Consider the following 57671-nt stretch of genomic DNA (forward strand, 5'->3'; position numbering starts at 1 on the left):
TGCGCGAGCAGTTCGCGGCGGTCGTCCGTGTAGCCGTCCCACTGGTCGGTGTTGAGGGCGATGCCCTCCTGCGGCAGTCCGAGCAGCTTGGCGAGGGGCTTGAGCAGATCGGCGGGGAGCGAGCCCACCGAGAACGGCGAGATCATCACCGAGTTGCCGACCAGCCGCCAGCGGGTGTCGGAGGACTTGAGCCCGGCCTTCAGCCAGTCCAGCTGGGCGCGGCCGGTGATCGTACGGTCCGGGTCGTCGACGGAGCCGCTGCCGGTGGACGTCTGCTGCGAGCGGAAGGACCGCAGGTCGAGCAGGGAGAGGTCGGCGAGCTTGCCGAAGCGCAGCCGGCGGTAGGTGGTGCCCGCGATCGCCGGGCGGACCGGCATCCACTCGAAGTAGGCCTGCTTCGCGGCGGTCTGGCGGGCCGTCCAGGTGCCCTCGGCGCCCTCGGTGTGGTTGACCGCGCCGCCCGACCAGGCGTTGTCGGCGAACTCGTGGTCGTCCCAGATCGCGACGACAGGGGCTTTGTGGTGCAGGGCCTGCAGATCCGGGTCGGTCTTGTAACGGCCGTGCCGGGTGCGGTAGTCGGCGAGGGTGAGGATCTCGTTGGCAGGGGCGTGCGGCCGTACGACCGTGCCACGCGCCGCGTACTCGCCGGACTTGTACTCGTAGATGTAGTCGCCCAGGTGCAGCCAGGCGTCCAGGTCGCCGCGCGCGGCAAGGTGGCGGTACGACGAGAAGTAGCCCGCCTCCCAGTTGGCGCAGGAGACCACGCCGAAGCGCAGACCGCTGACGGCGGCGTCGGCGGCCGGGGCGGTGCGGGTGCGGGCGACGGGTGAGTCGGTGCCCCCGGCGGAGAAGCGGAACCAGTAGTCGGTGGCCGGTTCCAGGCCGCGGATGTCCGCCTTGACGGTGTGGTCGGTGGCGGCCGACGCGGTGGTGGACCCCTTGGCGACGACCGTGCCGAACGACTTGTCCTTGGCGACGGTCCAGCTCACCTCGGTGTCCGGGCCGAGCCCGGAGCCGGGTATCGCCTCGGAGGTGGGCGTCACACGGGTCCACAGCAGAATGCCGTCGGGCAGCGGATCGCCGGAGGCGACGCCGTGCAGGAAGGCCGGTGTCCCGGTGGCGGCACGGGCGGGCAGCGCGGCCGCGAGCGGGGCGGCGAGGACGGCGGTGGCGGCCGCGGCCTTGACGACCGTACGGCGGCGCGGGGCGCGGGAGTTGACGGCGCCCGAGGAGTCGGATGATCTGAAGCGACTGGTCACGAGCGATCAGGTTACCGATCGGTACAAGCCAAGAGCGGGCGAACTGGCAAAAGTTCGCCCGCTCTTCGAGAGCTGGTCGCCCAACGCGCGCGTCAGCGCGGGCCGGTATCCCGAATCCGGCCGGGCCGGGGTGGCTCGGGCCGGGTCTCGGCCCCCGGTGCCGAGGGCCCCAAGGCCGGGTCTTGGCCGCGGTGCCGGTGGCCGAGGCCGGATCGTGAACCGCGGTGGCGGAGGCCGAGGGCCGTGGCCGCGATGGCGAGGGCCAAGTCCGGGTCCTGGCCGCGGCGCCGGTCGCTCAGGCCGGGTCTCGGCCCCCGTGCCGGTGGCTCAGGCCTTGAGTGCCGCGTCGATCGCCGTGGTGAACTCGTCGACGGTCATGGGCGCGCTCTTGCCGTCGGAGCCGGTGAGCTTCTTGCCGTCCATCACCAGGCTCGGCGTGCCGCTGACGCCGTCCTTGTTCGTGTTGAACGTCTCGGACATGGCCAGCGCCCAGGCGTCGTACTTGCCGTCCTTGACGGCGTTCTGGAACGCGGTGTTGTTCTTGAGCGCGCCGACCGTGTTCGCCACCTCGATCAGGTAGTCGTCGCTCTTGAACTTGTCGTCCGTCTCGTCGGGGTGGTACTTCGCCGAGTAGAGCGCGGTCTTGTACTCCAGGAAGGCTTCCGGGCTCACGTTCAGCGCGGCGCCCAGGGCGCTCATCGCGTTCTTCGAGCCCTCGCCGCGCGAGCCGATCTGGATCTTGCCGCTCTTGTCGGAGTCGCCGTCGAGGAACGTGCCGCCGACGAACTGGATCTTGAACTGGCCGGCGTCGAAGTCCTTCTTCACCGTCGAGCCGACGGTCTGCTCGAACTGCGCGCAGACCGGGCAGCGCGGGTCCTCGTACAGCTTCAGGGTCTTCTTCGCGGTGCTCTTGCCGAGCACGACGGTCGTTCCGTTCGTGCCCGTGGTGTTGGCCGGCGCGACGACCTTGTCGTCCTTCGCGGTCTCCCAGTAGCTGGGCTTGTTGTTCTGCACGACGGCGTAGCCGATGCCGCCGGCTATCGCGAGGACCGCGACGAGGGAGCCGGCCACGATGGCCTGGCGCCTGACCTTGTCGCGCTTGGCCTGGCGCTCGCGCTCCTCGCGCAGCCGCTCCCGTGCCGCCGTCTTCGCCGCCTTGCTGTTCCGCTGGCTCATAGTGGTGATCTCCATGTGGGACGCGCACATGTCGTACGCGAATACGTGTGGGGGACTGCTGGTGCTCAGCCGCTGTCGCCGAGACGGCCGCCGCCGCTGGGCCGCAGGCCGTCGCTCAAGCGGACTCGCTCACGCGACAGCGACGAAGCACGGCGGTCCTCGCCGTCCCAGGGAGTGCACGAACAGGCGCGTGCGGGCGCCGGCCGTCCGGCGCGCGGTGCGCGGCAGCCGGCGGACCGGAGCGAGCCGTACGGTCACCGTGGCGACCGCGATCAGCAGCGGCCGGAAGGTGGCCGCGGTCACCGCGCGCAGCAGCTGGTCCAGGGCGCGCTCGCCGCGGTGCAGCCAGGCCGCCGCCAGCAGCCCGACGCCGACGTGCGCGCCGAGCAGCAGCCAGGCGGCGGCCGGGTCGGCGTGCGCGAGCAGGGCCGCCGCGCGGTCGGTGCCGCCGCCGGTGACGTGGGCCAGCGGGTTGCCCACGGTGCCGCCGCCGCACAGTACGTCGAAGCCGACCGAGCGCAGCGGGCCCGCGACCGGGCCGCCGGCCCTGCCGTAACAGACGTGCTGCCCCGTGGTGAACACGGTGTCGGCGGCCAGCTCCAGCGGGATCAGCAGGGCCGCGATCGGCCCGAAGCCGCGCCGGCGGCCCGCCAGCGCGTATGCGACGACGAAGACGGCGCCGGTGATCGCGGCCACGGTGGTCAGTGCCAGCGGGACCCGGGACAGCAGCACGTGCGACGCCGTCGAGAGCGTCACGACGACGGCCGTGAACAGAGCCGCGCGAAGGGCTCTGAGCGGGGTCCCGGATATGTCCATAGCGCTGGAGAGTCTCCCACGGGCTCCCGTAAGCACCCCCTAAAGGGTTCCTATGCGTTACGGGAGCGTTGTGAGACCGCCGTCCGAGGGCTGCCGAAGGGCTGCCCTCGGGGCTACAGGCCCGGAATCCGGCCGTTGCGGAACAGGTCCACGAAGATCTGGTGGTCGCCGCGCGCGCGTGCGCCGTAGCTGTGCGCGAAGTCCACCAGGAGGCCCGCGAAGCCGTCCTCGTCGGCCGCGATCGCCGCGTCGATGGCCCGCTCCGTGGAGAACGGCACCAGCTCCGAGTGGCCGCTCTCGTCGTCCGCCGCCGCGTGCATCGTGGCCGTGGCCCGGCCGAGGTCGGCGACGACCGAGGCGATCTCCTCGGGGTCGTCGATGTCGCCCCAGTCCAGGTCCACCGCGTACGGCGACACCTCGGCGACCAGCTGGCCCGCGCCGTCCAGCTCGGTCCAGCCGAGCCACGGGTCGGCGTGCGCCTGGAGGGCGCGCTGGGAGATCACCGTGCGGTGGCCCTCGTGCTGGAAGTAGTCGCGGATGGAGGGGTCCGTGATGTGCCGGGAGACGGCCGGCGTCTGGGCCTGCTTGATGTAGATCACCACATCGTTCTCCAGGGCGTCGCTGTTGCCCTCCAGAAGGATGTTGTACGACGGCAGGCCGGCCGAGCCGATGCCGATGCCGCGGCGGCCGACGACGTCCTTCACCCGGTACGAGTCCGGGCGGGTCAGGGAGGACTCCGGGAGGGTCTCCAGGTAGCCGTCGAAGGCGGCGAGCACCTTGTAGCGGGTGGCCGCGTCGAGCTCGATGGAGCCGCCGCCGGGGGCGAAGCGGCGCTCGAAGTCGCGGATCTCGGTCATCGAGTCGAGCAGTCCGAAGCGGGTCAGCGAGCGGGCGTCGCGCAGCGCGTCCAGGAGCGGGCCCTCGGCGGTGTCCAGCGTGAAGGGCGGGACCTCGTCGCTCTTGGCGCCGGTGGCCAGGGCGTGGATGCGCTCGCGGTAGGCCGCCGCGTACACCTTGACCAGCTCGGTGATCTGGTCGTCGCTGAGCGCCTTCGCGTACCCGATGAGCGCCACGGAGGCGGCGAAGCGCTTGAGGTCCCAGGTGAAGGGGCCGACGTACGCCTCGTCGAAGTCGTTCACATTGAAGATCAGGCGGCCCTGGGCGTCCATGTACGTGCCGAAATTCTCGGCGTGCAGGTCGCCGTGGATCCAGACCCGGGAGGTCCGCTCGTCCAGGTACGGTCCGCCGCGCTTCTCCTGGTCCACGTCGTGGTAGAAGAGGCCCGCCGTGCCCCGGTAGAACGCGAAGGCGGAGGCCGCCATCTTGCGGAACTTCACGCGGAACGCGGCCGGGTCGGCGGCCAGGAGCTCGCCGAAGGCGGTGTCGAAGACGGCGAGGATCTGCTCGCCGCGTTGCTCGGCGCTGAGCTGCGGGACCGACATCGCTGGGTGCCTCCTGGTGCAGGTGGTGCATGACTGTGGGACGGGCGCGCCGCCCCCTGGGACAGGTGGTCCGTCCACTTCCAACGGACGAAAGTGAGCGTGAGTGCCCGGATTCCGTTGACGAACGTACGCCCTGGGAGTCCACGAAGGTACGCCCGGGGAGTCCACGAAGGTACGCCCCGGGAGTGCACGAAGATACGCCCCGGGTCGTCGGAGGTACGCCCTGGAAGTGGGGGACGTACGCCCTGGGATCCGAGTACCCCGGATGAAGGTACGTGTGATCCTCCGCGGAGTGTCAGTCCCGCGTCATAGACTTCGACGCTGTCCCCCCAGACTGTCCGCAGCCTGTCGACGATTGTTCTTCTTGGAGGCCGAAGCCGTGTCAAAGCCGCCGTTCACGCACCTGCACGTCCACACCCAGTACTCGCTGCTGGACGGTGCCGCGCGGCTCAAGGACATGTTCAATGCCTGCAATGAGATGGGCATGACGCACATCGCGATGAGCGACCACGGCAACCTCCACGGGGCGTACGACTTCTTCCACACGGCCAAGAAGGCGGGCGTCACGCCGATCATCGGCATCGAGGCGTACGTCGCCCCGGAGTCCCGGCGCAACAAGCGCAAGATCCAGTGGGGCCAGCCGCACCAGAAGCGCGACGACGTGTCCGGTTCGGGTGGTTACACGCACAAGACGATCTGGGCGGCGAACAGGACCGGCCTGCACAACCTCTTCCGGCTCTCCTCGGACGCGTACGCCGAGGGCTGGCTGCAGAAGTGGCCGCGGATGGACAAGGAGACCATCTCCCAGTGGTCCGAGGGGCTCATCGCCTCCACCGGCTGTCCCTCCGGCGAGCTCCAGACCCGGCTGCGCCTCGGCCAGTTCGACGAGGCCCTGAAGGCGGCCGCCGAGTACCAGGACATCTTCGGCAAGGACCGGTACTTCCTCGAGCTGATGGACCACGGCATCGAGATCGAGCGCCGGGTCCGCGACGGCCTCCTGGACATCGGCAAGAAGCTCGGCATCCCGCCCCTGGTGACGAACGACTCGCACTACACGTACGCGCACGAGGCGACCGCCCACGACGCCCTGCTGTGCATCCAGACCGGCAAGAACCTCTCCGACCCCGACCGCTTCCGCTTCGACGGCACGGGCTACTACCTGAAGTCCACGGACGAGATGTACGCCGTCGACTCCTCGGACGCCTGGCAGGAGGGCTGCGCCAACACCCTCCTGGTCGCCGAGCAGATCGACACCTCCGGCATGTTCGAGGCGAAGAACCTCATGCCGAAGTTCGACATCCCCGACGGCTTCACCGAGGTCACCTGGTTCCAGGAGGAGGTCCGCCGCGGCATGGAGCGCCGCTTCCCCGGCGGCATCCCCGACGACCGCCAGAAGCAGGCCGAGTACGAGATGGACGTCATCATCCAGATGGGGTTCCCGGGCTACTTCCTCGTCGTCGCCGACTTCATCATGTGGGCCAAGAAGCAGGGCATCGCCGTGGGCCCTGGCCGTGGCTCGGCGGCCGGTTCGATCGTCGCGTACGCCATGGGCATCACCGACCTCGACCCGATCCCGCACGGTCTGATCTTCGAGCGGTTCCTGAACCCCGAGCGCGTCTCCATGCCCGACGTCGACATCGACTTCGACGAGCGTCGGCGCGTCGAGGTGATCAGGTACGTGACCGAGAAATACGGCGCCGACAAGGTCGCCATGATCGGCACCTACGGAAAGATCAAGGCGAAGAACGCGATCAAGGACTCCGCGCGCGTCCTCGGCTACCCGTACGCGATGGGTGACCGCCTCACCAAGGCGATGCCCGCCGACGTCCTCGGCAAGGGCATCGACCTCAGCGGCATCACCGACCCCTCGCACCCGCGCTACAGCGAGGCCGGCGAGATCCGGGCGATGTACGAGAACGAGCCGGACGTGAAGAAGGTCATCGACACCGCCAAGGGCGTCGAGGGCCTGGTCCGGCAGATGGGTGTGCACGCCGCCGGCGTCATCATGTCCAGCGAGCCCATCGTCGACCACGCCCCGGTCTGGGTACGGCACACGGACGGCGTGACCATCACGCAGTGGGACTACCCGCAGTGCGAGTCGCTCGGCCTGCTGAAGATGGACTTCCTCGGCCTGCGCAACCTGACGATCATGGACGACGCCGTCAAGATGGTGAAGTCCAACAAGGGCGTCGACCTCGACCTGCTGGCCCTCCCGCTCGACGACCCGAAGACCTTCGAACTCCTCCAGCGCGGTGAGACCCTCGGCGTCTTCCAGTTCGACGGCGGCCCCATGCGCTCGCTGCTGCGCCTGATGAAGCCCGACAACTTCGAAGACATCTCCGCCGTCTCGGCGCTCTACCGTCCCGGCCCGATGGGCATGGACTCGCACACGAACTACGCGCTCCGCAAGAACGGCCTGCAGGAGATCACGCCGATCCACAAGGAGCTGGAGGAGCCCCTCCAGGAGGTCCTGGCGGTCACCTACGGCCTGATCGTCTACCAGGAGCAGGTCCAGAAGGCCGCCCAGATCATCGCCGGATACTCGCTCGGCGAGGCCGACATCCTGCGCCGCGTGATGGGCAAGAAGAAGCCCGACGAGCTGGCGAAGAACTTCGTCCTCTTCCAGGAGGGCGCCCAGAAGAAGGGCTACAGCGACGAGGCGATCCAGGCCCTGTGGGACGTGCTGGTCCCCTTCGCCGGCTACGCCTTCAACAAGGCCCACTCGGCCGCGTACGGACTGGTCTCCTACTGGACCGCCTATCTGAAGGCGAACTACCCGGCCGAGTACATGGCCGGTCTGCTCACCTCGGTCAAGGACGACAAGGACAAGTCCGCGATCTATCTGAACGAGTGCCGGCGCATGGGCATCAAGGTGCTGCCGCCCAACGTCAACGAGTCGGAGCAGAACTTCGCCGCGCAGGGCGACGACGTGATCCTCTTCGGCCTCTCGGCCGTCCGTAACGTCGGCACGAACGTCGTCGAGTCGATCATCAAGAGCCGCAAGGCCAAGGGAAAGTACGCCTCCTTCCCCGACTATCTCGACAAGGTCGAGGCGGTCGCCTGCAACAAGCGCACCACGGAATCGCTGATCAAGGCGGGCGCGTTCGACACGATGGGGCACACGCGCAAGGGCCTCACCGCGCAGTTCGAGCCCATGATCGACAACGTGGTGCAGGTCAAGCGCAAGGAGGCCGAGGGACAGTTCGACCTCTTCGGCGGCATGGGCGAGGAGGAGACCAGCGAGCCGGGCTTCGGCCTCGACGTGGAGTTCACCACCGACGAGTGGGACAAGGCCTATCTGCTCGCCCAGGAGCGGGAGATGCTCGGTCTCTACGTCTCCGACCACCCGCTCTTCGGCCTGGAGCACGTCCTGTCCGACAAGGCGGACGCGGGCATCTCCCAGCTCACCGGGGGTGAGCACGCGGACGGCGCGGTCGTGACCATCGGCGGCATCATCTCCGGCCTGCAGCGCAAGATGACCAAGCAGGGCAACGCCTGGGCGATCGCCACCGTGGAGGACCTCGCGGGCTCTATCGAGTGCATGTTCTTCCCTGCGACCTACCAGCTGGTGTCGACCCAACTCGTCGAGGACGCGGTCGTCTTCGTCAAGGGCCGCCTCGACAAGCGCGAGGACGTGCCGCGCCTGGTCGCGATGGAGCTCCAGGTCCCCGACCTGTCGAACGCGGGCACCAACGCACCCGTGATCCTCACCATCCCGGCGGTCAAGGTCACCCCGCCCATGGTCAGCCGCCTCGGCGAGATCCTCAGCCACCACAAGGGCGAGAGCGAGGTCCGCATCAAGCTCCAGGGCCCGCGCAAGACGACCGTGCTGCGGCTCGACCGGCACCGGGTGAAGCCGGATCCGGCGCTCTTCGGCGACTTGAAGGTGCTGCTCGGACCGTCCTGCCTGGCCGGCTGACACCCGCGCCGCTCGGACCGTCCAGCCGTCCAGCCGGGCCGGCTGACACACGGGCGCCACGCGGACCGTGCCGCCCGGCCGGCCGGCACACCGCAATGCATGGACGCGAGGGGCGCATCCGCATCCGGATGCGCCCCTCGGTGTGTGTCTGGGCTCTCACAGCCCCGTGGGGCCTCAGCCCGGCGGCGCTTTCAACAGCCCGTGCGCGTGGCCTCAGTTGTGGCCGAAGCGCTTCTGCTGCTTACGGGCAACATCCGCGGGGCTGCCCTGAGCGTGCGACAGCGGCGACTGCTGAGCCTCCGCCGAGGACCGCTGCGCGTGCTCGTGGGCCTGCTCGGCCTGCGAGGCGCGGTTCTGCTGGCTGCCCTGCTTGCGGTTCTTGTTCTTGGCCATGGTGATCTGCCTCCTGAGGGGGATCTAGGGGCCAGGGCCGCGTTCAGACTCACATAGGCTGAGAAGCGTCGCATTTCGGAGAATTACCGTGCGTAATAAGCCCTGTCGAAGCGTGATCTTCTGATCCGCCACGCCGAAGATCGAGTTCCGGCCGTTAACCTCCGCACGGTCGGGCAGACTCGAAGGAAGCCCGAAGCAAACCTCCCGGAAAGAGGGTGGATCGCGTGGACCGCTGCATCGTCCTGGTGGACGCCGGGTATCTGCTCGGGGCTGCTGCCAGTCTCCTCGCCGGGGAGCCTTCGCGATCCCGGATCACCGTCGACCACGCCGCCCTCATCCAGGGCCTGCGCGAGCGCGCCGAGTCCGACACGGAGCGGCCCCTGTTGCGCATCTACTGGTTCGACGGTGCCCCCGACCGCGTACCGCAGCCGGAGCACCGCAGGCTGCGCGTGATGCCGCGAGTGACGGTGCGTCTCGGCGCGCTGACCCGCAGCGACGGACGGTGGGCGCAGAAGGGCGTCGACGCCGCCATGCACGCCGAGCTGACCGAGCTGGCGCGCAACCGCGCCTGCTCCGACGTGGTCCTGGTGACCGGCGACGGGGATCTGCTGCCGGGCATGATGGCCGCCAAGGAGCACGGCGTCGCCGTACACCTGTGGGCGGTGCAGGCCGCCGACGGCGACTACAACCAGTCCGAGGACCTGGTGGCCGAGGCCGACGAGCGGCGCGTGCTCGACCGGGCCTGGATCACCAAGGCCGTACGCGCCAAGGACCTCGGCGGGATCTGCGCGCCGCAGCCCGTTCCGCGCCCCGAGATCGCCGCGATCCTCTCCGCGCCGCTGCCCGAGTCCGCGCTCACGACGACGTCCGAGCGGTCCGCGCAGGAGACCGAGCACCACTCGGCGGCCGAGTCGCGCAACGGCACCGAGGAGCGGGTGCCCGCCCCCAAGGGCGTCCCGACCCCCAAGGACCTCGCCGCGCTGCGCGGACCCGGCACCCAGCCCGCCCAGCACCCCGCGAGCGCGACGCTGCGCTGGTCCTCGGACAAGGGCTGGATCGAGCGGCCCGGGGGCGCCACGGAGTCCGCGGAGGCCGCAGCGCTGCCCACCCTCGCCCAGCTCACCTCCGCCGAGCAGCGCTGGGCGGACCGCGAGGAGGACATCACCACGGTCGGCGGGGATCCGTACGAGGTGGGCCAGGTCTTCGCGCGCCGCTGGATGGAGCGCCTCCCCGACCAGAGCCATGTGCAGAAGCTGTCCACGATGTACCCGCGCATTCCGCACCGCGTGGACGGTGAACTGCTCCGCTACGCCGCCCGGTTCGGCCTCCTCGCGCACAAGGACGACCAGATCGACGAGCACGACCGGTACGCGATCCGCGCGGGCTTCTGGCGCGAGATCGACGTGCGTACGGCGGCGGAGCACGCCCCCGCGGGGGACTGAGCCGAAGGGCCGCCCGGGGTCGGCCACGGCCCCGGGCGCATAACGGGGCATCGGACCCCGTACTCTCGTCCTTCGTGAGTACGCGCACGGCACAGGCAGTCCGGAATGGACACAGGGGCGATGTCGTGTGCGCCGTGCGGGGGCTCACCAAGACCTATCCGGCCGTGCGCGGGCGGCGGGGCACCCCTGCGACGCCCGAGGTACGGGCCACCGACGGGGTACGTCTGGACATCCGCCGCGGCGAGATCTTCGGGCTGCTCGGGCCGAACGGCGCCGGAAAATCCACGCTCGTACGGCAGCTGACCGGGCTCATGCGCCCCGACAGCGGCAGCGTCGACATCCTCGGGCACGACATCGTGCGCCACCCCGAACGGGCGGCGCGGATCCTCGCGTACCTCGGGCAGGAGTCCACCGCCCTCGACGAGCTGACCGTCTCGCTCGCCGCCGAGACGACCGGGCGGCTGCGCGGGCTCGACCTGCGCGCGGCGCGGGCCGAGCGGGACGCCGTCCTCGACGAACTGGGCCTCACCCCGCTCGCCTCCCGTGCCCTGAAGAAGCTGTCCGGCGGGCAGCGGCGGCTGGCCTGTTTCGCCGCCGCGCTCGTCGGGGAGCGGCCGCTGCTCGTCCTCGACGAGCCGACCACCGGCATGGACCCCGTCGCCCGGCGCGCCGTCTGGGCCGCCGTCGACCGCCGCCGGGCCGAGCAGGGCACGACCGTCCTGCTGGTCACGCACAACGTCATCGAGGCCGAGACCGTCCTCGACCGGGTCGCCGTCCTCCACCGGGGCCGCGTCATCGCCTGTGACACCCCGGCCGGGCTGAAGGAGCGGGTGGCCGGCGAGGTCCGGGTCGAACTCGTCTGGCGCGAGAGTGCTCCGCTGGACGTCCCCGAGGTCGCCGCGCTGCGCGCCCGCGCCGTCGAGTCGGGCCGCCGCTGGACCCTGCGACTCGCCCCCGAGGAGGCCCGCGCGGCCGTCGCCACGGTCACCGGGGGCGCCGCCTTCGCCGCCCTCGACGACTTCACGCTGGCCACACCGAGCCTGGAGGACGTGTACCTCGCGCTCGGGGGCGATACGCGGGGGCTGGTGAAGGCGTGAGTGCGTGGGACGCGGAATCCGTACGTAAGGTACGGGGCGTGGTGAGCCTACGGAACCCGGGGGAGGCCGTGGGCGTCGGGGACAGGACGGCTGCCGGAGTGAAGGGGAGCAGCGCGACGTGAGTGTCGTACCCGCTGGAGTTCTGCCGGGCAGCGCGCTGCCCGTGGCGGAGGACGCCGGCGACGCCGCGGAACTGGGACCACGCGCCCGGCTGTGGCCGTCGCTGGCCGCCGTGTACCGCGCGCAGCTCTCCCGTGCGCGCGTCGCGCGGATCCCGCTGCTGTTCGTGGCCACCTTCCAGTCCGTCGGGATCATGATCCTGATGCGCGGTGTGGTGGACGGCGGGGGCGAGGCGCGGGCCGTGGTGGCCGGCTCGTCGGTCCTGGTCGTGGCGTTCGTCGCCCTCAACCTCCTCTCCCAGTACTTCGGGCAGCTGCGCGCCGGCGGCGGGCTCGACCACTACGCGACGCTGCCGGTGCCGCCGGCCGCCGTGGTGCTCGGCGCCGCGGGCGCGTACGCGTCCTTCACCGTGCCCGGGACCATCGCCACCGCCGTCTTCGGCTGCGTGCTCTTCGGGCTGCCGATGGCGCATCTGTGGGTGCTCGCCGCCGTGATCCCGCTCGCGGGCGCTGCCCTCGCCGGACTCGGGGCCGCCTTCGGGCTGCTCGCGCCGCGGCCCGAACTCGCCACGCTGCTCGGGCAGTTGGGGATGTCGGCTGCGCTGCTGCTGGGCGTGCTGCCGGCCGACCGGCTGCCGACGGTCGTGCAGTACGGGCGTGATCTGCTGCCCTCGACGTACGGCGTGGAGGCGTTCGCGCGGAGCTTCGGGGCGCATCCCGACTGGGCCGCCGTCCTCGGTGACCTGGCCGTCTGCGCGGGTGTCGGGGTGGCCTCGCTGGCCCTCGCGACCTGGGCCTACCGCCGGGCAGCCGTCCGGTGACGCGGCTGACAGCCGGGCCTGGCACGATGTCAGGGTGACCGCTCCTCTGACTCCGCCCCCGCCGCCGCACGATCCGTCCCACCAGCATGCCTGGCAGGGCTCGTCCGCTTCCGGGCACGGGGCGCCCGCCGCTCATCCGGCCGCGTACGAAGCCTCCTACGGACAGGACGGCCCCGGAATGAAGACCGAAGTGCGGGAGGCCGCCGTGATCACGGTGGCGGTCGCGGTCGCGGGCGTGCTGTTCGGGGTGCTGTGGTGGTGGCTGGCGCCGCATGTGCCGCTCATAGCGGACGACAGCGCGGTGTATCTGAAGGACACCGAGGGGGAGCAGGCCATCGGGGTCGATGGAACGTTCACTCTGCTGGCGCTGGGGTTCGGCGCGCTGAGTGCGGCGGTCGTGTTTCTCGTGCGGCGGCGTGGGGGTGTGCCGCTGGTGGCCGCGCTGGCGCTCGGCGGGCTGCTCGCGTCGCTGCTCGCGTGGCGGATCGGGGTGTGGCTCGGGCCCACGCAGAACGTGGTCGCTCATGCCAAGGCCGTGGGCAAGGGGGTGACGTTTTCCGCGCCGCTGAAGCTGGGGGCGAAGGGGGCGTTGCTGGCCTGGTCGGTGGCGGGGCTGGTGGTGCACCTTGGGCTCACGGCCCTGTTCGGGCCGCGGGATCCTGACCCTTACCAGAGCCCGTACGCGGCGCCTCCGGCCGGTTAGCCGGGGGTTTTCGCCCCCTCCGCCCCTTCCCGTCCCGTATCTGGGGGCTGCCGCCCCCAGGCCCCCGCTGAAAGATCGCGCAGTTCCCCGCGCCCCTGACGGGGCGTGGGGAACTGCGCGCACGGGCTACGCCGGCCGCCTTCCGTGGTTCGGGCGGCCCTTCCTGGTGCGCCACTTGCGTTTGCGGGTTCTCTTCGACATGTCTCTCGTGCTTAGCCGAGGACGGGGCGGACGTCGAGGGGTCACGCACGGGCGACGGGGGCGCTGACCGCTTCCGTGAGGGCCGCCAGGTCGGCGGGGGCGAGTTCGACCTCCAGGCCGCGGCGCCCGGCCGAGACGCAGATCGTGGCGTGGGCGGAGGCGGAGGCGTCCAGCACGGTGGGGAGCCTCTTGCGCTGGCCGAGGGGGGAGATGCCGCCGCGGACGTAACCCGTCGTACGTTCGGCCGCCGCCGGGTCCGCCATCGCCGCACGCTTCCCGCCCACCGCCGTGGCCAGGGCCTTCAGGTCCAGGGAGCCGGCCACCGGGACCACCGCGACGACCAGGGAGCCGTCCACGTCCGCCACCAGGGTCTTGAAGACCCGCTCCGGCGAGACGCCCATCGCCTCGGCGGCCTCCTCGCCGTACGAGGGGTGCGCGGGGTCGTGCTCGTAGGCGTGGACCGTGTACGGGACGCCCGCCGCGGTCAGGGCCACCGTCGCCGGGGTGCCTCCGGACTGCTGCTGCTTCTTCGACTTCTTCGCCATCGAGGATTCCGGCCTCAGTTCAGACTCGTCGGGCCGCGCGTCAGGTCCGACGCCGGCAACGACGGCAGATTACGGATGATCGCGGTCTCCGTGCGCAGGAGTTTCAGCTCCTCGCGGAGGCGGGAGGCCGTGTCGGGGGCCTGGAGCAGATGCTGCTTCGCCGGGATGTCCAGCATCGCCGCGGCCGCGACGAGGTAGGAGACGACGGCCGGTTCGTCCGGGAGGTCGGCGCCGGTGGAGAGCGAGCGTTCACGGGCGCCCGCCAGGCGCTTCTGGTACTGGCGGAAGGCCCGCAGGACGCCCTCGGCGAGCGCGCCCGCCTCCTCGCCGGGCTCCTCGGGCAGTTCCTCCAGCTCGGCCGTGAGGAACGCGCCGGAGGAGTCCACCGACAGCAGGCGCACCCGCGTGGTCCCCGTCGCCAGCACCTCGAAGCTGCCGTCGGCGCGCTCGCGGATGGTCGCCGCGTCGGCGATGCAGCCCACCTCGTGGAAGGCCTTCGCGGGATCGTCGCCGAAACCCGCCGCCGGCCCGCGCTCGGGCACGGCGGTCTGGTCCGGCATGCCGGGCGCGGTGGGCGCGACCTCGTGGCCGTCGCGGATGGCGACGACGGCGAACCGGCGCGGTTCGTCCTCAGGGGTCTTCAGCAGATCGCGCATCATCGCGCGATAGCGCTCCTCGAACACGTTCAGAGGAAGCACGAGCCCGGGGAAGAGCACCGAGTTCAGGGGGAAGAGCGGGAGCCGGACGGTGGTCACGTCGCGAAAGCCTAATGGTCGCCGGAGCGGGCGCGTCCGTCGTGCCCACTCCCTGGATGCGGATCGGTGTCCGGCCGGCGCAGCGGGAGGCCCGCGGCGACCTCCAGACGGACCCCGTCGCGCAGCTCAAGGAACTGGCCGAGCGGGTCGTCCGAGACCCGGTCCCAGGGGAACGACGTCGCGTACGGACCGATCAGGCGGAGCTGCTCCAGGGCGTCCGTCCAGCGCTCCAGCCGGATCAGGACGTACGTGAGGAGGTTGCGGACCTCCGCGGGCCACGCGTCGGCGGCGGCGTACGTCGCGGACACGGCGATCGCGAGGTCGGCCGCCGCGTCGAGGCGCTCGCGCGGCACCTCCGCGCCACCGCCCTCGGTCAGATGGGCGAAGGCCGCGCGCACCGGCAGCGCCTGCACCAAAGAGCCCGGCAGCGCGTCCTGCGCCGCCCGCTCGGCGAAGTCGAAGCACTCCCGGTGCGAGCCGTACCAGGCGGCCGACAGGTACTGCAGGGCGGCCACATGGCAGCCGTAGTGGTGCGGGGAGCGCCGTACGGCCTCGCCCCACAGCTTCTCGAACTCGGTGTGCCCGGCGTTCGTGCCCCGGGCGTGGTCGAGCGCGATCCGCCACGGCACCGGATCACGCGGATCGCCCTCGGCGGCGGCGCTGATCAACGGGCCGACCTGGCGCAGCAGTTCGAGGCGGGCCGGCGACTCCCAGCCGCGGCGCACCGCGAGCTCGGCCTTGACGAGCAGCGCGTCCGGGTCGTGCGGGGAGGCGTCCTGCCACTCCTGGAGCCACTCGTCGCGGGAGCGCGCGAAAGTCGCGAGGCGCATCGCGTACCGGTCGCGGTTCTCCCACTCGGCGGCCTCGCGGGTGGTGGCGAGCAGCTTGGCGGCGGGGGCGTACTCGCCGCGGCCGGCCGCCACGAGCGCCGGGCCGAGGCGCTGGTCCGGGGCGTCGAGGAGTACCTCGTCGTCGGCGGGCAGTCCGGCGGCGAGGCGCGAAGTGTTCCGTGCCATCCGTGCCGTACGGAGGAACGCGCGCAGCAGAGCCATGGTGGAGACCATTGAAAGCCGCAGGTCGGGGCTGTACCAGAGGCGCGCGGTGAAGCTTTCGTAACCGTCGATTGGTTGTATGCCGGATGGTCAAGGAGGAGTAAAAGGTGACTGTTGTTCAACTGTTCGACCATCGTGCGGGGAGTCGACTCGACCACTGTGGGGGGAGGCGGCTCGGCCACGGGGCGGGGAGGCGGCGGCTCGGCCACGGGCGGGGAGTCGGCTCGGCGACCTGGCGGGGAGGTGGCCGCACGGCCTGGGGCAGCTGCCGCGGCAGCTGCCGAAGCGGCTCCGCGCCCGCCGGCCGCGTCAGCCGCGCCGCAGCAGCCGTGTCGCCCCCGCCGCCACCGTCGTCGCCAGGATCCAGCCGAGGAGGATCACCACGGCGGCCAGCCACTGCCAGCCGCCGCTCAGCCGCCAGAAGCCGACCTGTCCGAGGTCGATGACCGGAAGCAGCAGGTCCAGGGCGAACAGGGAGGCGTTCCACGGCGGATGCTGGTCGGCGTTGACCGGCGGATGGCCGGCGTGCGAGAAGGCGATCGACGTCGCCGCCCACAGCACCGCCATCCACAGCGCGGCCCGCCCGGGCCGGTACCCGTAGGCGACCGTCCAGTCCTGCGCGTACCCCCAGAGCTTGGCGGCGAGCGGCAGGGTCTCGCGGCGGCGGCGCTGCTTGGCGAGCAGCACCTCACGGGCGTCCTCGTCCTCGCCGGAGTTGCGCAGCACGGTCGCGAGGCGCTCGTACGGCTCCGGGTTGTACTCGGCGGTCGACGCCGCGACCCACTCCAGCCGCCGGGCCAGCGGGAACGCGCCCTGCGGCACGAGGTTCTCGTAGCCGAAGCCGCCCATATGGAGGCTGCCGGGCCCCGGCCAGCTGGACGCCCTGTCCACCAGGTTGACGATCCGCGCGCCCGACAGGACCACCTTGCCGCGCTCCGGTCTCTCCCCGAGGAAGCGCAGCTCGGGCGTCTGGACCCGGCGCAGCGACAGCTCCTGGTCGTCGTCGAAGGTGAACCGGGCCCGCTCGAAGTCGACCGCGTCCCCGAACCGCCCGTCGTCGAGCCGGATCCCGCCCTGGCACTCGAAGCGCTGCACCAGCGTGCCGCGCGCCGGGGTCGTGCCGCTGGTCACCATCGGATTGCCGACGCCCGCGGGGGTCAGGTACAGCGTGCGGTTGACGGTGAGCTGGGGGGCGTTCAGGGCGAGGCGCGTGTACGGGTTGCTCAGCTTGCTGCCGCGCAGGCTCAGCGAGACCCCGACGGTGGCACCGCGCAGGCTCAGCTCGCCGTGCGACTCCAGCATCTCGGCCTGGAGGTCCTGCCCGACGGTCATGCCGTCGCAGGTGAGCGAGCGGCCGCGCCGGTCCCGGTAGACCACGGCCTGGTTGAGCAGCAGATCCGTGCCGATGTGCGCGTCGGTCAGCCGCACGCCGTTGTGGAACCGGCAGCGCGGCAGATGCAGATCGCCCTCGGTGTGCAGCCGCGCCGCCTCCAGGCGCGGTACCGAGCAGTCCACCAGGCGGACGGTCTGGAACCGGGCCTCCGGCAGCAGGATCTCCTTCTCGAACCGGCAGCCCTTCATCTCGACGTACGGCGTGATCGTGCCGCCCGCGAGATCGAGCACGTCGGTGATCTGCACGCCGGTCAGCTTCAGGGAGGAGACGCGGCCCTGGAGCGGGGGAGGTCCGTCGAGCAGCAGCCATGCCACGATCCGGGCCCGGACACTGCGCTCGGGCCCCCAGGGATGACCCCCGTGCGGATCGTCGACGGTCGTGTCCCCGCTGCGCAGGTCGTACACGCTGCCATTGCGAAAGGCTTGCCACATCCCGGCCTCGGCGGCGGTCAGTTCGTCCGGCAGGTCCCCACCGCGGATGCCGGCACCCTCGGTCACGGTTCTTCCCTTTCTCCCCAGCTACTCGCGGGTTTCGTACAACCGTCCCATGCCCGCTCAGTGACGGCCCGAACGCTACTGGTGAGGGGGATGTTCCGCGGAACCGAAGGTGGCCGGTATCAGCCACTGAGGAGTCGCGGGGCCGGGGTCGTATCAGCCACCGAGGAGTCTCGGCCCGGGGTCGTATCAGCCAATGACCAGCCTTCGGTCCCGGCGTTGTATCAGCCATTGATACAGCCGACCGGCGCGTTGTCGCCGTCTGAGAGAATTGGGACCGTGATCTCCCGAATCGATCTGCGCGGCGACGCCCTCCCCGAGGGCTCCGCCCTGCGCGACCTGCTGCCCCGAGCCGACTTCGACGTATCGGCCGCCCTGGAGAAGGTGCGTCCGATCTGCGAAGCCGTGCATCATCGTGGCGACGCGGCGCTGATCGACTACGCGGAGAAATTCGACGGGGTGAAGCTGGCGTCCGTACGGGTTCCGGCCCAGGCGCTCGCCGACGCCCTGGAGCAGCTCGACCCGGCCGTGCGCGCGGCTCTGGAGGAGTCCATCCGCCGCGCCCGCCTGGTCCACCGCGCCCAGCGCCGTACGACGCACACCACCCAGGTCGTGCCGGGCGGCTCCGTCACCGAGAAGTGGGTGCCGGTCGAGCGCGTCGGGCTGTACGCCCCCGGTGGACGCTCCGTCTACCCCTCGTCCGTGATCATGAACGCGGTCCCGGCGCAGGAGGCCGGGGTCGCGTCCATGGCGCTCGCCTCCCCGCCGCAGAAGGAGTTCGGCGGCCTTCCGCACCCCACGATCCTCGCCGCCTGCGCACTGCTCGGCATCGACGAGGTGTACGCGGCCGGAGGAGCCCAGGCCGTAGCGATGTTCGCGCACGGCACCGAGTCCTGCGCCCCGGCCGACATGGTCACGGGCCCCGGCAACATCTGGGTCGCCGCCGCCAAGCGCTACTTCACCGGCAAGATCGGCATCGACGCCGAGGCCGGCCCCACCGAGATCGCGGTCCTCGCCGACGAGAGCGCCGACCCGGTGCACGTGGCCGCCGACCTGATCAGCCAGGCCGAGCACGACCCGATGGCCGCCGCCGTCCTCGTCACGGACTCCGTCGAACTGGCGGAGGCGGTCGAGAAGGAGCTCGAGCCGCAGGTCGCGGCCACCAAGCACATCGAGGACCGGATCGTCCCGGCGCTCAGCGGCAAGCAGTCCGCGATCGTCCTGGTCGACGGCGTGGACGAGGGCCTGCGCGTCGTCGACGCGTACGGCGCCGAGCACCTGGAGATCCAGACGGCCGACGCCGCCGCGGTCGCGGACCGGGTGAAGAACGCGGGCGCGATCTTCATCGGCCCCTGGGCGCCGGTGTCCCTGGGCGACTACGCGGCCGGCTCCAACCACGTCCTGCCCACCGGCGGCTGCGCCTGCCACTCCTCGGGCCTGTCCGTCCAGTCCTTCCTGCGCGGCATCCACATCGTCGACTACACGAAGGACGCGCTGGCCGACGTGGCGCATCACGTGGTGACGCTGGCGGACGCGGAGGACCTGCCCGCGCACGGCGCGGCGATCAAGGCACGGTTCGGTTGGAAGGTACCCGAGAGCAAGTGACTGGCATCGACGATCTCCCCGTACGGGACGAGCTGCGCGGCAAGTCCCCCTACGGCGCGCCCCAACTCGACGTCCCCGTACGTCTGAACACGAACGAGAACCCGTACCCGCTGCCCGAGCCGCTCGTCGAGCGGATCGCCGAGCGCGTGCGCGAGGCCGCCCGCGACCTCAACCGCTACCCCGACCGGGACGTGGTGGAGCTGCGCACCGAGCTGGCCAAGTACCTGACGAAGACCGGCAACCACCGGGTCGGCGTCGAGAACGTCTGGGCGGCCAACGGTTCGAACGAGGTGATCCAGCAGCTGCTGCAGACCTTCGGCGGACCGGGCCGTACCGCGATCGGCTTCGAGCCCTCCTACTCGATGCACGCGCTCATCGCGCGCGGCACCGGCACCCGCTGGATCTCCGGCCCGCGCGGCGAGGACTTCACGATCGACCTCGCCGCCGCCGAGCGCGCCGTCGCCGAGAGCCGACCCGACGTCGTCTTCATCACCACCCCCAACAACCCCACGGGCAACGCGGTTCCGCCCGAGACCGTCCTCGCGCTGTACGAGGCCGCGCAGGCCGCGAAGCCGTCGATGGTGATCGTGGACGAGGCGTACATCGAGTTCAGCCACGGCGCCTCGCTGCTGCCGCTGATCGAAGGTCGGCCGAATCTCGTCGTCTCGCGGACCATGTCCAAGGCCTTCGGAGCGGCCGGCCTGCGCCTCGGCTATCTCGCCGCGCACCCCGCCGTCGTGGACGCCGTTCAGCTCGTACGTCTGCCGTACCACCTGTCGGCCATCACCCAGGCGACCGCGCTGGCCGCCCTGGAGCACACCGACACACTGCTCGGGTACGTGGAGCAGCTGAAGACCGAGCGGGACCGGCTGGTCGCCGAACTGCGTGCGATCGGGTACGAGGTGACCGCGTCGGACGCGAACTTCGTGCAGTTCGGGCGGTTCGAGGACTCCCACACCGTCTGGCAGAAGATCCTCGACCGGGGCGTCCTGGTCCGGGACAACGGCGTACCGGGATGGCTGCGGGTCTCCGCCGGCACCCCGGCCGAGAACGACGCGTTCCTGGACGCGGTACGTGAACTGAAGAAGGAGCAGAGCGCATGAGCCGCGTAGGACGTGTCCAGAGAACGACGAAGGAGACGTCGGTCCTCGTCGAGATCGATCTCGACGGGTCCGGCAAGGTCGATGTGGCGACCGGTGTCGGCTTCTACGACCACATGCTCGACCAGCTCGGCCGGCACGGTCTGTTCGACCTGACCGTGAAGACCGAGGGCGACCTGCACATCGACTCGCACCACACCATCGAGGACACCGCCCTCGCGCTCGGCGCCGCCTTCAAGCAGGCGCTAGGCGACAAGGTGGGGATCTATCGATTCGGGAACTGCACGGTTCCCCTGGACGAGTCCCTCGCCCAGGTCACCGTCGACCTCTCCGGCCGCCCGTACCTCGTGCACACCGAGCCCGAGAACATGGCGCCGATGATCGGCGAGTACGACACGACGATGACCCGGCACATCCTGGAGTCCTTCGTCGCCCAGGCCCAGATCGCGCTGCACGTGCACGTGCCCTACGGGCGCAACGCGCACCACATCGTGGAATGCCAGTTCAAGGCGCTCGCCCGCGCGCTGCGCTACGCCTCCGAGCGCGACCCGCGCGCCGCCGGAATCCTCCCCTCCACGAAGGGCGCGCTGTGACCGGCCTGTCGAGCATCCTGATCGTCGTCGGACTCTTCCTGCTCGGCGGCATCTACTCCTTCGTCAAGCAGCAGATGCCCAAGAGCCTCATCGTGCTGCTCTCCATCGGCGCCGCGATGTGTCTGGTCGCGGGTGTCATGAGGCTGGAGGTGTGGAATTGAGCCCTGCTCCCAAACGAGTGGTCGTCTTCGACTACGGCTTCGGGAACGTCCGTTCCGCCGAGCGTGCCCTCGCGCGTACCGGCGCCGAGGTCGAGATAACGCGTGACTTCGACAAGGCCATGAACGCGGACGGCCTGCTGGTGCCCGGCGTCGGCGCCTTCGCCGCCTGCATGAAGGGCCTGAAGGACGCCCGCGGCGACTGGATCATCGACCGCCGGCTGTCCGGCGGCCGCCCGGTGATGGGCATCTGCGTCGGCATGCAGATCCTCTTCGGGCGCGGTATCGAGCACGGCGTGGAGACCGAGGGCCTCGACGAGTGGCCCGGCACGGTCGCGCCGCTCCAGGCCGACATCGTCCCCCACATGGGATGGAACACGGTCGAGACGCCGGCCGGCTCGCAGCTCTTCGCGGGGCTCGACACCGACGCGCGCTTCTACTTCGTCCACTCCTACGCCGTCCACGACTGGTCGCTGGAAGTCGCGAACCCGGCGATGCGCGCCCCCCTGGTCACCTGGTCGACGCACGGCAAGCCCTTCGTGGCGGCCGTCGAGAACGGCGCCCTGTGGGCCACCCAGTTCCACCCCGAGAAGTCCGGCGACGCCGGAGCGCAGCTGCTGAACAACTGGATCGGAACCCTCTGATGGCTTCGAAGCTCGAACTCCTCCCCGCCGTCGACGTCCGCGACGGCCAGGCCGTCCGCCTCGTCCACGGCGAGTCCGGTACGGAGACCTCCTACGGCTCCCCCCTGGAGGCCGCCCTCGCCTGGCAGCGCGCGGGCGCCGAGTGGCTGCACCTCGTCGACCTGGACGCCGCGTTCGGCACCGGCGACAACCGCGCGCTGATCGCCGAGGTGACCGGGGCGATGGACATCAAGGTGGAGCTGTCCGGCGGTATTCGTGACGACGCTTCCCTGGCGGCGGCTCTGGCCACCGGCTGCACCCGGGTGAACCTCGGGACGGCCGCCCTGGAGACCCCCGAGTGGGTCGCCGAGGTCATCGCCGGGCACGGCGACAAGATCGCGGTCGGTCTCGACGTACGCGGCACGACGCTGCGCGGCCGCGGCTGGACCCGCGACGGCGGCGACCTCTACGAGACGCTGGAGCGCCTCGACAAGGAGGGCTGCGCGCGGTACGTGGTGACGGACATCGCGAAGGACGGCACGCTCCAGGGCCCGAACCTGGAGCTGCTGAAGAACGTCTGCGCGGCGACGGACCGCCCGGTGGTGGCGTCGGGCGGGGTGTCCTCGCTGGACGACCTGCGCGCCATCGCGGAACTGGTCCCGCTGGGCGTCGAGGGCTCGATCGTCGGCAAGGCCCTGTACGCCAAGGCGTTCACGCTGGAAGAGGCCCTGGAGGCGGTAGCCCCGTGAGCGACGTGCGACGCGTGGGGACCGGCGCGCCCTGGGAGGAGACCTTCGGCTACTCCCGCGCGGTGGAGCTGCCGAACGGCCTGGTGCTGGTGGCCGGCTGCACCTCCGTGATCGACGGTGAGATCGCCCCCGGCGACCCCTACGAGCAGACGGTCAACTCCTTCAACGCCGCGTTCGCCGCACTGGAGCAGCTCGGCCTCGGCCGCGACGACGTCGTCCGTACGCGCCTGTACATCACCCATGCCCGGGACGTGGAGGACGTGGGACGCGCCCACAAGGAGCTGTTCGACACCGTGCGCCCCGCCGCATCCATGATCATCGTCTCCGGCTTCGTGGACCCGCGTCTGGTCGTCGAGGTCGAGGTGGAGGCGTTCCGAGGAGTGTCCACCGCATGACCCTTGCCGTACGAGTCATCCCCTGCCTGGACGTGGACAACGGCCGGGTGGTCAAGGGCGTCAACTTCCAGAACCTGCGCGATGCCGGCGACCCCGTCGAGATGGCCAAGGTGTACGACGCCGAGGGCGCCGACGAGCTCACCTTCCTGGACATCACCGCGTCCTCCGGCAACCGCGAGACGACGTACGACGTGGTGCGGCGCACGGCGGAGCAGGTCTTCATCCCGCTGACGGTCGGCGGCGGTGTCCGTACCGCCGAGGACGTGGACAAGCTGCTGCGCGCGGGTGCGGACAAGGTCGGCGTCAACACGGCCGCGATCGCCCGGCCGGATCTCATCCGTGAGATCGCGGAGCGGTTCGGGCGTCAGGTGCTGGTGCTGTCCGTGGACGCGCGCCGCACTCCCGCCGGGACCTTCGAGGTCACCACGCACGGCGGCCGCAAGGGCACCGGTATCGACGCCGTCGAGTGGGCGCACCGGGCCGCCGAGCTGGGCGCGGGCGAGATCCTGCTCAACTCGATGGACGCGGACGGCACGAAGGACGGGTACGACATCGAGATGATCGAGGCCGTACGCAAGCACGTGACCGTGCCGCTCATCGCCAGCGGTGGCGCGGGGCGGCTCGCCCACTTCCCGCCGGCCATCGCCGCGGGGGCCGACGCGGTGCTCGCCGCGTCCGTCTTCCACTTCGGGGATCTGCGGATCAGTGAGGTGAAGGAGACGTTGCGGGGGGCGGGGCATCCCGTTCGCTGACGCCGGTTGTGTGCTGAGCCCCGGTCACTGGGTGGCCGGGGCTCAGTACTGCCCAGATGCGAAATCTGTCCAGATGCGAAAGGGAAGTTGCGCAATTTTTGTTGCGCAACTTTTCTTTCACATCTAGGGTTCTGGTCATGGCCGAGAAGGAGAACCGCCGCATCACGGATCTGGGCACGCTCAAAGCACTCGCCCATCCGCTGCGCATGAAGCTCTACCGGGCCCTGTTCGTGGCCGGGGCGGCGACCGCCTCACAGCTCGGAGAGCTGGTCGACGAGGCCCCCTCGCTGGTCAGCTATCACCTGCGCAAGCTCGCCGAGCACGGGCTGATCGAGGAGGCCGAGCCGCGGAGCGGGGACGGGCGCGAACGCTGGTGGCAGCCGGCGTCGGACGGCGTGACCGTCCGCGACGAGGACTTCCGGGACGCGCCGGAGAAGGCGGCGGCGCATGCGGCGTTCTCCCGGCTGCTCGTCGACCAGCGCGCCGACCTCTACCGGCATTACCTGGACGAGCGCCATGCCTGGAGCTCCGAATGGATCCGCGCCGCCTTCGACTCCGAGTCCCTGCTCAGGGTGTCGGCCGGCGAACTGGCCGAGTTCAACGAGGAACTGCTCGCCCTCATCAAGAAGTACGACGAGAAGAGCCGCGCGGACGAAGCGGCCGGTGCCACCGAAGGGCGCGAGAACGTCGCGCTGCACGTGTACGGCTTCCCGTTCCGCCCCTGACCCGGCGTCTGAGAGGACCGCGTCCGTGACCGCGACCGTGACCGTCATACCCCCGGCCCCCGCCGCCACCGGCGGACCCGCCCACCGCGACGGCAACGTCCTGCGCTGGCTCGGCGCCTACACCGCGTCGATGGTCGGCGACAACATCTACTACCTCGCCTTGTCCTGGGCGGCCGTCCAGGCCGGAACGCCTTCGCAGGCCGGAGCGGTGATGGCCGTGAGCGCCGTCCCGCGCGCCCTGCTGATGCTGGGCGGGGGAGTCGTCGCCGACCGGTTCGGGCCTCGGAAGGTCGTCATCGGGAGTGACGCCGTGCGCTGCGCGGCCGTCCTCGCGGTGGCCGCGGTGCTCTTCGCGGCCAGTCCCGGGCTCTGGCTGCTGGCCCTGCTCGCCGTCGTCTTCGGCACCGTCGACGCCGTCTTCATGCCCGCCGTGGGCGCCCTCCCGGCCCGCGTCACCAGCCGTGATCAGCTCGCCCGGGTGCAGGGCATGCGGGGCCTCGCGATCCGCTTCGCCGGCGTGGTGGGCGCACCGCTCGGCGGCCTGGGCGTGGCGCTCGGGGGCTCGGCCGCGGCGTTCGGGCTGGCGGGGATGCTGATCGCCGTGTCGGTGCCGCTGCTGATCTCCGTACGGATGCGGGAGCTGCCCCCGGACGACGACGCACTGGACAAGGCCGGCCAGACGGCCTGGCGCGACCTTCGTGACGGCCTGCGCTACATCCGCGGCCACCGTGTCCTCGCCCCGCTCATCGCCGCCATCGCGCTCGGCGACCTGGGCTTCGTCGGGCCGCTGAACGTGGGACTGACCCTGCTGGCCGACCGGCGTGGCTGGGGGGCCTCCGGGATGGGCTGGGTGGTCGCCGCGTTCGGGACCGGCGCCGGAGTCGCCGCGCTGCTGCTGACCCTGCGCGGACGGCTGCCGCGCGCGGGGAGCCTGGCCGCCGTGGCCATCCTCGGAGGCTCGGTCGCGATCGGCGCGCTCGCCTTCGTGCCGAGCGTCGCGGCGGCCGTGGGCATCGCTCTCGCGATCGGGCTGCTCGCGGGGCTCAGCGGCGCCCTGTGCGGCGCGCTGCTGCAGACCCAGGCCGACCCCGCCTACCTGGGCCGGGTCAGCGCCGTCTCCGGCATCGTCAGTCTGGGCCTCGCCCCGCTCAGCATGCCGCTGACCGCCGCCGCGATCGGCTGGTGGGGCACCGGCCCCGTCTTCGTCACCAGCGCAGTGGTGTGCGGCCTCGGCGGGGTCCTCGCCCTGTGCGTAGGGCCCCTGCGCCGGGCCGAACTCCCGCGGTAGCGGTCAGAAGAAGCTGCGGACAGAAGAAACTGCGGTCACAAGTAGCTGCGGCCAGAAGAAGCTGCGGTCACAAAATGCTGCGGCCGGAAGAAGCAGTGGTCAGAGGCGGCGGTCAGCGGCAGCGGCCAGAGACGGCCGTCCAGAGGCGGCGGTCAGCGGCAGCGGGTCCTCAGATGCCCAGCTGCTTCGTCTCGTGCAGCTTCGCGATCGCGTCCTTGTCGCCGTCCAGCGCCACGTCGGCCACCTTCTGCCGGCCGTAGGCGAACAGCAGCAGCTCCGAGGGCTCGCCGGTCACCGTCACGACCGGCGTGCCCTTGTGCGCGACCGCCGTCTGGCCGTCCGGGCGGCGCAGTACGAGGCCGGTGGGGGCGCCCCGGCCGGTCAGCCGGGCCGTGCGATCCAGCCGGGACCACAGGGCGTCCTGGAAGACCGGGTCCAGCTCGCGCGGCGCCCAGTCGGCCTGCGCACGCCGTACGTCCTCGGTGTGGACGTAGAACTCGACGGTGTTCGAGGCCTCGTCGATCTGCTTCAGCGAGAACGGCGAGAAGCGCGGCGGGCCGGTACGGATCAGCTGGATCAGCTCCTCGTACGGCTTCTCCGCGAACTCCGCCATCACCCGCTCCAGGCGGGGTGCCAGCTGCTTGATCAGAATCCCGCCGGCGGCGTCGGCGCGGCGCTCGCGCACCACCACGTGCGCGGCCAGATCCCGGGTGTTCCAGCCCTCGCACAGGGTCGGGGCATCCGGTCCCACGGCTTCCAACAAATCGGCGAGGAGGAGTCGTTCACGCTTGGCATGGGTCGACATGACCATCAGCCTACGACCGGGCGGTCGGTCCGCCCAGTGGGGATCCGCCCGCCGCGCCCGCTGCCCGCCCCGGGGACGCCTGGACACCGCGCCCGCGGCCCCCGGGGGGAGACCCGGCGATGTCTGGTCAGGTCCGGCGATGTCCAGTGGTCCGGTGAGGTCCGGGGAGGTCCGGCCTGTGGACAACGGGCGGGTGTGTCGGTACGGCGCGGCACAATGGCACCCATGACCAGTACGCCTCCGACCAGTACGCCTCCGTCGGGCAGGCCCAGCGGCCTGGACCCCGAGATCGCCGCGCGCCTCAAGCGCAGCGCCGACGGGCTCGTCCCCGCCATCGCCCAGCAGTACGACACCGGTGAGGTGCTGATGCTCGGCTGGATGGATGACGAGGCGCTGCATCGCACCCTCACCACGGGCCGCTGCACGTACTGGTCGCGCAGCCGCCGGGAGTACTGGGTCAAGGGCGACACCTCCGGCCACTTCCAGCACGTGAAGTCCGTGGCCCTGGACTGCGACGCCGACACGGTCCTGGTCCAGGTCGACCAGATCGGCGCCGCCTGCCACACCGGGGCGCGGACCTGCTTCGACGCCGACGTCCTGACCGTACGAGAGGACGCCGAGTCCGACGTACCGTCCCTGGATCAGTAAGGTCAGCCGCCATGGACCTCGAGACGTTCCGCAAGCTGGCCACCGACCGGCGCGTGATCCCCGTCAGCCGCAAGCTCCTCGCGGACGGCGACACGCCGGTCGCGCTCTACCGCAAGCTCGCCGCCGAGCGCCCCGGCACCTTCCTCCTGGAATCCGCGGAGAACGGCCGCTCCTGGTCCCGCTACTCCTTCGTGGGCGTCCGCAGCCACGCCACCCTCACGGAGCGCGACGGGCAGGCCCACTGGCTCGGCACGCCGCCGGTGGGCGTCCCTGTGGACGGCGACCCGCTCGCCGCCCTGCGCGCCACCATCGAGGCGCTGCACACCCCGCACGGCGAGGGCCTGCCCCCGTTCACCGGCGGCATGGTCGGCTATCTCGGGTACGACATCGTGCGCCGCCTGGAGAAGATCGGCCCCGGCGAGCGGGACGACCTCAAGATCCCCGAGCTGACCATGCTGCTCACCAGCGACCTCGCGGTCCTGGACCACTGGGACGGCTCGGTCCAGCTGATCGCCAACGCGATCAACCACAACGACCTCGACACGGGCGTCGACGAGGCCCACGCGGACGCGGTCGCCCGCCTCGACGCCATGGAGGCCGACCTCTCGCGCGCGGTCTCGCAGCCCCCGGCCGCGCTGCCGCCCTCCGAACTCCCCGAGTACACCGCGCTCTGGGGCGGCCCCGACTTCCGGGACGCCGTCGAGGACATCAAGGAGCGCATCCGGGCGGGCGAGGCCTTCCAGGTCGTCCCCTCCCAGCGCTTCGAAACGCCGTGCACGGCAAGCGCGCTGGACGTCTACCGGGTCCTGCGGGCGACCAACCCCTCCCCGTACATGTACCTCTTCCGCTTCGACGGCTTCGATGTCGTCGGCTCGTCTCCGGAAGCCCTGGTCAAGGTCGAGGACGGGCAGGCCATGGTGCATCCCATCGCGGGCACCAGGCCGCGCGGCGCCACCGTCCAGGACGACCAGGCCCTCGCCGACGAACTGATCGCCGACCCCAAGGAGCGCGCCGAGCACCTCATGCTCGTCGACCTGGGACGCAACGACCTCGGACGGGTCTGCGAGCCGGGCTCGGTCGAGGTCGTCGACTTCATGTCCATCGAGCGGTACTCCCATGTGATGCACATCGTCTCGACGGTGACCGGCCGGGTCGCGGCCGGCCGCACCGCCTTCGACGTACTGACGGCCTGCTTCCCGGCCGGCACCCTCTCGGGCGCCCCCAAGCCGCGCGCGATGCAGATCATCGACGAACTGGAGCCGTCCAGAAGGGGGTTGTACGGCGGCTGCGTGGGCTATCTGGACTTCGCGGGCGACTCCGACACCGCCATCGCCATCCGTACGGCCCTGCTGCGGGACGGCACCGCGTATGTCCAGGCGGGTGCCGGAATCGTCGCGGACTCCGACCCCGTCGCGGAGGACGACGAGTGCCGCAACAAGGCGGCGGCGGTACTGCGCGCGGTGCACACGGCGAACCGGCTGGGGCGGTAGAGGGCCGACCGGCTCCACCGGGGACCACGGCCACCGCCGCCGGGCGCCCACTGTTCCAGCGCGGAACAGCCGCCGGGCGCCCACTGTGCCAGCGTGCGAACAGCCGCCGGGCGCCGACCGTTTCCGGTAGTGGGACGAGGCTCACGTGAGCCCCGAGTGACGGTTCGCCCGGGGTTCAGGCGATAGTGGAGTACGTGACTGCCGTACCGCACCCCCGAACCGAAGCCGCCGGACCCGCTGGATTCGAGCGGTCCAGCCGGCGCAGCCTTGCCGTGGCCCTGTTCTGCGGCGCGCTCGGCGCGGCCGTGGCCCTGCTCTCCACCCGGCAGAGCTGGTCGGAGGGCACTGCGACGGTGGCCGGCGGCGCCTTCCCGCTGACCGCCAAGGGCAGCGACGTCACCGGCGTCCCCGCCGCACTCGCGATAGTGGGCCTCGCCGCGCTCGTCGCCGTCTTCGCCGTACGCCGTTCCGGGCGCCTGCTGGTCTCGGCGCTGCTCGCGCTCTCCGGCGCCGGCACGGTCGTCGCGGCCGTGCTCGGGGCGAGCGACAGCTCCGCGCTCGACGAGAAGGCCGCGGCCGCCTCCGGCAACACCGCCGCCACCGCGGACGCGCTCAGCCACACCGCCTGGCCGTACGTCGCCGCCGCGGGCGGGGCGCTCATCCTCCTCGCGGGGCTGCTCGCGCTGCGCTACGGCCGGCTGTGGCCCGCGATGTCGGGCCGCTACGAGCGCGACGGGACGCCCCGGCCGCGCAAGGCCAAGCCGGTCGACCCGGACCGCCCCGAGGACCTCTGGAAGGCGCTCGACCGCGGAGAGGACCCGACGGGGCCCGATCCGGCGGGGACGTAGGCAGGGACGACGCAGACGGCGGCGACGTGGGCAGCGGGGGGCGTGGGCAGGACGGCCGGTGCTCGGCCGCTCGGATCCGGCGGGGCCCAAGGACCTAAGTCCCGCCGACCGCAGGTCTTCGGCCCCGGGGCTTTCGTCGTGACTTGGCGGAACCGGCGCGCAAGGGGCGACCCCGCGCTCACGGCGGGCGTCGTTGTACTGGACAATGGACGATGAGCGTCCGACTCACACACGCATACAGCAACGAGGAGCAAGTCATGGCGGGCAGCAGCCACGGTCACACCCCGGCCGCCTGGACCGGTGTCATCATCGCCTTCATCGGTTTCTGCGTCGCGGGTGCCTTCATGGTGATGGCCGACCCGCTGGGCTTCTGGGCCGGCATGGTCATCGTCGTGCTCGGCGGTGTCGTCGGCATGGCGATGCGGGCGGCGGGCCTGGGCCAGCCGAAGGCCACGCGCGCGGAGCCGGTCCGCCCGGTGCGCGAGACCGTGACCGCCGACGCCTGACCCCGTCGGGCTGATGCCTGACCCCGTAAGGGTTCAGAGCTTCGCGTGAGGCGGCCCCGGCAGAAGTGCCGGGGTCGCCTCACGTGTACGCGGCGAGCCTGCGGTACGCCCGGCCCGCTCGTGGGCGTGGCGAGCGCGTCACGTGCCGGAGGGGCAGAATGCGTGGGGTGAAGGCCCAAACCCAGAGGGTGCGCGAGCTCGGTCCAGGCGCGGCTGTCCATGCCGGTGCCGGTGGCGGCGCTGGTGCGGGTACGGGTGCCGCCGGTGCGGTGTTGCGGCGGCTCGTCGTTCCCGGTGCGCTGCTCGCGTCCGTCGTCGGCGCCTTCGCGTACGTCGGGGCCGTCGACCCCAACCAGCCCGGGCACTATCCCGTCTGCCCCCTGTTGCGGTTCGCGGGTGTGTACTGCCCCGGCTGCGGCGGCCTGCGCGGCGCGCACGCCCTCGTGCACGGGGACTTCGCGGCGGCCCTCACCGACAACGCGCTCGCCGTCGCGGGATACCTGGTCTTCGCGGTGGTGTGGACCGTCTGGGTGGTCCGTTCCGTGCGGGGACGGCCGACGCGGCTGGATCTGGGGCCGGTCCACCTGTGGAGCGTGGGCGCGTTGGCGCTGGTCTTCACGATCGTCCGGAACCTGCCGTTCGGAGGCTGGTTGCATCCTTGATCAAGTGGCAAATGTCCAGGTAGTGGGACCGCCGTCAACCGGATGCGAGGCCTACGCCTTCCTCCGGATACCATCGGAGTGACAAGTCTTCGCCGTCCGAGGCGGTGAACCCGGGTCAGATGCGCAACCGCTTCAACTGTCCACCGCAGGGAAGGGGGCCGCTCGCGTGAGTGTGCTCGACGAGATCATCGACGGAGTCCGTGCCGACCTCGCGGAGCGGCAGGCGCGCGTCAGCCTCGACGAGCTCAAGGAGCGCGCGGCGAAGGCTCCGGCCGCCAAGGACGGAGTGGCCGCCCTGCGCGGTGACGGCGTCAAGGTCATCTGCGAGGTCAAGCGCTCCAGCCCGTCCAAGGGCGCGCTCGCCGCGATCGCCGACCCGGCCGCGCTGGCCGCGGACTACGAGGCGGGCGGCGCGGCCGTCATCTCCGTCCTCACCGAGGAGCGTCGCTTCGGCGGCTCGCTCGCGGACCTGGAGGCCGTCCGCGCCCGCGTGGACATCCCGGTCCTGCGCAAGGACTTCATCGTCACGTCGTACCAGCTGTGGGAGGCCCGGGCGTACGGCGCCGACCTCGCGCTGCTGATCGTGGCCGCCCTCGACCAGCCCGCCCTGGAGTCCCTCATCGAGCGCGCCGAGTCCATCGGGCTCACGCCGCTCGTCGAGGTGCACGACGAGGACGAGGTCGAGCGTGCGGTGGACGCCGGGGCGAAGATCATCGGTGTCAACGCGCGCAATCTGAAGACGCTGAAGGTCGACCGCGCCACCTTCGACCGTGTCGCCCCCGAGATCCCGGCCGGCATCGTCAAGGTCGCCGAGTCCGGTGTCCGTGGACCGCACGACCTGATCGCGTACGCCAACGCCGGGGCCGACGCGGTGCTGGTGGGCGAGTCGCTCGTCACCGGCCGCGACCCGAAGACGGCCGTCTCCGACCTCGTGGCCGCCGGGGCGCACCCCGCGCTGCGCCACGGACGGGACTGACCCGGCCGGTGCCCACCCCGACCCACGCCCCCGCCTCGCTCCGTCCGGGCCTGCGCCCCGACGGGGAGCCGGCGCGCGTCGGGTCGGCTGCGCCGGCCTTCGGCCGTGGCGACACCCACGCCGGGCCGGCCGATCCGGGCTCGGCTCAAGGGGGCCCGTACGCCGTGCGCCCCTGCGGGCAGCGGCCCCTCGCTCAGCTTCCGGGCGCTTCGGCGGCCCGGGATCCCTACGCCCGCCTTGCCCGCGGCTGCCGTCCGCGGGGCTGCCGGGCGCCTGCACGGCGTGTGCACGGGCGCCGGGTTCGCTATGTCATCGGTGACGAGCCGGGTCAGGTCAACGGCATGCGATGGCCCGCGCGCGTACGCGCGCTCGCGCTCTCTCCGGCCTGCCGCACCCTCCGGGTGCGCTGAGCCGGGTCCGGCAGCGCCGGTGCCGCCCCGCCGTCGGCTCGGGCTTCGCCCGGTTCCTCACGGGTGGCCCCGGTCGGTCATGCACCGCCGGTCAGCGCCGTAGAGCCTCTCGCCGTCGTGGCGGGAAGACCCACCTGCCGCTGATTCCGCTCAGCGGCACGGCACCGGTTCCTGTGCGGGCCCGGCCGTGCCGTGGATCGCCAGGGTCGGTCGGTGCGGGCTCCGCCCCTTGTGGGTGGGCCGGAGGCCGGCCGTGGCACCAATGGGGCCGGTGTGGGGAGCGTGAGGTGTGCGAGGTACGCGTACGTGGCTAACGTGAATCTGTCCGACCTGTAACCGGGGCTGTCGCCCCTGCGAGGTAACCGCATGCCCAGCGAGTTCTTCATTCCCGACCCCGAGGGTCAAGTCCCCAGCGCCGAGGGCTACTTCGGCGCGTTCGGCGGCAAGTTCATCCCGGAGGCGCTGGTCGCCGCCGTGGACGAGGTCGCCGTCGAGTACGACAAGGCGAAGGCGGACCCCGAGTTCGCCCGCGAGCTCGACGATCTGCTCGTCCACTACACCGGACGCCCGAGCGCACTCACCGAGGTGCCCCGCTTCGCCGAACACGCCGGTGGCGCCCGGATCTTCCTCAAGCGCGAAGACCTCAACCACACCGGCTCCCACAAGATCAACAACGTGCTCGGCCAGGCCCTCCTCACCAAGCGGATGGGCAAGACGCGCGTCATCGCGGAGACCGGCGCCGGACAGCACGGGGTGGCCACCGCCACCGCCTGTGCGCTGTTCGGGCTCGAGTGCACCATCTACATGGGCGAGATCGACACCCAGCGCCAGGCCCTCAACGTGGCCCGCATGCGGATGCTCGGCGCCGAGGTCATCGCCGTGAAGTCCGGCAGCCGCACGCTGAAGGACGCCATCAACGAGGCGTTCCGCGACTGGGTGGCGAATGTCGATCGCACCCACTACCTGTTCGGGACCGTGGCCGGGCCGCATCCCTTCCCGGCCATGGTGCGCGACTTCCACCGGGTCATCGGAGTGGAAGCGCGGCGACAGATCCTGGAGCGCGCGGGACGGCTTCCCGACGCCGCGATCGCCTGCGTCGGCGGCGGCTCCAACGCCATCGGGCTCTTCCACGCCTTCATCCCGGACACGGACGTACGCCTCGTCGGCTGCGAGCCCGCCGGACACGGCGTCGAGACCGGTGAGCACGCGGCCACACTGACGGCGGGCGAGCCGGGCATCCTGCACGGTTCGCGGTCGTACGTCCTCCAGGACGAGGAGGGCCAGATCACCGAGCCCTACTCGATCTCGGCGGGTCTGGACTACCCGGGCATCGGACCCGAGCACTCCTACCTCAAGGACAGCGGTCGCGCCGAGTACCGCGCGGTCACCGACGACGCGGCCATGCAGGCCCTGCGCCTGCTGTCGCGCACCGAGGGCATCATCCCGGCGATCGAGAGCGCCCACGCGCTCGCCGGAGCCCTCGAGGTCGGCAAGGAGCTGGGCAAGGACGGGCTGATCATCGTCAACCTGTCTGGCCGCGGTGACAAGGACATGGACACGGCCGCCCGCTACTTCGGCCTGTACGACACCGACGCCGCCGTGGCGGCGGACGAGGCCGGCCACGGCGCCGAGATCGAGGGGGACGCCAAGTGAGCGGCAACATCCAGCTGTTGAGCGACACCCTCGCCGGCGCCAAGGCGGAGGGGCGGTCCGCTCTCATCGCGTACCTCCCGGCCGGCTTCCCGACCGTCGACGGCGGCATCGCGGCCATCAAGGCCGTCTTCGACGGCGGCGCGGACATCGTGGAGGTCGGTCTGCCGCACAGCGACCCCGTCCTCGACGGCCCCGTCATCCAGACCGCCGACGACATCGCCCTGCGCGGCGGCGTCAAGATCGCGGATGTGATGCGCACGGTCCGGGAGGCCCACGCGGCCACCGGGAAGCCCGTGCTCGTCATGACCTACTGGAATCCCATCGACCGCTACGGCGTCGAACGTTTCACCGCCGAGCTGGCGGAAGCGGGCGGGGCGGGCTGCATCCTGCCCGACCTGCCCGTCCAGGAGTCGGCCCTGTGGAGGGAGCACGCCGAGAAGCACGGCCTCGCGACCGTCTTCGTCGTCGCGCCCAGCAGCAAGGACGCCCGGCTTGCCGAGATCACCGCGGCGGGTTCCGGCTTCGTGTACGCGGCGTCGCTGATGGGCGTCACGGGCACCCGGGAGTCCGTCGGGGAACAGGCCCAGGACCTGGTGCGGCGCACCAAGGCCGGCACCGAGCTGCCCGTCTGCGTCGGTCTCGGCGTCTCCAACGCCGCCCAGGCCGCCGAGGTGGCCGGCTTCGCGGACGGCGTGATCGTCGGCTCGGCGTTCGTGAAGCGGATGCTGGACGCGGAGGACGAGGCCGCGGGCCTCGACGCGGTACGGGCCCTCGCGGGCGACCTGGCGAAGGGCGTGCGCGGCACCCCGTGACGAACGCTCGTCCACGTACGTACGTGACGAACGCTCGTCCACGTACGTAACGGACAATCCGCTCACCCGAACGGGTGGACCTGGGACCGGGGAGGCGCGCTGCGCCTCCCCGGTTCGTTCTGCCGGATGTGAGCGAGAAGAACCGTGACGGAAAGCGCACCGCCCGCGAGCGGATGGCGGTCGAGCGAGAGAAGCAGAAGGCCACGGAGAAGCGCCGGCGAGCGCTGATCGTGGGGGCGTCGGTGGTCTGTGTCCTCGGCCTGGCCGCGGTGGTGGGCGTGCTGGCCGCCAACTCCGGCAAGGACAAGAAGACCGGCGCCTCGGGTCCGGTCGTATCGCCCTCGGGGGCGATCGGCAAGGACAGTCTCGCGATCCCCGTCGGCAAGGACGCCGCCAAGTCGACCCTCACGGTGTGGGAGGACTTCCGCTGCCCGGCCTGCCAGGCCTTCGAGACGGTGTACCGCCCGACGATCCACGAGCTGGTCGACTCCGGACAGCTGAAGGTCGAGTACCACCTCGCCACCCTCATCGACGGGAACATGGGCGGCAGCGGCTCCCGCCGTGCGGCCAACGCCGCGGCTTGCGCCCAGGACGCCGGCAAGTTCTCCGCGTACCACGACGTGCTGTACGAGAACCAGCCCAAGGAGACCGAGGACACCTTCGCCGACAACAGCAAGCTCATCGCGCTGGCGGGCAAGGTCGACGGCCTGGACACCCCGGCCTTCCAGAAGTGTGTCAACGACGGCACGCACGACAGCTGGGTCGTGAAGTCGAACAGCGCCTTCCAGAGCGGTGGCTTCACCGGCACGCCGACCGTGCTGCTGGGCGGCAAGAACATCTACGCGGACCAGACGATGACCCCCGCCAAGCTGAAGCAGATGGTGGAGGCGGAGAACAAGGCCTGAGGGTCTTGTCGGCCCCGATGCCCGGGCCCCCGTAGGCCTCGATGCCCGGCCCCCGTCGGCCCCGATGCCCCCGGCCCCCGTCGGCCGGGGGCATCGCACGTTATGGACCCGTTGCCGGGCTGCTTGCCGTCGGTGGTGCCCGGCACGGTAGCGTCGACCCTGCCATGGAACTTGCCTACATTCCCAGCCCGTCGCGCGGTGTGCTGCACCTCGGCCCCATTCCGCTGCGCGGCTACGCGTTCTGCATCATCATCGGCGTCTTCGTAGCCGTCTGGCTCGGCAACAAGCGCTGGATCGCCCGGGGAGGGCGGGCCGGCACGGTGGCCGACATCGCTGTCTGGGCCGTCCCCTTCGGTCTGGTCGGCGGCCGGCTCTACCACGTGATCACGGACTACGAGCTGTACTTCAGCGCGGGCCGTGACTGGGTGGACGCCTTCAAGATCTGGGAGGGCGGACTCGGTATCTGGGGCGCGATCGCGCTCGGCGCGGTGGGCGCGTGGATCGGCTGCCGCCGCCGTGGCATCCCGCTGCCCGCCTGGGCCGACGCCCTCGCGCCCGGCATCGCCTTCGCGCAGGCGATCGGGCGCTGGGGCAACTGGTTCAACCAGGAGCTGTACGGAAAGGCGACGGACCTTCCCTGGGCGCTGCACATCACGTCCTCCACGGACGGGCGGGTGCCGGGGTACTACCACCCGACGTTCCTGTACGAGTCCCTGTGGTGCGTCGGTGTCGGCTTCCTCGTGATCTGGGCGGACCGCCGGTTCACGCTGGGGCATGGGCGGGCGTTCGCGCTGTACGTCGCCGCGTACTGCGTCGGCCGTGGCTGGATCGAGTACATGCGCGTCGACGACGCTCACCACATCCTGGGCCTGCGTCTCAACGACTGGACCGCGATCGTGGTCTTCCTCCTCGCGGTGCTGTACCTGGTCGTCTCCTCGCGCCGACGTCCTGGCCGGGAGGAGATCGTGGAGCCGGGTGTGGACGGGGATGCGGATGCGGATGCGGATGCCTCCGGCGACGATGACGGTGCGGCCGCTGTCGGTGAGGGTGACGGCGAGGCCGCTGTCGGCGAGGTCGAGGGCGACCCCGCCGACCTCGACAAGCCGGGCGCCGACCTCGACAAGCCGGCCGACGCCGAGTCGGCCAAGAAGAGCTGAGTTCTTCGCCCCCTCCGCCCCTTCCCGTCCCGTATCCGGGGGCTGCCGCCCCCAGACCCCTGCTTCGGCCTGGACGGCCTCGTCCTCAAACGCCGGACGGGCTGACAATCAGCCCCTCCGGCGTTTGAGGAGCGGGGTCTGGGGCGGAGGGGGCGAGGAAAGCTGTGGCGGGTGCTTCAGCTCAAGCGGCGGGCCAGGGTCAGGGTGCGGTGGGCGCCGGTGACGACCGCGGCGTCGATGAAGCGGCCGTCGGGGAGGGCCTGGGCGCCCGGGGCGGTGGCGGCGGCCTGCACGACGGCCTCGGCGGAGTCGATCTCGGCAGGGGTGGGGAGGTAGGCCCGCTCGATGATCGGGAGCTGGCGGGGATGGATGGCCGCCCGGCCGAGAAACCCCAGAGTGCGACCGTGCGCGCAGGACGCGGCAAGCCCTTCGACGTCCCGGATGTCCGGGTAGACCGACTGGGGCGGCGGCGGAAGGCCCGCCGCCCGGGCGGCCACGATCACCCGGGCGCGGGACCAGTCCAGGCCCGCGTCCTCCCGTACGCCCAGATCGGCCCGTAGATCGGCCTCGCCGATGGAGACGCCGCGGAGCGCCGGGTGCGCGGACGCGATGGCGAAGGCGTGTTCTACGGCGAGCGCGGTTTCCAGGAGGGCGTAGAGAGGGATCGCGCCGCCCTCGGCGGGGGCGGCGCCCTCCGCGACCCGGACGACGTCGTCCGGCGAGGTCACCTTGGGGAGGCGGAGTCCGGACAGGCCGGCGAGCGGGGACAGGGTCTTGAGGTCGACCTCGGCGAGGGGGCCGTCGAGGGCGTTCACGCGCACGTGGACGGGGACGGGCGGCGGCTCGGAGAGGAGGTCCGCCGTGGCCGCGCGGGCGTACTCCTTGCGGTCGGGGGCGACCGCGTCCTCCAGGTCGACGAGCACGATGTCCGCGCCGCACGCGAGGGCCTTGGCCACCACCTCGGGCCGGTCCCCGGGGACGTACAGCCAGGTGAGGGGCAGGAAATCCGGGGTCACAGGGCCCCCTCCGCTCGCAGCGCGTCGATCTCGGGCCCCGTCAGGCCGAGTTCGGCGAGCACCGGCTCGGTGTCCGCGCCGTGCGGGCGGCCCGTCCAGCGGATCGCGCCGGGGGTGGCGGAGAGCCGGAAGAGGATGTTCTGCATGCGCAGGGGGCCCAGGTCGGGGTCGTCGATCGTGGTGATCGTGTCCAGGGCCGCGTACTGCGGATCGGTCATCACCTCCCGTACGTCCTGGATGGGGGCCACCGCCGCCTCCGCCTTCTCGAAGGCCGCCAGGACTTCGGCACGGGTGCGGAGGGCGATCCACGCCCCGACCGCCTCGTCGAGGACATCCGTGTGCAGTGCCCGGTCCGCGCCCGTGGCGAACCACGGCTCGTCGATCAGCTCCGGGCGGCCGACCAGGCGCATCACCCGCTCGGCGATCGACTGTGCCGACGTGGAGACCGCGACCCAGGAGCCGTCCGCCGTGCGGTAGGTGTTGCGGGGCGCGTTGTTCGCGGAGCGGTTGCCGGTGCGCGGCTGGACGTGGCCCAACTGGTCGTACCAGATGGGCTGCGGTCCGAGGACGGTCAGGATCGGTTCGATGATCGCCATGTCGACGACCTGGCCCGCGCCGGTGCGGTCGCGGGCCGTCAGGGCGGTCATCACCGCGTACGCCGTCGCCAGGCCCGCGATCGAGTCGGCCAGGCCGAACGGCGGGAGGACAGGGGGCGTGTCCGGTTCGCCGGTGATCGCCGCGAAGCCGCTCATCGCCTCCGCGAGCGTGCCGAAGCCGGGGCGGTGCGCGTACGGGCCGAACTGGCCGAAGGCGGTGACCCGGGCGAGGACCAGACGGGGGTTCGCGGCCGACAGCTCCTCCCAGCCCAGGTCCCACTTCTCCAGGGTGCCGGGGCGGAAGTTCTCGATGATCACGTCGGTGGTGGCGGCGAGCCTGAGCAGGGTCTCGCGGCCGCCGCGCTTGGACAGGTCGAGCGTGATCGTGCGTTTGTTGCGGCCGAGGAGTTTCCACCACAGGCCGATGCCGTCCTTCGAGGGGCCGTGGCCCCGGGAGGGGTCCGGCTTGGCCGGATGCTCGACCTTGATGACCTCCGCGCCGAAGTCGCCGAGCATGGTGGCGGCGAGCGGTCCGGCGAAGAGGGTCGCGAGGTCGAGGACGCGCAGGCCGGTCAGCGGGCCCTGCTCCGCGTGCCCGCTCGTGCGGGGCGCCTGCCCGCTCATGAGGTGCGCCGCGACGCCTGGGCGTCGATCTCGGAGCGGTGGGGCATCGAGGAGGACGCCCCGGGCCGCTGCACCGACAGCGCGGCGGCCGCCGACGCCCATGCGAGCGCCTCCGGCATCTCACGGCCCTCGGCGAGCGCCACCGCGAGGGTGCCGACGAAGGTGTCGCCCGCGCCGGTCGAGTCCACGGCGGTCACCTGGGGGGCGGGCACGGGCAGAGGTGCGGCGCCCCGGGCCGCGTACAGGCAGCCCGCCGCGCCCAGCGTGACGACCACTTCCGGGACCTGGTCGAGGAGCGCGGCGGCCGCCTCGCGCGGATCGGTGACACCGGTGAGCGCGGCGGCCTCGTGCTCGTTGGGCACCAACAGGTCGACACAGGAGAGGAGTTGGGGCGACAGGGCCTGGGCGGGGGAGGGTGTGAGGACCGTGCGTACGCCGTGGCGGCGCGCGGCCTCGGCGCCCGCGAGGACCGCGGCCAGCGGGATCTCGAGCTGGAGCAGGAGCGCGTCCACGGTGGCGATCAGGCCCTCGTCGCCGGGGGCGAGGGCGGTGACGGTGCCGTTGGCGCCGGGGACGACGACGATCGCGTTGCCGCCCTCGTCGTCCACGACGATGTGCGCGGTGCCGGACGGGCCCTCGGTGGTGCGCAGATGGTCGGTGTCCACGCCCGAGTGCTCCAGCGTGGAGCGCAGCTGGCTGCCGAAGGCGTCCGCGCCCACCGCGCCGATCAGCGAGACGTCCGCGCCCGCGCGGGCCGCGGCCACCGCCTGATTGGCGCCCTTGCCGCCGGGGATCGTACGGAACTCCCGTCCCGTCACGGTCTCTCCGCGCTGCGGGGCCTTCGCGACGTACGCGACGAGGTCCATGTTCGTGCTGCCGAGTACGGCGATATGGGTCATGGGCGACGGGTCTCCCGGTGCGTGAGGTGGGCGAGCGAGTCGAAGCCGACGCCGTTGAAGTCGGCGATCGAGGTGGCGAGGCGGTTCTTGAGGGGGCTGGTCCACCGGTCGGGGAGGGCGCCGGGGTCCCCGGCGAGCAGGCCCGCGATGCTTCCGGCGGTCGCGCCGTTGGAGTCCGTATCCCAACCGCCTGATACCGCACGGCAGATGGAGCCGGAGAAGTCGCCGTCCGCGTGGGTGAGGGCGGCGGCGATCAGGGCGGTGTTGGGCAGGGCGTGGACCCAGTGGTAGGCGGAGTGAGTGGTGTGCAGTTCGTCGACGACGGTGTCGAAGTCCGTTGTCGTACGGGCGAGTTGGATGGCGTGACGGACCGCGTGGGCCAGCCGGGAGGCCGGGGGGACGACGGTGAGGCCGGTGCCGAGGCAGGCGTGCACGTCGCTCGTTCCGGTGGCCGCGGCGGCGATGGTGGCCGCCGTGAACATCGCCGCGTAGACGCCGTTCGCGGTGTGCGTGAGGGTGGCGTCGCGGTGGGCCTGTTCCGCGGCGGCGGCCGGGTCGCCGGGGTTCGTCCAGCCGTGCACGTCCGCGCGGATCAGGGCGCCGATCCACTCGCGGAACGGGTTGCGGTGGCGGGCCGTGTGCGGGGGTTCGATGCCGGAGAGGAGGTTGCGGTAGGCGATGCGTTCCGCGGTGAAGGTACGGCCGGCGGGGAGTTCGTCGAGCCAGAGCCGGGCGACGTCGGTGGTGGTGAAGTCTCTGCCGTGGCGCTGGAGCAGCAGGAGGTTCAGCAGGGGGTAGTTGAGGTCGTCGTCCTCGGGCATGCCGTCGATGTTCTCGGCGAGGGAGGTTCGGGCGGAGCGTTTGTTCCACGGGTGCGTGCGGAGGAGGGCGGCGGGGGCGCCGCGTGCGGTGAACCACGTGTGGAGGGGCCAGTTTCCCGTGGCTCGGGCGAGTTCTCGGATCCCTTGCAGGGGGAGCTTCTCCACGGGTTTGCCCAGGAGGCAGCCGACCGCTCTGCCCAGCCAGGCCGCTTCCAGGCGGCCCTGGGTGAGGACCGGGGTGGGAGCGCGCCCCGGCGTCGGCGGGGTGCCGCTCTCCGCGGGCGGGGCGTCGCCCCTGGCGGCCCGCATGCCCACGGTTGCCTCGGTCGGCCAGTTCGGGCAGCGGGTCCTGATCTTTTCCAGGTCCGTCGGTTCCTGGTCCGCCAAGGTGCCGGGCAGGTCCGCCAGTTCGTCCAGGAGGTCGTTCGCCAGGACTCGGAGGTAGGGGGAGGCGGGGGTGGGGGACGCGCCGGCGCGCAGGGGCGCCTCGTGGCCGCCCGCCGCTCGCCAGCGGGACGCGATGGTGGTGGGCTCGCGGCCGTCCTGGCAGGCCTGGTGGAGTTCGTGGCCGAGGAGGTCCTCGGGCTGGACCCAGGTCAGTCGGAGCATGGGGTTCCCGCCAAAGTCCCGTACGCTGACTCATGGGCGCGGCGTCGGCGTACGTCCCGCTCGAAGATCTCCCGGGTCACCTCCGCCAGGGTCCGCGCCGGGGCGTCCAGGTCGAGGCGGCTCGACTCGGCCACCGTCTTCGCCCAGTCGTGCGGGACCTCGGAGCCGAGGGCGCCGGCGAGGGCGCCGGACATGGTGGCGATGGAGTCGCAGTCGCGGCCGTAGTTGACCGAGCCGAGGACCGCGTGCCGGTGGTCGCCGGCCGCGACCACCAACATGCCCAGGGCGATGGGCAGTTCCTCGATGGAGTGCAGGCGGGAAGGGCGACGGGCGCCCAGGGAGGGGGCACGGTAGTCGGGTCCGACGGTGTCGTAGGGGGCCACCGCCTCCCGGAGCGGGGTCAGCGCCGACTCGAAGTCCGAGTGGCGGGCGGCGACTTCGCAGACCGCCTCGATGGCCGACCGTGTGCCGTCCTTGGCCAGGGCCAGACAGGCGGCCACGACGGAGTCGGGGGTCGCCCCGGGCGCGCAGGCCGCCGCCACCGCCGCCGCGAAGACCCCCGCCGCCTCGCGGCCGTACGACGACTGGTGGGCGCCCGCGATGTCGAGCGCCTCGGCGTACGCGGCCGCCGGGTTGGCCGCGTTGACCAGGCCGACCGGGGCCATGTACATCGCGGCACCGCAGTTGACGATGTTGCCGTTGCCCGCCTCGCGGGGGTCCACATGGCCGTAGTGGAGGCGGGCCACCAGCCATTTCTCCGCGAGGAAGATGCGTTGGAGCGGGAGGGCTTCGGCCTCCAGTTCGGGGATCCAGCGGGGCGTGCCCATGAGGTCGGGGACCAGGTGCTCGGCGATCGCGTACGCGTCGAGGTGGTCGCGGACGGTGGCGTACACCCGTACCAGCGCATGGGTCATCAAGGTGTCGTCGGTGACGTGCCCGTCGCCCTTGTGGTACGGGGCGATGGGGCGGGCCGTGCGCCAGTCGTCGCCGTTCCAGGGGCCGACGATGCCGTGGACGCGGCCGCCATGGCGGTCGGTGATCCGCTCGGGGGAGTACCCCTCGACGGGGCCGCCGAGCGCGTCGCCGACGGCGGCTCCGACGAGGGCTCCGGTGATCCGTTCGTCGAGGGTTCCTGATCCTTCTTCTCGTTTGGGCGTCATGCCCGAATCATCCCTCTGGGGTGGCCAGTTCCGTCGCTTCCAGCAGATCGGCGAGTCCGATCAGATCCGTCCCGGTCAGCCGGGGCAGCGCGCAGCCGGAGAGGGTGCGGCAGGCGTCGCGCCAGGCAGCGGGGATCGCGTCGCCGCCGCCCAGCGCGCCGGTCAGCGCGCCCGCGAGGGCCGGGGCGGAATCGGCGACCCGGGACAGACAGGCGGCGGCGGGCACCGCCTCGGCGATCCGGCCGCGTGCGGCGGTGGCCAGGGCGAGGGCGACCGGGACCGTCTCGGCCGCCGCGATGCCGTAGCTGTAGACGTGGTCCACGATCTGGTGTTCCAGAAGGGGGACCAGGGCGAACGTGCCCTCGCCGGCGCGGGCGAGCCTGAGCGCGTGCCGGGTGTTGCGGCCGATCTCCGTCGACTCGGGGAGTTCGGCCAGGGCGGCCTCCACGCAGGCGTCCACGTCGGCACCGGCGAGCGCCAGGGCCAGCGCCGCGGCCATGGCACGGGCGCCGTGCACGCCGTCGCCGTCCTGGGTGTAGCGCGCGTCGAACTCGGCGAGTTCCGCGGCGAGTCGGGGGTCGCCCGGGTGCGCCACGGCCAGCACGCAGGCCCGTACGCAGGCCGCGTCGTCGAAGTAGTGCGGGTTGTCGTGACCGGTGGCCGGCGGGCGCAGGCCGGTGGCGAGGTTGCCGAGTCCGGCCCGTACGGAGATCCGGGCGCGGAGGGGGAGCAGGGCGGACTCGACCTCGGGGGCGCGTTCGGCCGCGGCGGCCACCTCGCTGGCGATGGCGTTCCACGACAGGTCGATGGAGGCCCGCATCCGCCGTTCCCGGCTCAGGTCGCCGAGCGCAGCGCCCTCACCGGCCCGCAGGACGGCCTCCGCCGCGAACGCCGCCCACTCCGCGTCGTCCGAGGGGCCGAGCCGCAACGGCTCCGGCGGCTGGTTCAGCGCGATGGGTACGGGGAGCGTCGTGGTCGCGTTCTGCTCCGCGAACGTGTCCAGCTCCCGCGTCAGCCGCCGCGTCCACTCGGGCATCCGCGCGGCCCGGTGCCGGGCCGCGGGCCACCCGGCGGCATCGCCCGCGGCGAGCCCGAGCAGGAGCCCCTCGATACGCCGCGGACGCGTCCGCGAGGACACCGCCGTGCCGGTTTCCTCCGCCCGGGGCCTGTCCGGGCGGGGGGACACCGCTGTGCCGGTTTCCTCCGCCAGGGGCCTGTCCGGGCGGGGGGACACCGCTGTGCCGGTTTCCTCCGCCAGGGATCTGTCCGGGCGGGGGGACACCGCTGTGCCGGTTTCCTCCGCCAGGGATCTGTCCGGGCGCGGGGACACCGCCGTGCCGGGCCGCTCGGTGCGGGGTTCTGTCGCACGTGGTGTCGCTGCGCCCGGTACCTCCGCGAGCATCTGGCCGATGCCGGGCACGTCCGTCGTGGGGTGTGTGGTCGTGGGGGGCTCCGTGGTGTGGGGCTCCGTGGTGCGGGGGTCCGTCGTGCGGGGCGCGGTCGTGGGGGACACCGCAGTGGGGGACTCAGGGGTGCGGGATTCCTCCGCGCGGAGGTCGTTCACGGCGGGGGTTGCCGTGTCGGCCCCCGTGGAGCCCGCCTCCGTCGCGGAGGCGCCCCCCGCCCCGTCTCCCACGCCGGGTTCGTCCCCGACCAGGCCGGGCCTCATGGCCGTACCTCGTCGTCCTCGGCGGTCAGGAGGTAGGCGTCCGCGACGGGCAGCGCATCCGCCTCGGGGAACGCGGAGGCATGCGCGTAGGGCAGTACGTAGACGTCCGGGCGGACCGCCGACCACCTGCCCCGGGGATCCCCTACGACCTCCCGCGCACCCCCGCCACGTACGACTTCCTCCGTACCCCCGCCGCGTACGACTTCCTCCGTACCCCCGCCGCGTACGACCTCCCGCGCACCCCCGCCACGTACGACCTCCCGCCCGCCCCCGCCCAGAAGCGGCCGCCCTCCGGCCGCCCACTTGCCGTCGTCCCCCGGCGTCAGCAGTTCCGCCACGTCGAGTACGTGGTGGCCCTCCATGGAGGGGAGGCAGCTGCCGCGTGCCGGGCCGATCGCGGCTGCCCAGGCGGGCGGGATGGAGGAGGCGCCGTGGGTGGCGCCCGCCAGGGCGCCCGCGACCGCGGCTGTCGTGTCCGCGTCGCGGCCCATGTTGACCGCGGTGAGCACGGAGTCGGTGAACGCGCCGTCGGCCGCCGCGTACGCGCCGAAGGCGAGGGCGACGGCCTCGGGGGCGAGGTCCGTCCAGGGGTAGCCGCCGATGACCACCGCGGAGCGGACCGCGCGTTCACCGCGGTGGGCGACGGCGACCGCCCGGCGCAGTGACCGGGCGGTCCAGGAGTCGTCCGGGATCACCGCGAGCGCGGAGGCGACCACCGCGATGGTGGGGGCGCCCGCCATCGCCGCCGCGACGCCCGCCGCCACCGCCTGGCCGCCGTAGATGCCCTCGCCGTCGTGGCTCACCGAGCCGTCGATCGCGACCAGCCGGGCGGCCTCGGCGGGCCGGCCGGCCGCGAAGACGCCGAAGGGTGCCGCGCGCATGGCCAGGCCGTCGCTCCAGGCGTGCCGGTGCTGCGCCGAGATGGGGGCGGCCAGGCCGCGGCGGAGGTTCTCCAGCGTGCCGCGCTCGCTGAAGCCCGCGCCGCGGAACGGGCCCTCGTCCTGGTCCGCGATCCACTGGTGCCAGGCCGCCTCGACGTGGGCCACGGTGAGCGCCGAGCCGTGCCGGGCCAGCAGCAGCCCCGAGAAGATCGCGTACTCGGTGTCGTCCGTCCCGGCCGGGTGCTCGGCGACGTACCCCGTGATCCGGCCCCACTTCGCACGGATCTCCGACGGCTTCATGTTCTCGGCGGGTGCGCCCAGCGCGTCCCCGACGGCGAGTCCGAGCAGCGCGCCGCGCGCCCGTTCGCGGAGATCGGCGGCGTCCCCGGGCGCCGGGACCGAGGGAATGCAGGCGATGGAAGCCATACGTGCCTCTCCTCTCGGGGTCCCTGTCAGGGCGCGGAGCTCGATGCGCGGAGCCCGGCGCGCGGAACCCTTTGCGGATCTGTCCCACATTGGCGGTTGACAAGAGCCTCAGGAGCCCCAGCGTCACCCGGTCGACATCTGTGCATGATCGTCTACGGATGAGCGAAAACGCGTAAAGGTGCAGGTAAGCGCAGCCTTTCCTTGCTGGCGGCCAGGAAATTCCAGGCGTACTTTCGGAGTTGTCAAAAAGTGGAAACAGTCCAATCACGTGTCCTGGGGGACCGGCATGGCCATCATCGAAACCGAAGCGACACTGCACGAGGCGCACCGCGACAACCACACCCACCGAGACGTCAATGGAGGATGGCTGCGCCCGGCCGTGTTCGGCGCGATGGACGGGCTCGTGTCCAACCTCGCCCTGATGACCGGTGTCGCCGGCGGAGCCGTCTCCCACCAGACCCTCGTCATCACCGGGCTCGCAGGCCTCGCCGCGGGCGCCTTCTCCATGGCCGCGGGCGAGTACACCTCGGTGGCCTCGCAGCGCGAACTCGTCGAGGCCGAACTCGACGTGGAGAGAAGGGAGTTGCGCAAGCACCCCCAGGACGAGGAGCGCGAGCTCGCCCAGCTCTACGAGGCCCGTGGTGTCGAGCCCGAGCTGGCGCGGGAGGTCGCCAGGCAGCTCTCCCGCGACCCCGAGCAGGCCCTGGAGATCCACGCGCGCGAAGAGCTGGGCATAGACCCCGGCGACCTGCCCTCCCCGACCGTCGCCGCCGTGTCGAGCTTCGGCTCTTTCGCGCTGGGCGCCCTGCTCCCCGTACTCCCGTATCTGCTCGGCGCGACCGTTCTGTGGCCCGCGCTGCTGCTGGCGCTGATCGGGCTCTTCGCCTGCGGCGCGGTGGTGGCCAAGGTGACCGCGCGCTCCTGGTTGTTCAGCGGGCTGCGACAGCTCGCTCTCGGGGGCGCCGCGGCGGGTGTGACGTACCTCCTGGGCAGCTTCTTCGGTACGGCCGTAGGATGACGTGCTGAGCACTTATGCAAGGGACTGCATAAGTAGCTGTTACTCGGCGGTTTCGATCGCTTAACCACCGGGCATGAGCCGTAAGCGCTGTGGGCAATGAGGCCTGCCGCGCGCCCACGCGGCGGGCGACGTTGCCTGCTGCGCTCCGGGCCGACGGGCATGGATCTGTCCGCTTCGGTCCCCTTAACTCCACCGCTGCGCGCGGTACCCCCACCGCGACCCCGCGGTGTCCGCATGATGGAACGCGGTATCCGGTTCCCGAGAATCGCTCCATCATGTAACCTGCACGAAATTTTGCACCCCCAGCAGAGGGCCAACGTCGTCCCTCGGCAGATGTCATATGCCACGACGACGACGGGAGAGCCGATGCGTACACCGCGCCAGCCGTCCCAGCACTCCACGAACGGCCAGAAGTGGTCCTTCATGGATGCTCGCCCTGCTGCCCAGGGTATGTACGACCCCCGCAACGAGCACGACGCCTGTGGCGTCGGTTTCGTGGCCACCCTCACCGGCGAGGCGAGCCACGCGCTGGTCGAGCAGGCGCTCACCGTTCTGCGCAATCTGGAGCACCGCGGTGCCACCGGCTCCGAGCCCGACTCGGGCGACGGCGCGGGCATCCTCTCCCAGGTACCGGACGCCTTTCTCCGCGAGGTGGCCGGATTCGATCTCCCCGCAGCCGGTGCGTACGCCGTAGGCATCGCCTTCCTGCCCGAGGACGGCACAGCCGAAGTCGTCTCACAGATCGAGACGATCGCCGCCGACGCGGGCCTCACCGTCCTCGGCTGGCGCGAGGTCCCGGTCGCGCCCGAACTCCTCGGCGCCACCGCCCGCTCCACGATGCCCGTCTTCCGCCAGGTCTTCGTGTCCGACGCCGAGTCGGCCGCGGAGGGCATCGACCTCGACCGCAAGGCCTTCGTGCTGCGCAAGCGCGCCGAGCGCGAGGCCGGCGTCTACTTCCCGTCGCTGTCCGCGCGGACCATCGTCTACAAGGGCATGCTGACCACCGGCCAGCTGGAGCCCTTCTTCCCTGACCTGTCCGACCGCCGCTTCGCCTCCGCGATCGCGCTCGTGCACTCCCGGTTCTCCACCAACACCTTCCCGTCGTGGCCGCTCGCCCACCCGTACCGCTTCGTCGCGCACAACGGCGAGATCAACACGGTCAAGGGCAACCGCAACTGGATGGTCGCCCGCGAGTCCCAGCTGGTCTCCGACCTGTTCGGGGACAAGGGCCTGGAGCGGGTCTTCCCGATCTGTACGCCCGACGCCTCCGACTCGGCGTCCTTCGACGAGGTGCTCGAACTCCTGCACCTCGGCGGCCGCTCGCTGCCGCACTCCGTGCTGATGATGATCCCGGAGGCGTGGGAGAACCACGACTCCATGGACCCGGCCCGGCGCGCCTTCTACCAGTTCCACGCCACGATGATGGAGCCCTGGGACGGCCCGGCCTGCGTCACCTTCACCGACGGCACCCAGGTCGGAGCGGTCCTCGACCGCAACGGTCTGCGCCCCGGCCGCTACTGGGTCACCGACGAGGGCCTGGTCGTCCTCGGCTCCGAGGTCGGCGTCCTCGACATCGACCCCGCGAAGGTCGTCCGCAAGGGCCGCCTTCAGCCCGGCCGGATGTTCCTCGTGGACACCGCCGAGCACCGCATCATCGAGGACGACGAGATCAAGGCCGGCCTCGCCGCCGAGAAGCCGTACGCGGAGTGGCTGGAGGCCGGCGAGATCGAGCTCTCCGACCTGCCCGAGCGCGAGCACATCGTGCACACCCACGCCTCGGTCACCCGCCGCCAGCAGACCTTCGGTTACACGGAGGAGGAGCTGCGCGTCATCCTCGCACCGATGGCCAAGGCCGGCGCCGAGCCGATCGGATCGATGGGTACGGACTCGCCGATCGCCGCGCTGTCCGCCCGCCCGCGCCTGCTCTTCGACTACTTCACCCAGCTGTTCGCACAGGTCACCAACCCGCCGCTGGACGCGATCCGCGAAGAGCTGGTCACCTCCCTGCGTTCCTCCCTCGGCCCGCAGGGCAACCTGCTCGAGCCGACCGCGGCCTCCTGTCGTAGCGTCACCCTGCCCTTCCCGGTGATCGACAACGACGAGCTGGCCAAGCTCATCCACATCAACGCCGACGGCGACATGCCCGGCATGAAGGCCGCGACCCTCTCCGGCCTGTACCGGGTCTCCGGCGGCGGCGACTCCCTCGCCGCCCGCATCGAGGAGATCTGCACCGAGGCCGACGCCGCCATCGAGAACGGCGCCCGTCTGATCGTCCTCTCGGACCGGCACTCCGACGCCGAGCACGCGCCGATCCCCTCGCTGCTGCTCACCGCGGCCGTCCACCACCACCTCATCCGCACCAAGCAGCGCACCCAGGTGGGCCTGCTGGTCGAGGCCGGTGACGTCCGCGAGGTCCACCACGTGGCCCTCCTCATCGGCTACGGCGCCGCCGCGGTCAACCCCTACCTCGCGATGGAGTCCGTCGAGGACCTCGTCCGCGCGGGCACCTTCCTGCAGGGCATCGAGGCCGAGCAGGCCATCCGCAACCTGATCTACGCGCTCGGCAAGGGCGTCCTCAAGGTCATGTCCAAGATGGGCATCTCGACCGTCGCCTCCTACCGCGGCGCCCAGGTCTTCGAGGCCGTCGGCCTGGACCAGGCCTTCGTCGAGAAGTACTTCAACGGCACGGCGACGAAGATCGGCGGCGCCGGTCTCGACGTCATCGCCAAGGAGGTCGCCGCCCGGCACGCCAAGGCCTACCCGGCCTCCGGCATCGCGCCCGCGCACCGCGCCCTCGACATAGGGGGCGAGTACCAGTGGCGCCGTGAGGGCGAGCCGCACCTGTTCGACCCGGAGACGATCTTCCGCCTCCAGCACTCGACGCGCTCCGGCAGCTACGAGATCTTCAAGAAGTACACGGACCGGGTGAACGAGCAGTCCGAGCGCCTGATGACGCTGCGCGGCCTGTTCGGCTTCACCTCGGGCCGCCCGTCGATCTCCGTCGACGAGGTCGAGCCCGTCTCCGAGATCGTCAAGCGGTTCTCCACCGGCGCCATGTCGTACGGCTCCATCTCCAAGGAGGCGCACGAGACCCTCGCCATCGCCATGAACCAGCTGGGCGGCAAGTCCAACACCGGTGAGGGCGGCGAGGACGCGGACCGGCTGTACGACCCGGCGCGCCGTTCGTCGATCAAGCAGGTCGCCTCCGGCCGCTTCGGTGTGACGTCCGAGTACCTGGTCAACGCCGACGACATCCAGATCAAGATGGCGCAGGGCGCCAAGCCCGGCGAGGGCGGCCAGCTGCCCGGCCACAAGGTGTACCCCTGGGTCGCCAAGACCCGGCACAGCACCCCCGGCGTGGGCCTGATCTCGCCGCCTCCGCACCACGACATCTACTCCATCGAGGACCTGGCCCAGCTGATCCACGACCTGAAGAACGCGAACCCGCAGGCGCGGATTCACGTGAAGCTGGTCTCCGAGGTCGGCGTCGGCACGGTCGCCGCGGGTGTCTCCAAGGCGCACGCGGACGTCGTCCTGATCTCCGGCCACGACGGCGGTACCGGCGCCTCCCCGCTGACCTCGCTGAAGCACGCCGGCGGTCCCTGGGAGCTCGGCCTCGCCGAGACCCAGCAGACTCTGCTGCTCAACGGCCTGCGCGACCGCATCGTCGTCCAGACCGACGGCCAGCTGAAGACCGGCCGCGACGTCGTCATCGCCGCGCTGCTCGGCGCCGAGGAGTTCGGTTTCGCGACCGCGCCGCTCGTCGTCTCCGGCTGCGTCATGATGCGCGTCTGCCACCTGGACACCTGCCCGGTCGGCATCGCCACGCAGAACCCGGTGCTGCGCGAGCGGTTCGCAGGCAAGGCCGAGCACGTCGTGAACTTCTTCCGGTTCATCGCCGAGGAGGTCCGCGAGATCCTCGCCGAGCTGGGCTTCCGCTCCATCGAGGAGGCCGTCGGTCACGCCGAGGCCCTCGACGTGGCGCGTGCGATCGACCACTGGAAGGCGCAGGGCCTCGACCTGTCCCCGCTCTTCTACGTGCCCGAGCTGCCCGAGGGCACCCCGCTGCACCAGGTCGTCGAGCAGGACCACGGCCTGGAGAAGGCGCTCGACAACGAGCTGATCAAGCTCGCCGCCGACGCCCTCGCCGCGTCCAGCGCGACCGAGGCCCAGCCGGTCCGCGCCCAGGTCGCCATCCGCAACATCAACCGCACGGTCGGCACCATGCTCGGCCACGAGGTGACGAAGAAGTTCGGCGGCGCGGGCCTGCCCGACGACACCATCGACATCACCTTCACCGGCTCGGCGGGCCAGTCCTTCGGCGCCTTCCTGCCGCGCGGTGTCACGCTGCGCCTGGAGGGCGACGCCAACGACTACGTCGGCAAGGGCCTCTCCGGCGGCCGGGTGATCGTCCGCCCGGACCGGGGCGCCGACCACCTCGCCGAGTTCTCCACGATCGCGGGCAACACCATCGCGTACGGAGCGACGGGCGGCGAGCTCTTCCTGCGCGGCCGCACCGGCGAGCGCTTCTGCGTCCGCAACTCCGGCGCGACGGTCGTCTCGGAGGGCGTGGGCGACCACGGCTGCGAGTACATGACCGGCGGTCACGCGGTGGTCCTCGGCGAGACGGGACGCAACTTCGCGGCCGGCATGTCCGGCGGCATCGCGTACGTCATCGACCTGAACCCCGACAATGTGAACGTGGGCAACGCGGGCGCCGTCGAGGAGCTGGACGACACCGACAAGCAGTGGCTGCACGACGTCGTGCGCCGCCACGCAGAGGAGACCGGCTCGACCGTCGCCGAGAAGCTCCTCGCCGAGTGGGCCGTGTCGGTGGACCGCTTCAGCAAGATCATCCCCAGCACGTACAAGGCAGTGCTCGCCGCCAAGGACGCCGCCGAGCGAGCCGGGCTCCCCGAGTCCGAGATCACCGAGAAGATGATGGAGGCGGCGACCAATGGCTGATCCCAGGGGCTTTCTGAACCACGGCCGCGAGGTCGCCAGGACCCGCCCGGTGGAGGAGCGCGTCAAGGACTGGAACGAGGTCTACGTTCCGGGCTCGCTGCTCCCGATCATCTCCAAGCAGGCCGGCCGCTGCATGGACTGCGGTATCCCGTTCTGCCACAACGGCTGTCCGCTGGGGAACCTGATCCCCGAGTGGAACGACTACGCCTACCGCGAGGACTGGCAGGCCGCCTCCGAACGCCTGCACGCCACGAACAACTTCCCGGAGTTCACCGGACGCCTGTGCCCGGCCCCCTGTGAATCGGCGTGCGTCCTCGGCATCAACCAGCCCGCGGTGACCATCAAGAACGTCGAGGTCTCGATCATCGACAAGGCGTGGGACACGGGCGATGTCGCCCCGCAGATCCCCCAGCGCCTGTCGGGCAAGACGGTCGCGGTGATCGGCTCGGGCCCGGCGGGCCTGGCCGCCGCCCAGCAGCTCACCCGGGCCGGCCACACGGTCGCCGTCTACGAGCGCGCCGACCGCGTCGGCGGCCTGCTCCGCTACGGCATCCCCGAGTTCAAGATGGAGAAGCGGCACATCAACCGCCGCATCGAGCAGATGCGCGCGGAAGGCACCCGCTTCCGCACCGGCATCGAGATCGGCCGCGACCTCAAGGCGACCGACCTGCGCAAGCGGTACGACGCGGTCGTCATCGCCGCCGGTGCCACGACCGCTCGTGACCTCCCGGTCCCCGGCCGCGAGCTCAAGGGCATCCACCAGGCGATGGAGTACCTCCCGCTGGCCAACAAGGTGCAGGAGGGCGACTACGTGGCGCCCCCGATCACGGCCGAGGGCAAGCACGTCATCGTCATCGGCGGCGGCGACACCGGCGCGGACTGCGTGGGCACCGCCCACCGCCAGGGCGCGGCCTCGGTCACGCAGCTGGAGATCATGCCGCGCCCGGGCGAGGAGCGGAACCCGGGCCAGCCCTGGCCGACGTTCCCGATGCTCTACAAGGTCACCTCCGCGCACGAGGAGGGCGGCGAGCGCGTCTACTCCGTCTCGACCACCCACTTCGAGGGCGACGAGGACGGCAACGTCCAGTGGCTGCACCTCGCCGAGGTCGAGTTCGTCGACGGCAAGCTGAACCAGAAGCCGGGCACCGAGCGCAAGATCCCCGCCCAGCTGGTCACGCTGGCCATGGGCTTCACCGGGACCGACGTCGAGAACGGTGTGGTCTCGCAGTTCGGCCTTGAGCTCGACGCCCGCGGCAACATCGCCCGCGACGCCGACTTCGCGACGAACGTCCCCGGCGTGTACGTCGCCGGTGACGCCGGCCGCGGCCAGTCCCTGATCGTCTGGGCGATCGCCGAGGGCCGCTCCGCCGCCCGCGGGGTCGACCGCTTCCTCACGGGCGCGAGCGACCTCCCGGCCCCGATCCGCCCCACGGACCGCTCCCTGACGGTCTGACGACCACCGGCGATCCGACGCTCCACCCCGACAAACGTCCCGTACAACGGCGTACGGAACTGAACGCGGCGCCTGCCTTGTCCCCGACCGGACGGTGGTGGGCGCCGTGGTGCGTCCGCCGCCGGCACCCGCACTCACGGCACGTTTTCCGCCGCCGGTACCCGCACTCACGGCACCTTGTACGTCTCCCCGTACACCTTCCACTCCAGCGGCGTGCGCAGGTCCAGGTTTCCGGCGTACAGGAACTCGCGCTGGGCCGTGTCGATGCGGGTGGTGTCGCGGTGGGCGTCGGTGGACTTCATGGCGGCGCGGCGGATGTCGAGGAAGGCGTCGAGGTAGGCCTTTTCCGAGCCGCCCTCGGCGGGGGTGTCGGCCTGGGCCATGGCACGGGTGCGCAGGTCGTAGAAGCCGCCCGTGCCGGTGCCGGGACCGTGCATGACCATGGCGTCGTAGTAGATGAACTGGCCCAGCGTGCCCAGGCCGTCGAGTCGGGCGCGGCGCACCGCCGGGTCGAAGTAGACCCGGTCGCGTTCGGCGTCCTGGGCCGCGCGGAAGGCCGGGACCAGGGCCTCCTTCTTCCAGGCCGCCGGGAAGCCGTCGAGACCCTGGTGGGAGTCCGTGCCGTCGACCCGGCGCAGGGCGGGGAGGTAGCGGGCGAGGCCGCCTGCCGGGTGGTCCTCGGTGTAGCGCTCGACCAGCAGGAGCAGGTCATGGGTGCCGGTGCAGAACCCGATGATGCCCGCCGTATAGCCCTGGCCGTCGCCGATGTCCTCGATGTAGCCGTACGCGCTGCGCCAGTCGAGGGTCGAGTTCTCGGCGCTGGCCACGAGCTGCTGCGCGAGTTCCTTCTCGGCGGGGACGAACAGACCTTCGGGGGTCTTGGCCTTCGACTGACGTGTCGCGGACGGGCGCGTGGGCCGCGCGTCGTCGTGGAGGGCGGGCCGCGCGTCGTCGTGGAGGGTGGGCGTGAAGCCGTACACCGTCGCCGCGAGGACGACGGGTACGGCCACGAGCATCAGGACACCGGCGCGTTTCATGGCGCTCAGGGTAGGGCGCGGTTACGTCACTTATCCCGTGAGTTGGGAGACCTTGCCCACCGCCGGCAGCACCAGCAGGACGAGGAGTGCGACGCAGGCGACCGCATGGATCGGGCCCCGGCGCGGGCCGCGCGGCACGTACGCGTACGCCAGCGTCACCACGCCGCCCGCCAGCAGACCGCCCAAGTGGCCCTGCCAGGAGGTGAGGCCGGCGGAGATCAGCAGCCAGACCAGCAGACCCGCCATGAAACGGTTGACGGTGCTCATGTCGGCCCCCAGCCGGCGGGCCATCACGTAGTAGGCGGCGCCGAGCCCGAAGATCGCGCCCGACGCGCCGACCGTGGGGGTGTCGGGCGCGATCAGCAGCACGAGGACCGAGCCGCCGAGCGCCGACAGGAGATAGAGGGCGAGGTAGCGGACCCGGCCCAGCTGGGACTCCACCACCCGGCCGATGTTCCACAGCGACACCATGTTCATCACGATGTGCAGGATCCCGAACGTCCCCTCGGTGGGCGGCAGATGCAGGAACGAGCCCGTCAGCAGCCGCTCCCACTCACCGCCGACGACGCCCTCCGCGTGGAGCTCCGACGGATACGGGTGCTGCCACAGATAGTGCGTGCCGTCCGGCCCCACGAGCCCGGCGCCCAGCATCTCGAACCGGTCCACGATCGACGGCCGCACCAACTCGCCGAGATAGGCGAGCACATTGAGCGCGATGAGGACGTACGTCACCAGCGGCGCCGTGGTGATCCGTCCCCCGAAGGCGGTACGGGCCTGGCGCACCGACCGTGCGCCCTCCTTCACGCACTCCACGCACTGATGGCCCACGGCCGCCTCGCGCATGCAGTCCGGGCAGATATAGCGGTCGCAGCGGGTGCAGCGGACGTGGGACTCCACCTTGGGATGGCGGAAGCAGGTGGTGACGGTGGACTCGGACTCCACGGCCGGCTCCTTGGAGAGGGCGATCGGTTGGTGAGCCGGTGGGGTCGGCGGCGAACAAAATAGCGAACGCGGTTGACGAAGGGGAGGGGTGGGGTCGCTGTGGCGTAGCCTCGGCCTTCCCGCCCCGGACCCGAAGGGAGCCCTTGTGGCCGCGATCAGTCTCAGCAAGGTCGAGGACACCGCGCCCGCGCTGGTCAGCCTGTACAAGAGCGCCGGGGTGTCCCTCCGGAAGCACAGGCTGGACGGGCAGCGGGCGGCCGTGTATCTGGTGCTGGACCACTCGGGGTCGATGAAGCCGTACTACCAGGACGGCAGTGTGCAGGCGCTCGCCGACCGGGTGCTCGGGCTGGCGGCCCACTTCGACGACGACGGGACGGTGCCGGTCGTCTTCTTCTCGACGGACATCGACGCCGTCACCGGCATAGGACTCGACGACCACCAGGGCCGGGTGGAGCGGATCGTCGCCGGACTCGGGCACATGGGGAAGACCAGCTACCACCTGGCCATGGACGCGGTCATCGACCACTACCTGGACAGCGGCTCCAAGGAGCCCGCCCTCGTCGTCTTCCAGACCGACGGCGGACCGATCAACAAGCTCGCCGCCGAACGGTATCTGTGCAAGGCGGCGAAGCTCCCGCTGTTCTGGCAGTTCATAGGGTTCGGGGACCCGGACAGCAAGCAGTTCGCATTCCTGCGCAGACTCGACGAGTTGGCCGTGCCGCAGAAGCGGGTGGTCGACAACGCCGGTTTCTTCCATGCCGGTTCGGATCCACGGAAGGTGTCCGACGAGGAGCTGTACGACCGACTGGTGGGCGAGTTCCCGCAGTGGCTGGCGGCGGCACGAGAGCGGGGGATCGTGCGATGACCGTACGACCGCTGCCCGCCGCCGAGCGGGTCGCCGTGCCCTGGAAGAACGGCGGCGGCGTCACGCGCGAGATCGCCGCCTGGCCCGAGGGCGCGGACATGGCCGGATTCGTGTGGCGTGTGAGCCTGGCCGAGGTCGCTGCGGGCGGGCCGTTCTCGGCGTTCGCCGAGGTGGACCGGATCCTCACCATGGTCGAGGGCGAGGGGATGGACCTGACCGTCGGCGGCGAGGCGCGACGGGTCGACACCCGGTTCGTTCCCCAGGGCTTCCCCGGCGACCTGCCGACCGACTGCCGGCTGCTCGGCGGCCCGGTGGTCAACCTCAACGTCATGTGGCGCAGGGGCGGCGAGGTGGCCCCGAGCGTCACGGTCGCGCAGTCGCGGCGGCCCATCGCCGTCCCGGCGGGCCCGGCCGTGCTGGTCGTCGCCCTCGACGGGACCGCCGAGGTGGCCGGACACACCATCGGGCGGTACGACGCCGTGCTGCTGACCGACGAGGACGCCGTCCTGCACGCGACGGGCCGTACCGCCGTCATCGCTCTCACGCCACGGGACTGACCGCCGGGACCTTCCTACGCGGCATCCGGATCCTCCTGGATGGCTCGGCGAACTCGACGAGAGGGCCGGGGAGTTGACCGAGGCGCGGGCGTCGCTCGTCTCGCCGATCGGCTCGTGACGCACCGTTGGCTTCGGGGAGGTGTCATGCCACCCTGGGGGGCCGAGGGGAGCGGTGTATGGGCGCGCGAGAGATCAACTCCAGTCGGGACGAGGGGACTTCGGGTGGCGGGACTTCCCCGGGAGGGGCGGCGGGTGCCGGGACTTCACCCGGAGAGACGGCGCGTGCCGGGACTTCGTCCGCAGGGGCGGCGGGTGCCGGGGCTTCCCTGGGAGGGGCGGCGGGTGCCGGGGCTTCACCTGGAGAGACGGCGCGTGCCGGGACTTCGTCCGCGGGGACGGTGGGTGCCGGGGCTTCGTCCGGTGTCGATGCCTCCGGTTCCCGGCGGCGGGGGGAGACCGGCAAGGGGGAGCGGCTCGCGGACTGGGCCGACGGGCGGCTGGGCCTCTATGCGCTGGCCAAGGCCAATATGCGCAAGGTCTTTCCGGACCACTGGTCGTTCATGCTCGGCGAGGTCTGTCTCTACAGCTTCCTCATCCTGATCCTCACCGGCGTCTACCTCACCCTCTTCTTCGAGCCGAGCGGCGTGGAGGTCGTCTACCACGGCTCGTACAAGCCGCTGAACGGCATCATCATGACGCGGGCGTACGAGTCCACGCTCCACATCAGCTTCGATGTGCGCGGCGGTCTGCTGATCCGGCAGATCCACCACTGGGCGGCGCTCGTCTTCCTCGCCGGGATGCTCGTGCACATGATGCGGGTCTTCTTCACCGGCGCGTTCCGCAAACCGCGCGAAGTCAACTGGCTGTTCGGCTGGACCCTGCTGATGCTCGGCCTCATCACCGGGCTGACCGGCTACTCGCTCCCCGACGACCTGCTCTCCGGCACCGGCGTCCGCTTCGCCCAGGGCGCCATCCTGTCGGTCCCGATCGTGGGGACGTACCTCTCCTTCTTCCTCTTCGGAGGGGAGTTCCCCGGGCACGACATCATTCCGCGCTTCTTCCCGATCCACGTGCTGCTGCTGCCCGGGATCATGCTGGGCCTGGTGGTCGCCCACCTGATCCTGGTCTTCTACCACAAGCACACGCAGTATCCGGGGCCCGGACGCGACCAGAAGTCGGTCGTCGGCATGCCGTTCATGCCGGTCTACATGGCCAAGGCCGGCGGCTTCTTCTTCCTCGTCTTCGGGGTGCTGTCGATCATGGGCGCCATCGCGACGATCAACCCCGTGTGGGCCTTCGGGCCCTACCGCCCGGACCTGGTGACGACCGGTGCCCAACCCGACTGGTATCTCGGCTTCTCCGAAGGGCTGATCCGGGTGATGCCGGGATGGGAGATCAACGCCTGGGGCCACACCCTCCAGCTGGGCGTCTTCATCCCCTTCTCCCTCTTCCCGCTCATCATGACCGCCATCGCCGTCTATCCGTTCATCGAGGCGTGGATCACCGGGGACAAGCGCGAGCACCACATCCTGGACCGGCCGCGCAACGTGCCGACGCGCACCGGCCTCGGTGTCGCCTGGCTGACGCTGTACGCCGTGCTGCTGGTCGGCGGGGGCAACGACCTGTGGGCCACCCACTTCCATCTC

The 57671-nt window shown here is 71.5% G+C and carries 51 protein-coding genes (2 of these 51 running past the window's edge); 32 read left to right on the top strand and 19 right to left on the bottom strand.

Annotated features, from left to right (window positions below; translation table 11 throughout):
- From ACFVXA_RS13145 to ACFVXA_RS13160, 4 genes are all read right to left on the bottom strand, one after another.
- Positions 1-1259 carry the 5' portion of an alkaline phosphatase D family protein gene (locus tag ACFVXA_RS13145; protein ID WP_383738811.1) on the bottom strand. Its footprint begins 412 nt before the window's first position, so the window shows 1259 of its 1671 coding nt (coding positions 1-1259); the start codon lies at positions 1257-1259; its stop codon lies off the left edge, out of view.
- 327 nt (positions 1260-1586) lie between these two features.
- Complete coding sequence (locus tag ACFVXA_RS13150) at positions 1587-2435, bottom strand: thioredoxin domain-containing protein (protein ID WP_362031320.1); 849 nt, start codon at positions 2433-2435, stop codon at positions 1587-1589.
- Between the two features lie 129 nt (positions 2436-2564).
- The gene (locus ACFVXA_RS13155) at positions 2565-3251 is read right to left on the bottom strand and encodes a hypothetical protein (RefSeq protein ID WP_390024989.1); all 687 of its coding nucleotides are present in this window, start codon (positions 3249-3251) and stop codon (positions 2565-2567) included.
- 113 nt (positions 3252-3364) lie between these two features.
- Positions 3365-4693 carry a DUF2252 domain-containing protein gene (locus ACFVXA_RS13160; RefSeq protein ID WP_362034247.1) on the bottom strand — a complete coding sequence of 443 codons (1329 nt, stop codon included), beginning with the start codon at positions 4691-4693 and terminating at the stop codon, positions 3365-3367.
- 379 nt (positions 4694-5072) lie between these two features.
- On the opposite strand from ACFVXA_RS13160, the gene dnaE reads away from it, so the two are divergent.
- Entirely contained in the window at positions 5073-8612 is a 3540-nt protein-coding gene (gene dnaE, locus ACFVXA_RS13165; protein WP_390024991.1) for a DNA polymerase III subunit alpha, read from the top strand.
- 213 nt (positions 8613-8825) lie between these two features.
- Here the strand turns inward: dnaE and ACFVXA_RS13170 are convergent, their stop codons facing one another.
- Positions 8826-9005: a hypothetical protein gene (locus ACFVXA_RS13170; RefSeq protein WP_362034253.1), complete on the bottom strand. Its 180-nt coding sequence runs from the start codon at positions 9003-9005 to the stop codon at positions 8826-8828.
- A 224-nt stretch (positions 9006-9229) separates the two neighbouring features.
- Between ACFVXA_RS13170 and ACFVXA_RS13175 the strand changes: the two genes are divergently transcribed.
- The 4 genes from ACFVXA_RS13175 to ACFVXA_RS13190 all read left to right on the top strand — a co-directional run bounded on the left by ACFVXA_RS13175 (position 9230) and on the right by ACFVXA_RS13190 (position 13187).
- Positions 9230-10447 carry an NYN domain-containing protein gene (locus tag ACFVXA_RS13175; RefSeq protein ID WP_362034256.1) on the top strand — a complete coding sequence of 406 codons (1218 nt, stop codon included), beginning with the start codon at positions 9230-9232 and terminating at the stop codon, positions 10445-10447.
- 74 nt (positions 10448-10521) lie between these two features.
- On the top strand, positions 10522-11544 hold the full coding sequence (locus ACFVXA_RS13180; RefSeq protein WP_390024993.1) for an ABC transporter ATP-binding protein: 1023 nt from the start codon (positions 10522-10524) through the stop codon (positions 11542-11544).
- A 118-nt stretch (positions 11545-11662) separates the two neighbouring features.
- Entirely contained in the window at positions 11663-12484 is an 822-nt protein-coding gene (locus ACFVXA_RS13185) for an ABC transporter permease (RefSeq protein ID WP_362034263.1), read from the top strand.
- 34 nt (positions 12485-12518) lie between these two features.
- A complete protein-coding gene (locus ACFVXA_RS13190) occupies positions 12519-13187 on the top strand; it encodes an AAA family ATPase (protein ID WP_383738800.1) in 669 nt (222 codons plus the stop codon).
- Positions 13188-13429: 242 nt separating this feature from the next.
- Here ACFVXA_RS13190 and ybaK read toward each other — a convergent pair whose 3' ends face one another.
- The 4 genes from ybaK to ACFVXA_RS13210 all read right to left on the bottom strand — a co-directional run bounded on the left by ybaK (position 13430) and on the right by ACFVXA_RS13210 (position 17630).
- Positions 13430-13933, bottom strand: a complete 504-nt coding sequence (ybaK, locus tag ACFVXA_RS13195; protein ID WP_362031705.1) for a Cys-tRNA(Pro) deacylase — start codon at positions 13931-13933, stop codon at positions 13430-13432.
- 14 nt (positions 13934-13947) lie between these two features.
- Positions 13948-14688, bottom strand: a complete 741-nt coding sequence (locus ACFVXA_RS13200; RefSeq protein WP_362031707.1) for an LON peptidase substrate-binding domain-containing protein — start codon at positions 14686-14688, stop codon at positions 13948-13950.
- Positions 14689-14699: 11 nt separating this feature from the next.
- Positions 14700-15740 (bottom strand): hypothetical protein, encoded by a 1041-nt coding sequence (locus tag ACFVXA_RS13205; RefSeq protein ID WP_362031708.1) that lies wholly within the window; start codon positions 15738-15740, stop codon positions 14700-14702.
- A gap of 309 nt (positions 15741-16049) precedes the next feature.
- Positions 16050-17630 carry an oxidoreductase gene (locus tag ACFVXA_RS13210; protein WP_389512148.1) on the bottom strand — a complete coding sequence of 527 codons (1581 nt, stop codon included), beginning with the start codon at positions 17628-17630 and terminating at the stop codon, positions 16050-16052.
- A 276-nt stretch (positions 17631-17906) separates the two neighbouring features.
- Between ACFVXA_RS13210 and hisD the strand changes: the two genes are divergently transcribed.
- The 10 genes from hisD to ACFVXA_RS13260 all read left to right on the top strand — a co-directional run bounded on the left by hisD (position 17907) and on the right by ACFVXA_RS13260 (position 25615).
- The gene (gene hisD / locus ACFVXA_RS13215) at positions 17907-19232 is read left to right on the top strand and encodes a histidinol dehydrogenase (RefSeq protein ID WP_383738788.1); all 1326 of its coding nucleotides are present in this window, start codon (positions 17907-17909) and stop codon (positions 19230-19232) included.
- Entirely contained in the window at positions 19229-20335 is a 1107-nt protein-coding gene (locus tag ACFVXA_RS13220; protein WP_362031713.1) for a histidinol-phosphate transaminase, read from the top strand. Before hisD ends, ACFVXA_RS13220 begins: the two co-directional genes overlap by 4 nt.
- Entirely contained in the window at positions 20332-20925 is a 594-nt protein-coding gene (gene hisB, locus ACFVXA_RS13225) for an imidazoleglycerol-phosphate dehydratase HisB (protein WP_362031715.1), read from the top strand. Before ACFVXA_RS13220 ends, hisB begins: the two co-directional genes overlap by 4 nt.
- Entirely contained in the window at positions 20922-21086 is a 165-nt protein-coding gene (locus tag ACFVXA_RS13230; RefSeq protein WP_189187717.1) for a hypothetical protein, read from the top strand. Before hisB ends, ACFVXA_RS13230 begins: the two co-directional genes overlap by 4 nt.
- The gene (gene hisH, locus ACFVXA_RS13235; RefSeq protein ID WP_362031718.1) at positions 21077-21727 is read left to right on the top strand and encodes an imidazole glycerol phosphate synthase subunit HisH; all 651 of its coding nucleotides are present in this window, start codon (positions 21077-21079) and stop codon (positions 21725-21727) included. Before ACFVXA_RS13230 ends, hisH begins: the two co-directional genes overlap by 10 nt.
- Entirely contained in the window at positions 21727-22455 is a 729-nt protein-coding gene (gene priA, locus ACFVXA_RS13240; RefSeq protein ID WP_390024995.1) for a bifunctional 1-(5-phosphoribosyl)-5-((5-phosphoribosylamino)methylideneamino)imidazole-4-carboxamide isomerase/phosphoribosylanthranilate isomerase PriA, read from the top strand. The genes hisH and priA overlap by 1 nt, the downstream gene beginning before the upstream one ends.
- On the top strand, positions 22452-22850 hold the full coding sequence (locus ACFVXA_RS13245) for a RidA family protein (protein WP_362031722.1): 399 nt from the start codon (positions 22452-22454) through the stop codon (positions 22848-22850). Before priA ends, ACFVXA_RS13245 begins: the two co-directional genes overlap by 4 nt.
- Positions 22847-23602 carry an imidazole glycerol phosphate synthase subunit HisF gene (hisF, locus tag ACFVXA_RS13250; protein ID WP_362031724.1) on the top strand — a complete coding sequence of 252 codons (756 nt, stop codon included), beginning with the start codon at positions 22847-22849 and terminating at the stop codon, positions 23600-23602. Before ACFVXA_RS13245 ends, hisF begins: the two co-directional genes overlap by 4 nt.
- Positions 23603-23739: 137 nt before the next feature.
- The gene (locus ACFVXA_RS13255) at positions 23740-24327 is read left to right on the top strand and encodes an ArsR/SmtB family transcription factor (protein WP_383738778.1); all 588 of its coding nucleotides are present in this window, start codon (positions 23740-23742) and stop codon (positions 24325-24327) included.
- A 25-nt stretch (positions 24328-24352) separates the two neighbouring features.
- Positions 24353-25615, top strand: a complete 1263-nt coding sequence (locus tag ACFVXA_RS13260) for an MFS transporter (protein ID WP_390024997.1) — start codon at positions 24353-24355, stop codon at positions 25613-25615.
- A 169-nt stretch (positions 25616-25784) separates the two neighbouring features.
- Here ACFVXA_RS13260 and ACFVXA_RS13265 read toward each other — a convergent pair whose 3' ends face one another.
- Positions 25785-26420, bottom strand: a complete 636-nt coding sequence (locus ACFVXA_RS13265; protein WP_390024999.1) for a TIGR03085 family metal-binding protein — start codon at positions 26418-26420, stop codon at positions 25785-25787.
- A gap of 225 nt (positions 26421-26645) precedes the next feature.
- Here ACFVXA_RS13265 and hisI point away from each other — a divergent pair, with 225 nt between their 5' ends.
- The 11 genes from hisI to lgt all read left to right on the top strand — a co-directional run bounded on the left by hisI (position 26646) and on the right by lgt (position 36487).
- The gene (gene hisI / locus ACFVXA_RS13270) at positions 26646-27068 is read left to right on the top strand and encodes a phosphoribosyl-AMP cyclohydrolase (protein WP_362031732.1); all 423 of its coding nucleotides are present in this window, start codon (positions 26646-26648) and stop codon (positions 27066-27068) included.
- Between the two features lie 11 nt (positions 27069-27079).
- The gene (locus ACFVXA_RS13275) at positions 27080-28558 is read left to right on the top strand and encodes an anthranilate synthase component I (protein WP_362031734.1); all 1479 of its coding nucleotides are present in this window, start codon (positions 27080-27082) and stop codon (positions 28556-28558) included.
- 185 nt (positions 28559-28743) lie between these two features.
- On the top strand, positions 28744-29406 hold the full coding sequence (locus ACFVXA_RS13280) for a TIGR02234 family membrane protein (protein WP_362031736.1): 663 nt from the start codon (positions 28744-28746) through the stop codon (positions 29404-29406).
- A 257-nt stretch (positions 29407-29663) separates the two neighbouring features.
- On the top strand, positions 29664-29912 hold the full coding sequence (locus ACFVXA_RS13285; RefSeq protein ID WP_362031738.1) for an HGxxPAAW family protein: 249 nt from the start codon (positions 29664-29666) through the stop codon (positions 29910-29912).
- A 158-nt stretch (positions 29913-30070) separates the two neighbouring features.
- Positions 30071-30574 carry a DUF2752 domain-containing protein gene (locus ACFVXA_RS13290; RefSeq protein WP_389512141.1) on the top strand — a complete coding sequence of 168 codons (504 nt, stop codon included), beginning with the start codon at positions 30071-30073 and terminating at the stop codon, positions 30572-30574.
- A gap of 166 nt (positions 30575-30740) precedes the next feature.
- Positions 30741-31550 (top strand): indole-3-glycerol phosphate synthase TrpC, encoded by an 810-nt coding sequence (gene trpC, locus ACFVXA_RS13295; RefSeq protein WP_362031742.1) that lies wholly within the window; start codon positions 30741-30743, stop codon positions 31548-31550.
- A gap of 164 nt (positions 31551-31714) precedes the next feature.
- On the top strand, positions 31715-31960 hold the full coding sequence (gene trpM, locus ACFVXA_RS13300) for a tryptophan biosynthesis modulator TrpM (RefSeq protein ID WP_362031790.1): 246 nt from the start codon (positions 31715-31717) through the stop codon (positions 31958-31960).
- Positions 31961-32326: 366 nt separating this feature from the next.
- The gene (trpB, locus tag ACFVXA_RS13305; protein WP_362031744.1) at positions 32327-33613 is read left to right on the top strand and encodes a tryptophan synthase subunit beta; all 1287 of its coding nucleotides are present in this window, start codon (positions 32327-32329) and stop codon (positions 33611-33613) included.
- Complete coding sequence (gene trpA, locus ACFVXA_RS13310; protein WP_390025001.1) at positions 33610-34425, top strand: tryptophan synthase subunit alpha; 816 nt, start codon at positions 33610-33612, stop codon at positions 34423-34425. Before trpB ends, trpA begins: the two co-directional genes overlap by 4 nt.
- Before the next feature lie 128 nt (positions 34426-34553).
- Entirely contained in the window at positions 34554-35330 is a 777-nt protein-coding gene (locus tag ACFVXA_RS13315; RefSeq protein WP_362031748.1) for a thioredoxin domain-containing protein, read from the top strand.
- A 164-nt stretch (positions 35331-35494) separates the two neighbouring features.
- The gene (gene lgt / locus ACFVXA_RS13320; RefSeq protein ID WP_389758456.1) at positions 35495-36487 is read left to right on the top strand and encodes a prolipoprotein diacylglyceryl transferase; all 993 of its coding nucleotides are present in this window, start codon (positions 35495-35497) and stop codon (positions 36485-36487) included.
- 176 nt (positions 36488-36663) lie between these two features.
- Here the strand turns inward: lgt and ACFVXA_RS13325 are convergent, their stop codons facing one another.
- From ACFVXA_RS13325 to ACFVXA_RS13355, 7 genes are all read right to left on the bottom strand, one after another.
- A complete protein-coding gene (locus ACFVXA_RS13325) occupies positions 36664-37503 on the bottom strand; it encodes a CoA ester lyase (protein WP_362031752.1) in 840 nt (279 codons plus the stop codon).
- Positions 37500-38723 (bottom strand): CoA transferase, encoded by a 1224-nt coding sequence (locus tag ACFVXA_RS13330; protein ID WP_362031754.1) that lies wholly within the window; start codon positions 38721-38723, stop codon positions 37500-37502. Before ACFVXA_RS13330 ends, ACFVXA_RS13325 begins: the two co-directional genes overlap by 4 nt.
- Positions 38720-39622 carry a ribokinase gene (gene rbsK, locus ACFVXA_RS13335; protein ID WP_390025003.1) on the bottom strand — a complete coding sequence of 301 codons (903 nt, stop codon included), beginning with the start codon at positions 39620-39622 and terminating at the stop codon, positions 38720-38722. The genes ACFVXA_RS13330 and rbsK overlap by 4 nt, the downstream gene beginning before the upstream one ends.
- A complete protein-coding gene (locus ACFVXA_RS13340) occupies positions 39619-41052 on the bottom strand; it encodes an ADP-ribosylglycohydrolase family protein (protein ID WP_390025005.1) in 1434 nt (477 codons plus the stop codon). Before ACFVXA_RS13340 ends, rbsK begins: the two co-directional genes overlap by 4 nt.
- Positions 41040-42212, bottom strand: a complete 1173-nt coding sequence (locus tag ACFVXA_RS13345; protein WP_390025007.1) for an ADP-ribosylglycohydrolase family protein — start codon at positions 42210-42212, stop codon at positions 41040-41042. The genes ACFVXA_RS13340 and ACFVXA_RS13345 overlap by 13 nt, the downstream gene beginning before the upstream one ends.
- Positions 42213-42219: 7 nt before the next feature.
- Positions 42220-43614 carry an ADP-ribosylglycohydrolase family protein gene (locus ACFVXA_RS13350; RefSeq protein ID WP_390025091.1) on the bottom strand — a complete coding sequence of 465 codons (1395 nt, stop codon included), beginning with the start codon at positions 43612-43614 and terminating at the stop codon, positions 42220-42222.
- A gap of 263 nt (positions 43615-43877) precedes the next feature.
- A complete protein-coding gene (locus tag ACFVXA_RS13355) occupies positions 43878-45188 on the bottom strand; it encodes an ADP-ribosylglycohydrolase family protein (protein ID WP_390025009.1) in 1311 nt (436 codons plus the stop codon).
- A gap of 286 nt (positions 45189-45474) precedes the next feature.
- Between ACFVXA_RS13355 and ACFVXA_RS13360 the strand changes: the two genes are divergently transcribed.
- The 3 genes from ACFVXA_RS13360 to ACFVXA_RS13370 all read left to right on the top strand — a co-directional run bounded on the left by ACFVXA_RS13360 (position 45475) and on the right by ACFVXA_RS13370 (position 52624).
- Positions 45475-46206, top strand: a complete 732-nt coding sequence (locus ACFVXA_RS13360) for a VIT1/CCC1 transporter family protein (RefSeq protein ID WP_362031765.1) — start codon at positions 45475-45477, stop codon at positions 46204-46206.
- Positions 46207-46572: 366 nt separating this feature from the next.
- Positions 46573-51171 carry a glutamate synthase large subunit gene (gene gltB, locus ACFVXA_RS13365; RefSeq protein ID WP_362031767.1) on the top strand — a complete coding sequence of 1533 codons (4599 nt, stop codon included), beginning with the start codon at positions 46573-46575 and terminating at the stop codon, positions 51169-51171.
- Positions 51164-52624 (top strand): glutamate synthase subunit beta, encoded by a 1461-nt coding sequence (locus tag ACFVXA_RS13370; protein WP_362031769.1) that lies wholly within the window; start codon positions 51164-51166, stop codon positions 52622-52624. The genes gltB and ACFVXA_RS13370 overlap by 8 nt, the downstream gene beginning before the upstream one ends.
- A 167-nt stretch (positions 52625-52791) precedes the next feature.
- On the opposite strand, the gene ACFVXA_RS13375 is transcribed toward ACFVXA_RS13370, so the two are convergent.
- Positions 52792-53661 carry a chitosanase gene (locus ACFVXA_RS13375; protein WP_390025011.1) on the bottom strand — a complete coding sequence of 290 codons (870 nt, stop codon included), beginning with the start codon at positions 53659-53661 and terminating at the stop codon, positions 52792-52794.
- A 30-nt stretch (positions 53662-53691) separates the two neighbouring features.
- Positions 53692-54603 carry a rhomboid family intramembrane serine protease gene (locus ACFVXA_RS13380; RefSeq protein ID WP_362031773.1) on the bottom strand — a complete coding sequence of 304 codons (912 nt, stop codon included), beginning with the start codon at positions 54601-54603 and terminating at the stop codon, positions 53692-53694.
- 145 nt (positions 54604-54748) lie between these two features.
- Here ACFVXA_RS13380 and ACFVXA_RS13385 point away from each other — a divergent pair, with 145 nt between their 5' ends.
- From ACFVXA_RS13385 to ACFVXA_RS13395, 3 genes are all read left to right on the top strand, one after another.
- Positions 54749-55468, top strand: a complete 720-nt coding sequence (locus ACFVXA_RS13385; protein WP_383747871.1) for a vWA domain-containing protein — start codon at positions 54749-54751, stop codon at positions 55466-55468.
- Positions 55465-56025, top strand: coding sequence for a HutD family protein (locus tag ACFVXA_RS13390; protein WP_362031777.1), 561 nt, complete (start codon positions 55465-55467; stop codon positions 56023-56025). The genes ACFVXA_RS13385 and ACFVXA_RS13390 overlap by 4 nt, the downstream gene beginning before the upstream one ends.
- A gap of 398 nt (positions 56026-56423) precedes the next feature.
- A protein-coding gene (locus tag ACFVXA_RS13395) for a cytochrome bc complex cytochrome b subunit (protein ID WP_390025013.1) crosses the window boundary here: on the top strand, positions 56424-57671 show its 5' portion. The gene runs 405 nt beyond the window's last position; only the first 1248 of its 1653 coding nucleotides appear in the window; it begins with the start codon at positions 56424-56426; its stop codon lies beyond the right edge, outside the window.

Source organism: Streptomyces sp. NPDC058246, from assembly GCF_042881985.1.
Lineage (GTDB): Bacteria > Actinomycetota > Actinomycetes > Streptomycetales > Streptomycetaceae > Streptomyces.

Excerpts from the sequence above, each read along its gene's own strand:
- ACFVXA_RS13360 (WP_362031765.1), top strand. The coding sequence starts at position 45,475 with ATGGCCATCATCGAAACCGAAGCGACACTGCACGAGGCGCACCGCGAC.
- ACFVXA_RS13355 (WP_390025009.1), bottom strand. The coding sequence starts at position 45,188 with ATGGCTTCCATCGCCTGCATTCCCTCGGTCCCGGCGCCCGGGGACGCC.
- ACFVXA_RS13150 (WP_362031320.1), bottom strand. The coding sequence starts at position 2,435 with ATGAGCCAGCGGAACAGCAAGGCGGCGAAGACGGCGGCACGGGAGCGG.
- ACFVXA_RS13350 (WP_390025091.1), bottom strand. The coding sequence starts at position 43,614 with ATGCTCGCGGAGGTACCGGGCGCAGCGACACCACGTGCGACAGAACCC.
- ACFVXA_RS13155 (WP_390024989.1), bottom strand. The coding sequence starts at position 3,251 with ATGGACATATCCGGGACCCCGCTCAGAGCCCTTCGCGCGGCTCTGTTC.
- ACFVXA_RS13390 (WP_362031777.1), top strand. The coding sequence starts at position 55,465 with ATGACCGTACGACCGCTGCCCGCCGCCGAGCGGGTCGCCGTGCCCTGG.
- ACFVXA_RS13160 (WP_362034247.1), bottom strand. The coding sequence starts at position 4,693 with ATGTCGGTCCCGCAGCTCAGCGCCGAGCAACGCGGCGAGCAGATCCTC.
- ACFVXA_RS13170 (WP_362034253.1), bottom strand. The coding sequence starts at position 9,005 with ATGGCCAAGAACAAGAACCGCAAGCAGGGCAGCCAGCAGAACCGCGCC.
- ACFVXA_RS13340 (WP_390025005.1), bottom strand. The coding sequence starts at position 41,052 with ATGCTCCGACTGACCTGGGTCCAGCCCGAGGACCTCCTCGGCCACGAA.
- ACFVXA_RS13330 (WP_362031754.1), bottom strand. The coding sequence starts at position 38,723 with ATGAGCGGGCAGGCGCCCCGCACGAGCGGGCACGCGGAGCAGGGCCCG.
- hisI (WP_362031732.1), top strand. The coding sequence starts at position 26,646 with ATGACCAGTACGCCTCCGACCAGTACGCCTCCGTCGGGCAGGCCCAGC.
- ACFVXA_RS13375 (WP_390025011.1), bottom strand. The coding sequence starts at position 53,661 with ATGAAACGCGCCGGTGTCCTGATGCTCGTGGCCGTACCCGTCGTCCTC.
- ACFVXA_RS13265 (WP_390024999.1), bottom strand. The coding sequence starts at position 26,420 with ATGTCGACCCATGCCAAGCGTGAACGACTCCTCCTCGCCGATTTGTTG.
- lgt (WP_389758456.1), top strand. The coding sequence starts at position 35,495 with ATGGAACTTGCCTACATTCCCAGCCCGTCGCGCGGTGTGCTGCACCTC.
- hisF (WP_362031724.1), top strand. The coding sequence starts at position 22,847 with ATGACCCTTGCCGTACGAGTCATCCCCTGCCTGGACGTGGACAACGGC.
- gltB (WP_362031767.1), top strand. The coding sequence starts at position 46,573 with ATGCGTACACCGCGCCAGCCGTCCCAGCACTCCACGAACGGCCAGAAG.
- trpB (WP_362031744.1), top strand. The coding sequence starts at position 32,327 with ATGCCCAGCGAGTTCTTCATTCCCGACCCCGAGGGTCAAGTCCCCAGC.
- priA (WP_390024995.1), top strand. The coding sequence starts at position 21,727 with ATGGCTTCGAAGCTCGAACTCCTCCCCGCCGTCGACGTCCGCGACGGC.
- ACFVXA_RS13370 (WP_362031769.1), top strand. The coding sequence starts at position 51,164 with ATGGCTGATCCCAGGGGCTTTCTGAACCACGGCCGCGAGGTCGCCAGG.
- ACFVXA_RS13290 (WP_389512141.1), top strand. The coding sequence starts at position 30,071 with ATGCGTGGGGTGAAGGCCCAAACCCAGAGGGTGCGCGAGCTCGGTCCA.
- ACFVXA_RS13285 (WP_362031738.1), top strand. The coding sequence starts at position 29,664 with ATGGCGGGCAGCAGCCACGGTCACACCCCGGCCGCCTGGACCGGTGTC.
- hisB (WP_362031715.1), top strand. The coding sequence starts at position 20,332 with ATGAGCCGCGTAGGACGTGTCCAGAGAACGACGAAGGAGACGTCGGTC.
- rbsK (WP_390025003.1), bottom strand. The coding sequence starts at position 39,622 with ATGACCCATATCGCCGTACTCGGCAGCACGAACATGGACCTCGTCGCG.
- ACFVXA_RS13205 (WP_362031708.1), bottom strand. The coding sequence starts at position 15,740 with ATGGCTCTGCTGCGCGCGTTCCTCCGTACGGCACGGATGGCACGGAAC.
- ACFVXA_RS13345 (WP_390025007.1), bottom strand. The coding sequence starts at position 42,212 with ATGACGCCCAAACGAGAAGAAGGATCAGGAACCCTCGACGAACGGATC.
- ACFVXA_RS13275 (WP_362031734.1), top strand. The coding sequence starts at position 27,080 with ATGGACCTCGAGACGTTCCGCAAGCTGGCCACCGACCGGCGCGTGATC.
- ACFVXA_RS13255 (WP_383738778.1), top strand. The coding sequence starts at position 23,740 with ATGGCCGAGAAGGAGAACCGCCGCATCACGGATCTGGGCACGCTCAAA.
- ybaK (WP_362031705.1), bottom strand. The coding sequence starts at position 13,933 with ATGGCGAAGAAGTCGAAGAAGCAGCAGCAGTCCGGAGGCACCCCGGCG.